This is a genomic window from Streptomyces sp. NPDC003691 (assembly GCF_053981115.1).
The window spans coordinates 115,344-158,084 of the sequence record NZ_JBSFNQ010000007.1 but is presented as its reverse complement, the minus strand read 5'-3'; the positions used below and the strand labels follow the sequence as shown (position 1 = coordinate 158,084).

The window sequence follows — 42,741 nt, the reverse complement described above, 5'->3', positions numbered from 1 at the left end:
GCTGGACGGCCAGTTGCTCCACGGGTCCGGCGCCGAGGCCGTACGGCGGCGGCAGATGGGGGGCGGCGAGCTGCTCCGCGGCCCTCGGCCGGTGCGGGGACGGCCCTGTGCCTCAGGCGGCCGGCGGCGGCGACGCGGGCGGCTGCGGGGGAGTGCCGCCGTCCTTGTGCGCGATCCGGTCCAGTGCCTCCTTGGCCTTGCCGGTCCCCGTCTCGATCTTGTCGCTGTACTTGCCCTTGGTCCGCGAGTCGACCGCCTTGGCGGCCTTCTCCAGACCGTGCTCGATCTTGTCCCCGTGCTGCTGCGCGAGGTCGGAGACCTTCTCCTTGGCCGGGGCGAGCTTGGCCTTCAGCGTGTCCATGAGACCCATGGGCCACCTTCCCTCGTGAGCGACTGGTGACATCCAGTGTGACAAACCCGCGCCGGTTTCGCGTTCGGGACGGATCTTGTGCCGGGGGCGACGGCTACTGGCGCGCGCCCTCTCCGGCCTCGCTGCCCTCGACATCGCCCGCCGACTGCTGGCGCGGGATCTCCACTCCGGCCGGAGCCGGTGCCTCCGCGCCGTCCGCGGACTTCGCGGTCTCCGTTCCGGCCCCCGCTCCGCCGTCCGCGGCCAGGGCGCAGCCGCCCTTCTCCGCGCCGGGTCCGGCGGCGCCCTCGGCGGACTCCGCCGCCCCGGCGGCTACCGCGACGCACTGCCCGGGCTCCGGCTCCTGCCCGGCCTTCTTCTTCCGGCCGAACCATGAGAAAAGGCTCATCAGCACTCCATCAGCTCCTCGTGCGGGCCGCGGTCCGCGGCGCCCGGAGCGCCCTGTCGCGCCGTCCGGGCCCATGGGCCCGCAAACCGGTGCCCGCGACTCCGCAACAGGAACGAAGCCCCGGGCGCCCCGTCACCTCGCTCGTTCGGGGACACGTCCCTGAGTTTGGGAGACTGGGACGGTGAGTAGTGCAGCCCCCGCACCGCGGGTCATCGCCGTCGTCGGCCCCACCGCGGCCGGAAAGTCCGATCTGGGAGTCTTCCTCGCCAGGGAGCTGGGCGGTGAGGTCGTCAACGCCGACTCCATGCAGCTCTACCGGGGGATGGACATCGGCACCGCCAAACTGACGGTCGAGGAGCGCGGCGGGATCCCCCACCACCTCCTGGACATCTGGGACGTCACCGAGGCCGCGAGCGTCGCCGAGTACCAGCGGCGCGCCCGGGCCGAGATCGACCGGCTGCTGGCCGCGGGCCGGACCCCCGTACTGGTCGGCGGCTCCGGCCTGTACATCCGCGGCGCCGTCGACGCCCTGGAGTTCCCGGGCACCGATCCGGAGATCCGGGCCCGGCTGGAGCGGGAACTGGACGAATCCGGCCCCGGCGCGCTGCACGCCAGGCTCGCCGCCGCCGATCCCGAGGCCGCCCGCGCGATCCTGCCCGGCAACGGCCGCCGGATCGTCCGGGCCCTCGAAGTGATCGAGATCACGGGAAAGCCGTTCACCGCCAACCTCCCCCGCCACGAGTCGGTGTACGACACCGTTCAGATCGGCGTCGACGTCGCCCGCCCCGAACTCGACGACCGCATCACCCGGCGGGTCGACGTGATGTGGGCAGCGGGCTTCGTCGACGAGGTACGCACCCTGGAGGGACAGGGGCTGCGCGACGGGCTGACCGCCCCGCGCGCCCTCGGTTACCAGCAGATCCTTGCCGCCCTGGCGGGCGAGTGCACCGAGCAGGAGGCGCGCGACGAGACCGTACGTGCCACCAAACGCTTCGCGCGCCGTCAGGATTCGTGGTTCAGGAAGGACCCGAGGGTGCATTGGCTCAGTGGGGCGCTGGCCGACCGCGGGGAACTTCCGCGACGGGCGCTGGCGTTGATCGAACGAGCGGTTACAGCCTGATCACGTGATGGCATCGGGACGCCCTGCCCGTCATCCGGGCACTCCCGGCCGTGCCATCATCGAGCATCGATCGACGTGGAGTCCGAGTTGGGAGGGCGCGTGGCGATGGAGGCCGGCCCTCACGACACCGAGCAGCAGCCACGTGACACCGTGGACGGCGCGCCCGGACTGAGTTCCGACGGCCCCGACGACGGAGAGCTGCTCGCCGGGGAGGTCGAGGTCGAACTGCGGCCCGCCCGCCGGCTGCGGATCTGGCAGCTCGCGCCCATCGTCGTCCTCGCCGCCGTCGGCTCCCTGATGTTCGCCTTCCCCCTCGCCTTCGGTACGGGGGAGACGGGCGCCGTCGTCGCCATGCTCGGCCTGCTGATCAGCTGCTGCGCGGCCGGCTGGGGTGTGATGGCGGCCCGCCGGGTAGGGCACACCTGGCCCGGTCTGCCGCCCCGGGGCTCGGGGGAGCGCCCGGACTGGCGGGTGCTCGCGCTCTACGTGGGCGTGGCGGCCCTGATGGTCGCGCTGGCCGTCTGGCGCGTCGCCCGGCTCCGCTGACCCCGAAGCCGAAGCCGAAGCCGAAGCCGAAGCCGAAGCCGGAGCGGGAACCGAAGCCGACCGCCGCACCCCGTCCGGTGACCTTGCTCGTACGATGGACGGCGTGAGCACCGCACAGCCCCAGCGGCACCCGCAGCAGACCGGTCGCCCGGCGGCGCCCGTCGCCTTCCTCAAGGGCCACGGCACCGAGAACGACTTCGTCATCGTGCCGGACCCGGAGAACGCCCTCGACCTGTCCCCGCGGACCGTGGCCCGCCTCTGCGACCGCCGGGCCGGGATCGGCGGCGACGGCGTGCTCCACGTCGTCCGCTCCGCCGCCCACCCCGAGGCCCGCCGCTTCGCGGACGAGGCCGAGTGGTTCATGGACTACCGCAACGCCGACGGCTCCGTCGCCGAGATGTGCGGCAACGGTGTCCGGGTCTTCGCCCGCTACCTCCAGCACGCGGGCCACACCGGCCCCGGCGAACTGGCCGTCGCCACGCGCGGCGGCGTCAAGAAGGTCCATATCGCCAAGGGCGCCGCGGACCACCCCGACAGCGGCGACATCACCGTCCACATGGGCCGCGCCGTCCTCCCGGAGGACGGTGTCACCGTCACCGTGGACGGCCGGAGCTGGCCCGCGCGCAATGTCGACATGGGCAATCCGCATGCCGTCGCCTTCGTCGACGACCTGGACCACGCCGGGGACCTGTACACCGCGCCCGGCTACGCCCCCGCCGCGGTCTATCCGCGCGGAGTGAACGTCGAGTTCGTCGTCGACCGTGGTGAACACCATGTCGCCATGCGCGTGCACGAGCGCGGCTCCGGCGAGACGCGCTCCTGCGGCACCGGCGCCTGCGCGGTGGCCGTCGCGGCCGCCCGGCGGGACGGTGCCGACCCGGCGGTGACCGGGCTCCCCGCCACGTACACCGTGGACCTGCCGGGCGGACGGCTGGTGATCACGGAGCGGCCGGACGGGGAGATCGAGATGACGGGCCCCGCCGTCATCGTCGCGGAGGGTTACATCGGAGCTGCCCTGCTCGTACGCTCCGAAACCGCCGACGGATAGAGCTTCGCTCGAACGGGTGATCCGGTTCACGCTGGGCGAGAGCCGGACTGCTCCACGTGGTGGGCTCGGTAGCATCAAGCACCGGCCCCGGGGGCACGACCGCTCCGCCGACCGCCGGGCCCAGCGTTCCGAAGTCCCCGCGCGGAGGTGCCCCATGAGTGCAGAGGCCGCCAATCCCGGTGCCCACAGCCGCAGGCGCGGCCGGCCCCGGCTCGACCTCCGCAGACTGGGCCGTGCCGCACTGCTCGGCCCGGCCGGACGGCACCGGCTGCCGGACGCCATCGGGCATGTGGCGGACGTGCACCGCGCCCACCATCCCGACGCCGACCTCGCCCCGCTGCACAGCGCCTACGTCCTCGCGGAGTCGTCCCACCGCGGCCAGTTCCGCAAGAGCGGCGAGCCGTACATCACCCATCCGCTGGCCGTCACCCTCATCCTCGCCGAACTCGGCGCCGAGACCACGACCCTGACGGCCTCTCTCCTCCACGACACCGTCGAGGACACGGAAGTGACGCTCGACCAGGTCGAGCGGGAGTTCGGTGCCGAGGTGGCGTACATCGTCGACGGCGTCACCAAACTGGAGAAGGTCGACTACGGGGCCGCGGCCGAGCCCGAGACCTTCCGGAAGATGCTCGTCGCCACCGGCAACGACGTCCGGGTGATGTCCATCAAACTCGCCGACCGGCTGCACAACATGCGCACCCTCGGGGTGATGCGCCCGGAGAAACAGGCCCGTATCGCCAAGGTCACCCGGGACGTCCTCATCCCGCTCGCCGAGCGGCTCGGGGTGCAGGCACTCAAGACCGAGCTGGAGGATCTCGCCTTCGCCATCCTCCACCCCGCCGAATACGAGCGCACCCGCGCCCTGATCGCCGCCAACACCGCGGCGGGGGCCGTCCTCGACGACGTCGCCGAACGCTTCCGCGCCGTCCTGAGGGACTCCGGCATCACCGCCGAGGTCCATATCCGGCCGCGCCATTTCCTCTCCGTCCACCGGTTCGCCGCCAAGCGGGGCGAACTCCGCGGCACCGACTTCGGGCGGCTGCTGATCCTGGTTGCCGAGGACGCCGACTGCTACGGCGTACTCGGCGAGCTGCACACCTGCTTCACCCCGGTGGTCTCCGAGTTCAAGGATTTCATCGCCGCCCCCAAGTTCAACCTCTACCAGTCGCTCCACACCGCGGTGGCGGGGCCGGAGGGCGCGGTCGCCGAAGTCCTCATCCGCACCCACCAGATGCACCGGGTCGCCGAGGCCGGGGTGATCGCCCTCGGCAACCCGTACTCCACGGCGGACGGTGCCGCCGAATCCGCCGAGGCGCCCGACGGCGAGCGCGCCGACCCCACCCGGCCCGGCTGGCTCTCCCGGCTGCTCGCCTGGCAGGAGGCCACCCCCGACCCCGACGCCTTCTGGAGCTCCCTGCGCGCCGACCTCGCCCAGGACCGGGAGATCGCGGTGTTCCGGGCCGACGGGGGAATGCTCGGTCTGCCCGCGGGCGCGACCTGTGTGGACGCCGCCTACGCGCAGTACGGGAAGCGGGCCCACGCCTGTATCGGCGCCCGGGTCAACGGCCGCCTGGCCGCGCTCGGGACGGTCCTGAAGGACGGCGACGCCGTCCAGCTGCTCCTCGCCGACCACGATGCTGGCCATGATGCCGACCGCGATGCGGCCGGCCACGGCGCGGCCGACGGGGTCGCCGACGGCGCCCCGGAACTCTCCCGGGAAGCGGTCTCCGGCCCCTCCCCGGACTGGCTGGACCACGCCAGGACGCCCGCCGCCCGGATCGCGATCGCGGCCTGGCTGGAGGCCCACCCCGGGGGCGCCGCCCTCCCCGCCGCCGCCCCCCGCGGGCCCGTCCCCGCCGCCGTGGAACGCCCTGCGGGCACCGGCGCGCCGGCCGGTCTCGTCGCCGAGGGAACGGACGGCGAGGCGGTCGTACGGCTGGCCGGCTGCTGTACGCCCGTACCCCCCGACGCCGTCACCGGCTTCCCGGTACGCGGCGGCGTGGTGACCGTCCACCGCCAGGAGTGTCCCGCCGTAGGCCGGATGCGCTCGCTCGACCGGCAGCCCGTCCCGGTCCGCTGGGGGGATGCCACGGGGTGCCGTGTCACCCTCGTCGCCGAGTCCTTCGGCCGCCCCAGGCTCCTCGCCGACCTCACGGACACCATCGCCACCGAGGGCGCCGCCATCGTCTCCGCCACCGTGGAACCCCCCAGCGAGCAGCGTGTCCGGCACACGTACACCCTGCACCTGCCGGACGCCGCCCGGCTGCCGTCGCTGATGCGGGCGATGCGGGGCGTCCCCGGGGTGTACGACGTCAGCCGGACCCAGCATCCGGCGGCCACCGGCTGACCCGTTCGGGGGATTGGGAGCGTGCCGCCGCCCATGGGCCGCGGCGCGCTGGTAGCCGTAGCACATGCCGTCCATCACGACTGTCCGGCCGTCCGCCCGGTTCCCGGTGCCCGGGTCCCCGCTGTCCGCCCGGTCCGGCAGACCGCCGCGGGCCCGCCGCGGACTGCTGCGGACCGCCGTCCTCGGGGCCGCGTCAGCCGCCCTGATCGCCGCCGCGCTGCCGCCGCCCGCCCCCGTGGCCCTGGGCATCGGGGACCGGCTCTTCCCGTACCTCGGCAATCCCGGATACGACGTCGTCGCCTACGACATCGCCCTGGACTACCGCGGCGTCAACAACGAACCCCTCGACGCCGTCACCGTCGTCGACGCGAAGATCACCCGGAGGCTGGAGGTGCTCAACCTCGACTTCACCCACGGAACCGTCCGCTCCGTTGAGGTGAACGGGCACCCCGCGGACTTCGCGACCGCCGAGGAGGACCTGGTCGTCCGGCCCGGCAGGCCTCTGGAGCGCGATACGCGCGCCCGGATCACCGTCCGGCACACCAGCGACCCGCGCGGCCCCCGGAACGCCGGAGGCTGGGTCCGCACCGGCGACGGGCTCGCCATGGCCAACCAGGCCGACGCCGGCCACCGGGTCTTCCCCTCCAACGACCACCCCTCCGACAAGGCGTACTTCACCTTCCGCATCACCGTCCCCGACGGGCTGGTCGCGGTCGCCAACGGCGTACGGAAGCGGGTCACCCACAACGGCGCCACCACGACCTCCGTCTACCGCACCCGGCACCCCATGGCCACCGAACTTGCCCAGGTGTCCATCGGCCGGTCCGCCGTGCCCACCCGGGAGGGCCCGCGGGGGCTGCCGCTGCGGGACGTGGTGCCCGCGGCCGACCGGGAGACCCTGGAGCCCTGGCTCGCCAAGACCCCGGCCCAGCTGGAGTGGCTGGAGAGCCGGGTCGGCCGGTACCCCTTCGAGACGTACGGGGTGCTGATCGCCGACGCGAACACCGGCTTCGAACTGGAGACACAGACCCTCTCCCTGTTCGAACGGTCGCTGTTCACCGCCGGATACCCCGAGTGGTACGTCGATTCGATCATGGTCCATGAACTCGCCCACCAGTGGTTCGGCGACAGCGTCACCCCGCGCGCCTGGTCGGACCTCTGGCTGAACGAGGGACACGCCACCTGGTACGAAGCCCTCTACGCGGAGGAACTCGGCGGCTACACCCTGGAGCGCCGGATGCGCGAGGCGTATCTGCGCTCCGACCAGTGGCGGGCGGACGGCGGCCCGCCGGCGGCTCCCCTGCCGCCGGAGCCCGGCCGGAAGATCAGCCTGTTCCGTCCGATCGTCTACGACGGCGGGGCGCTCGTCCTGTACGCCCTGCGGCAGACGATCGGGGCCGACGCCTTCGACAAGGTGGAACGGGCCTGGGTGCGCGAGTACCGCGACGGAACGGCGGGCAGCGCCGACTTCGCCCGCATGGCGTCCCGGATCTCCGGACGCGACCTCGGCCCCTTCTTCGACGAGTGGCTGTACGGGGAGCGGACCCCGCCCATGCCGGGGCATCCGGACTGGAAGGTCACACCGCCGCCCGCGGACGCCCGGACGGCCCCGGATCCGGCCGGCCGCACGGGCCCGGGAACCCTGCCGCACCCCGCAGCGCGGGCGGTGGTGAAACCGGGGTGACGGGCCCGAGCACGGCGTGCGACCATCGAGGGGTCGGCGCCGCGGGCGGTCCCCGGTCTCCCGGCGGACCCCATGGATCCGGCACCCGGGAATCTTCCGGGACCGTTACCCGTTGTGACTGACAAGGCCGTACCGGAAGAGGCTGTGACGGGCCCCTTCCGGCACGACCGGGCTCGGCACCACGAGCGCATGCATTTCTCCCACCGACGTAAGGATCCAATGACCTCCTCTTCATCCCCTTCCCAGGACCCGCGGAATTCCGCTGACGCGCGCACCGAGAACCCGCGCACCGAGAGCCTTCGGGCCGATGCCCTGATGGAAGAGGACGTCGCCTGGAGCCACGAGATCGACGGAGAGCGGGACGGCGCGCAGTACGACCGCTCCGACCGTGCGGCGCTGCGGCGGGTGGCGGGCCTCTCCACCGAACTCGAGGACGTCACCGAGGTCGAGTACCGCCAGCTGCGTCTGGAGCGCGTCGTCCTGGTCGGCGTCTGGACCTCCGGGACGGTGCAGGACTCCGAGAACTCCCTCGCGGAGCTGGCCGCCCTCGCGGAGACGGCGGGCGCACAGGTCCTCGACGGTGTCATCCAGCGCCGTGACAAGCCCGACCCGGCCACCTACATCGGCTCGGGCAAGGCCCAGGAACTGCGGGACATCGTCCTGGAATCCGGCGCGGACACGGTCGTCTGCGACGGTGAGCTCTCGCCGGGCCAGCTCATCCACCTCGAAGACGTGGTCAAGGTGAAGGTCGTCGACCGGACGGCCCTGATCCTCGACATCTTCGCCCAGCACGCCAAGTCGCGGGAGGGCAAGGCGCAGGTCGCGCTGGCCCAGATGCAGTACATGCTGCCCCGGCTGCGCGGTTGGGGTCAGTCGCTCTCCCGGCAGATGGGTGGCGGCGGCGGTGGCGGTATGGCCACCCGAGGCCCCGGTGAGACCAAGATCGAAACGGACCGGCGCCGGATCCGCGAGAAGATGGCGAAGATGCGCCGGGAGATCGCGGAGATGAAGACCGGCCGCGAGATCAAGCGGCAGGAACGACGGCGCAACAAGGTGCCGTCGGTCGCCATCGCCGGGTACACCAACGCCGGAAAGTCGTCCCTGCTCAACCGGCTGACCGGTGCCGGTGTCCTGGTGGAGAACGCCCTGTTCGCCACCCTGGACCCGACGGTCCGCCGTGCCGAGACGCCGGGCGGCCGGGTGTACACCCTGGCCGACACGGTCGGATTCGTCCGGCACCTGCCGCATCATCTCGTCGAGGCCTTCCGTTCCACCATGGAGGAGGTCGCCGACGCGGATCTGATCCTCCATGTGGTCGACGGGTCGCACCCCGTGCCGGAGGAGCAGCTGGCCGCCGTGCGCGAGGTGATCCGCGATGTCGGCGCGGTCTCCGTGCCCGAGATCGTGGTGATCAACAAGGCGGACGCGGCGGATCCCGTGGTGCTCCAGCGACTGCTGCGCATCGAGCGGCGGGCGATCGCCGTATCGGCCCGCAGCGGTGAGGGCATCGACGAACTGCTGCGTCTGATCGACCTCGAACTGCCGAGGCCGGAGGTCCAGGTCGAGGCCCTGGTGCCGTACACCCAGGGAGGACTGGTCTCCCGGGTCCATGCCGACGGCGAGATCCTCTCCGAGGAGCACACCTCGGAGGGCACGCTGCTCAAGGCGCGGGTCCATGAGGAGCTGGCCTCGGCCCTGGCACCGTACGCCCTCGTCGGAAGCTGACCCCGTCCCGGCCGTTGCCGGGCCGGAACCGACCGTGCCCGCCCCCTCGAAGCGAGGGGGCGGGCACGGTCGTCTGTCGTCGCGGCCGGTTGCCGGTTGCCGGTTGCCAATTGCGGGCTGCCGGGCTGCCGGGCCGCCGGGCCGAGGTGTCCGGCTCCGGCCCGGGCGCCCGGTGGGCCGTCCGCCGAGCCCGGGCGGCCCGGTGCGGCGGGGCTCAGGGCTGCGGTGCGTACTTCGCGCTCACCGAGGCGTAGATCCGTTCGGCTTCCTCGCCCAGCCGGGGGCCTGCCAGCCATACCGGGTCGGCCGGGCCGATGGACGTATTGGAGACCAGTACGGGTGTGCCCGCGCGGTCGGCGACCCAGCCGCCGCCCGATGAGCCGCCGGTCATGGTGCAGCCCGCGCGCCACATCGCCGGTGCGGCCGGGTCGAAGGCGAACCGGCCGGGCCGTCCGGTGCAGGAGTGCATGAGGGCGCCGTCGTACGGCGCGGCCGCCGGATAGCCCCGCACGACGAGGGACGGCACCCGGTGCGCCTCGGGAGCGGCGAAGTCGACGTCCAGCGCCGATCCGACGGTCTCCTCCAGGGAAGCGGTGCCCGTTTCGGGCTTCACATGCAGCACCGCGTAGTCGTAGGGAGCCCCGGTGCCGTCCGAGGGATCACCGGTGGCGATCCACCGGTCGGACGCCGCCACCCAGTCCGCCCAGAACGTGCCGTACGGAGCGATGTCCTCCGGAGCGGCCGAAGCCAGCTCCCGGGTCGGCAGCCCACGGGAGTTGTAGGCGGGTACGAAGGCGATGTTGCGGTACCAGCCGCCCTTGCTGCCCGCGTGGACGCAGTGGCCCGCGGTCCAGACGAGGTTCGACCTGCCGGGGTTGGCCGGGTCCTTCACGACCGTCGCGGAGCAGACCATGGTGCCCTCGGGGGCATCGAAGAAGACCTTGCCGGAGGTCGCCGCGTGCTGCCGGTACGGGGTTTGCTCAGGTTTCGCCCCGACAGCTGCGGGCTCCGGGTCCGAACCGTCCTCCACGACGGGCGCCGGGTCCGGTTCGACGGTCCGGTCCGGCGGTTCGGCGGTGACCATCCGGTCGGGCTTCCACAGATCGTCGATCACCGGATTGACGAACTCGTCGGCCTCCCGCCGCCAGCTGCCCCGGTCCCAGTTCTTCCACTCACCCGCTCGCCACTTCTGGTGATCGGTCCCGCCGGTACGGGTGTTGCCGGAGCGGGTGGGAGCGGGCTTCCCGGCGGCGGGGGTGGCACGGTCCGCGGGTACGGGCGGTAGCGACGACGCCGAGGGGGAGGCGCTGCCGGGACCGGCGGCCGGGGGCGCGGCCGCCTCCGGTTCACCGGACGGCCGGTCGTCGCTCTGCGAGCAGGCCGCCGTGAGGGCCAGCACGCCGGCCAGGCCGGCGGCGGTCAGCAGCGGGCGTATGGAACGCATGGGGGACGGATCTCCTGGTGGTACGGAACGGTGCACCCGGGGAACGGGGCAGCGGTGCCCCCGGGAAGCGGCCGGGGACGGATACGGGTCCCGCGCCGGGGAGCGGCGCGGGACCCGGTGGAACAGCGGCCGGGCGGGACACCCCGCCGGCCGGCCGGGTCAGCGGCCCGCGAACTTCCTGCTGACCGCGTCGTAGACGCCCTTGGCCTCCTTGCCGAGGCGGGGCCCGGCGAGCCAGCCGGCCGACACCGGACCGATGGACGTGTTGGACACCAGCACCGGCTTGCCGTCGGCGCCCTCGGTGAGCCAGCCACCACCGGACGAACCGGCGGTCATGGTGCAGCCGATACGGTGCATGGTCGGCTGGTCGGCCTTGACGGAGAGCCGGCCGGGGCGGTCGGCGCACTGGAACATCCGCTGACCGTCGAAGGGCGGACCCGCGGGATATCCCCTGGCCTCCATCCGGGCGATCTCCGAGGTCGCGGGGGCGTTGAAGTCGACCTCCACCGCCGAACCGACCGTCTCCTCCAGGGATTTGCCGGTACCGCCCTTCTCGGGCGTGACATGGATGACGGCGAAGTCGTAGGGCGCGCCGCGGCCGCCGGAGGTGGCGCCCTCCTTGATCCACTGGTCGGAGGTCTGGGCCCAGTCGCCCCACCACACACCGTGCGGGGCGACCTCGGTCTTCGGCACGCTCTCCAGCCGGCCCGTGGGCAGGGCCCGGTTGTTGTACGACGGCACGAAGGCGATGTTGCGGTACCAGCCGCCCTTGCTGCCCGCGTGGACGCAGTGGCCCGCGGTCCAGACGAGGTTCGACCTGCCCGGGTTGGCCGGGTCCTTCACGACCGTCGCGGAGCAGACCATCGACCCCTTGGGACCGTCGAAGAAGACCTTGCCGGCCTCCGGCGCGCTGCTGCGGTAAGGGGCGTCCACCGCCCGGGCCTCGACCCGGCGCGGAGTGGGGTCGGTGACCCCCTGGTCGCCGGAGATGTCGTTGTCGGTGGGCTGCTCCGGCTTGTCGGCATCCCGCATGCGGTCCGGGTCCCAGAGCCCTTCGATGATCGGGTTCACGAAGTCCCGGGCCTCACGGAGCCAGGTCTCCCGGTCCCAGTTCTTCCACTCGCCGTTGCGCCAGGCGTCGATATCGATCCCGTGCTCCTTGAGCCGGTTCTTCAGATCGTCGGGTATGGGGATCCCGGCGGCGTCGGTGGGCAGGCTCGTGGGCAGCTTCGGCCCGTCGCCTGCGGAGTTCTCGCTGCCGCCGCCGCAGGCGGTCGCGGTCAGCGCGAGGACGACGACGGCGGAAGCCGCCGCCAGCGTCGGGCGAATGGGTCGCATGTCTGATCCCCCCAGTGAGCTTCGGTGCTTCGGTGGTTGCCGGTCCGGCCTACCCGCCGGACCGGGCCGGTCCGCCCGGCTCCCTGCCGCGACGGCCCGACGGAGCCGCCGGGAACCTTACAAGGTCACCGGGCGCCCGGAACGGCGGGGCCGCACAGAGAACTTCCGGAACCGCGTGATCCCCGGCCGCCGCCGTCGTTGGTACATACGGAGTACGGGGGCCGCAGGGACAGTGTTCAGCCCGGTTGGTTGCCGTGGGGGAGCCGTACCCGATGTGCGACGCATCTGTTACAGCGCAACAGCACCGCTGGAGGACCGACCGCCGTGGCCCTGACCGTACCCGCCCCGTCCGCGGCGGCTCCGGACGACGACCCCCTCGACCATCCGGACCCCCACCGCGCCGCCGACGCGGCCACCGTCGAGAACCTGCTGCGCTGCTGGGTCCGGGAGAACGGCATCGGCCGGCCGGACACCGCCGCTCTGACCGTCCCGCTGCCCGCCAGCGGCATCACCCTCCTCGTCCCCGTGCGCTACTGGTCACCCTGCGGCTGGCACCGCTTCGGGCCGCCCGTCCTCGCCGGAGCCCCCGACGGGGCACCCACCGCCGACTCCGTGACCCTCGCGGCCCTGCTCGGCCGCGAGACCGGACTGCCGCACTGCGGCGATCTCGTCGGACGGGTCGCCGACTCCGTACGCCGCACCGCGGGCTTCCTCGCGGAACGCCGGGCCCACCCGGGCCCCGTCCCCGGAGCCGACCTCTTCCTCACGGCCGAACAGTCCCTGCTCCTCGGCCATCCCCTCCATCCCGCGCCCAAGAGCCGTGAAGGGCTCTCCGACGCCGAGGCGCGACGCTATTCACCGGAGTCCGGCGGCTCCTTCCCCCTGCACTGGACGGCCGTCGACCGGACCGTCCTCGCCGCGGGATCCTCCTGGACCGAACAGGGTCACGCCCTGTCCGCGGAACGGCTGGTCACCCGGCTCGCGGGCGATCTCCGGCACCCGCGCCACACCGTGCCGCTGCCCCTGCACCCCTGGCAGGCGGGCGATCTCCGGCACCGTCCCGCCGTCGCCGCGCTGTTCGACGCCGGACTGCTCCACGACCTCGGCCCCCACGGCGCCCCCTGGTACCCCACCACCTCCGTACGGACGGTGCACCGCCCCGGTGCCCCGGCGATGCTCAAACTCTCCCTGGGCCTGCACATCACCAACTCCCGCCGGGAAAACCTCCGCAAGGAACTGCACCGCGGCGTCGAAGTGGACCGGCTGCTCGACAGCGGGCTCGCCGAGCAGTGGCGGGCCGCGCACCCCGGCTTCGCCATCGTGCGCGACCCGGCCTGGCTCTCGGTCGACACCACCGGCCTGGCACCGGGCCGGGGCGGCCCGGTCCCGGGCTACGACGTCGTCCTCCGGCGAAATCCCTTCGGCCGGCTCGACGACGCGGTCTGCGTCGCCGCGCTCACCGCGCCCCGCCCCTGGCCGGACCGTCCGGGGACCCGCTCCCGGCTGGCCGATCTCGTCGCCCGGCTCGCGGCCCGTACCGGGCGGACCACCGGAGCGGTGGCCACGGAGTGGTTCCTGCGCTATCTCGACCGGGTCGTCCGCCCGGTCCTCTGGCTGGACGGCACCGCGGGTGTCGCGCTCGAAGCCCATCAGCAGAACACCCTGGTCGTGATCGGCGCCGACGGCTGGCCGGCGGGCGGGCGCTACCGCGACAACCAGGGCTACTACTTCCGGGAGTCCCGCCGGGCGGACCTCGACGCCCGGCTGCCCGGTATCGGCTCGCAGAGCGACACCTTCGTCCCCGACGCGGTCGCCGACGAGCGCTTCGCCTACTACCTGGGCGTCAACAACGTCCTCGGAATGATCGGCGCCTTCGGAGCCCAGGGCCTGGCCGACGAACGGGTGCTCATCGCCGCCTTCCGGCGCTTCCTCCAAGCCGCCACCGACCTGGGTTCGCCACTGCCCGCCGTACTGCTGCACGAGCCGTCCCTCCGCTGCAAGGCCAATCTGCTGACCCGGCTGCACGGGCTCGACGAACTCGCCGGCCCCGTCGACACCCAGTCCGTGTACGTCACCATCGCCAACCCACTCCATCCGTCGTCTCCCTTCTGAGACCTCCGTGGCCCCGGCCCGCCGAGCGCCGGAGCCCCTCCGGAGCCGGCCGCTATCTCTCCTACACCGCCCGGCTCCCGCAGGTTCCGTCTGCCGGGTACCGACATCCGGAACCTGCCCATCCGTACCCGTGGGAGTGGATCCGGCCGGATCGGGACGCGCTGTCAGTGGGGGCACGTAGGGTGGTCGGCCTATGACGAAGCCATCCCTTCCCGAACTCCTCCATGCCGCCGTGACCTCCGTCGGCGGGGTGGAACGCCCTGGTCAGGTCGCCATGGCCGAGGCCGTAGCCGAGGCCGTCGAGGGCGGCACCCATCTGCTGGTCCAGGCGGGCACCGGTACCGGAAAGTCCCTCGGCTATCTGGTTCCGTCCCTGGCCCACGGGGAGCGGGTCGTCATCGCCACCGCGACACTTGCGCTCCAGCGGCAGCTCGTCGAACGCGATCTGCCGCGCACGGTCGACGCGCTCCACCCTCTGCTGCGCCGGCGGCCGGAGTTCGCCATGCTGAAGGGCAGGTCGAACTACCTCTGCCTGCACCGGCTGCACGAGGGCGTGCCGCAGGACGAGGAGGACGGGCTGTTCGATCCCTTCGAGGCCGCGGCGCCGACCAGCAAGCTCGGTCAGGACCTGCTGCGGCTGAAGGACTGGGCCGACGAGACCGAGACCGGTGACCGGGACGCGCTGACGCCCGGTGTCTCCGACCGCGCCTGGGCCCAGGTTTCGGTCTCCTCCCGTGAGTGCCTCGGCGCCGCCAAATGTGCGTACGGGGCGGAGTGCTTCGCCGAGATGGCCCGGGAGCGCGCCAAGCTCGCGGAGGTCGTCGTCACCAATCACGCCCTGCTCGCCATCGATGCCATCGAGGGCGCGCCGGTGCTGCCGCCGCACGAGGTGCTCGTCATCGACGAGGCCCATGAGCTGGTCTCCCGGGTGACCGGTGCCGCCACCGGCGAGCTCACTCCCGGTCAGGTCAACCGTGCCGTTCGCCGGGCCGCCAAACTGGTGAACGAGAAGGCCGCCGACGCCCTCCAGACGGCCGCCGAGACCTTCGAACGGGTCATGGAGCTGGCGCTGCCTGGTCGGCTCGAAGAGATCCCGGAGGATCTGGGCTACGCCCTGCTGGCGCTGAGGGACGCGGCCCGCAATGTGATCTCGGCGCTCGGCGCCACCCGTGACAAATCCGTCCAGGACGAGGACGCGGTGCGCAAGCAGGCCCTCGCCTCCGTGGAGAACGTCCACGACGTGGCCGAGCGCATCACCCAGGGCTCCGAGTACGACGTCGTCTGGTACGAGCGGCACGACCGCTTCGGCGCGTCCCTGCGGGTGGCTCCGCTGAGGGTCTCGGGGCTGCTGCGGGAGAAGCTGTTCACGGACCGCTCGGTGGTACTGACCTCCGCGACGCTCCAGCTCGGCGGCGACTTCAACGGGGTCGGGGCGTCGCTGGGGCTGCCTCCCGAAGGCACCGAGGGGGACGACGTCCCCCAGTGGAAGGGCCTCGACGTCGGCTCGCCGTTCGACTACCGCAAGCAGGGGATCCTCTATGTCGCCCGCCATCTGGCGACTCCGGGCCGGGAGGGTTCGCGCGGGGACATGATGGACGAGCTGGCGGAGTTGGTGGAGGCCGCGGGCGGGCGGACCCTGGGGCTCTTCTCGTCGATGAGGGCCGCTCAGGCCGCCGCCGAGGAGCTGCGCTCCCGGCTCGACCATCCGATCCTCCTGCAGGGGGAGGAGACCCTGGGCGAGCTGATCAAAAACTTCGCGGCCGACGCCCGGACCTGCCTTTTCGGCACGCTCTCGCTCTGGCAGGGCGTGGATGTCCCCGGACCGAGCTGCCAATTGGTGATCATGGACCGGATTCCGTTCCCACGGCCCGACGACCCGCTGATGAGCGCCCGGCAGAAGGCGGTCGAGGAGGACGGCGGCAATGGCTTTATGGCCGTGGCGGCCACCCACGCGGCTCTGCTGATGGCCCAGGGAGCGGGACGCCTGGTGCGGGCGACGGGAGACCGGGGAGTCGTCGCGGTGCTCGATCCGCGGCTGGCCAATGCGCGGTACGGCAGCTTTCTGCGGGCCTCGCTGCCGGACTTCTGGTACACCACCGACCGTAATCAGGTGCGGCGGTCGCTGGCGTCGATCGACGCTGCTGCCGGTACCGACGGGGCATAACCACCGGCCGGTTCCGCCCGGTCACCGGGCTGCCGAGGGGCGGGCCCGGTGGGGCGGCAGGGAAGGAGCCGGGAGGAGCAAGGGCCCCGGGACCGGCGCAGTGGGTCCCGGGGCGGTCTGGGTGGGCGGGGGTCACACCCGCCGCAGCACGGCGACGACCTTGCCGAGGATGGTCGCCTCGTCGCCGGGGATGGGCTGGTAGGCCGCATTGTGGGGGAGCAGCCAGACATGGCCGTTCTCCCGCTTGAAACGCTTGACCGTGGCCTCGCCGTCGAGCATGGCGGCGACGATGTCGCCGTTCTCCGCGACCGGCTGACGGCGGACGGTCACCCAGTCGCCGTCGCAGATCGCGGCTTCGATCATGGAGTCGCCGACGACCTTCAGCACGAAGAGCTCGCCGTCGCCGACCAGCTGGCGCGGCAGCGGGAAGACGTCCTCCACCGACTCCTCGGCGAGGATCGGGCCGCCGGCCGCGATCCGGCCCACCAGCGGTACGTACGAGGCGGCGGGCTTGCCGGTGGTGTCCGTGGGCTGGGTGCTGGGCTGGTCCGAGCCGCGGACCTCGTAGGCCCGGGGGCGGTGCGGGTCCCGGCGGAGGAAGCCCTTGCGCTCCAGCGCCATGAGCTGGTGGGCGACGGACGAGGTGCTGGAGAGCCCCACCGCCTGGCCGATCTCCCGCATCGACGGCGGGTAGCCGCGCCGCTGCACGGAGTCGCGGATGACCTCGATGACCCGCCGTTGCCGATCGGTGAGCCCGGTGCTGTCCGCCCTGATTCCTGGAGGCCGACCGGGCAGTGCGCGCGCGGGCCGCGAGGGCTCGGAGCCCTCGGAAGCCGTGGAAGCGTCGCCCAGGGCGTGCACCGGTTCGAATCGGCTCTGGGGGCGGTCATGGGCGGTGAAGATGGCACTGTCTGCGGTGGTGGTCATGTCGGCCCCTCTCGAATGGTCTCCCTGGCTGCACAACGGTAGTTGGTTTCGAAAGGTTGCGCCAAACACACGTTCGAGTGAAAAAACGCTGATTGCCTTACGTGGACATGCGTTTGGGTGTATGCCTCAATTCCGGCTCCAGGCCGGTTTCCGGGCGCTACGAGCCGCGATCCGTCCGGCGGCGTGGGCCCGCGCCGCCCGGCGCTCCGGACGGCCTTCTGCCGGCGGCCGGCCCTCGTGGCCGGGTCCCGGCTCCCTCGTGGTCCAGTCTCGCATCCGCCGACCCGGAATCGGTGGATCCCGGCGTGTCCCGTAGTCTCGTGGTCGGACTCCGCCCGGTGCGGATGCCCGCGCCCGCGGGCCGGTCGCCGTACCTCGGCGTACCCCCGTCCCCGCGTGTCCGCGGCCCCGGAGTCCCTCCTGCCGCGTGGCGGCCCCCGCTCGTACCCGCCGTGCCGTATACCGGTCCCGCACCGATCCGGTCGTGCCGCGACGGGCCGCCCGGCGGGCGGTGCCCCGGTGTCACCGGCCGTGAGCCGTCCGCGACCAAACCCGGCGCGCGACACGCGTAGCGCAGGGTATCCCCGGCAAACCCCATATGTAGTGGTTGGATTGGGGGTGCCGCCCACAAGTTGTGGTCCCCGGTGCTCCAAGCCTCGGGCCATCGCCTATGCTTGGGCTTGCTCCGAACGGCTGCTGCCAGGTTTGCCGGGGCTGTTCAGTCGTGCCGTGAGGGAGGGTTTGGGAACCATGCACTGCCCCTTCTGCAGGCACCCCGACAGCCGGGTCGTCGACAGCCGGACGACCGACGACGGAACGTCGATCCGGCGTCGGCGCCAGTGCCCCGACTGCTCTCGCCGCTTCACGACGGTGGAGACCGCCTCGCTGATGGTGGTCAAGCGCAGCGGAGTCACGGAGCCCTTCAGCCGTACCAAGGTCATCTCCGGCGTGCGCAAGGCATGCCAGGGACGACCGGTCACCGAGGACGCACTCGCCCAGCTCGGCCAGCGGGTCGAGGAAGCGGTGCGCGCCACCGGAAGTGCCGAGCTGACCACCCACGACGTGGGTCTGGCCATACTCGGCCCCCTGCAGGAACTCGACCTCGTCGCGTACCTGCGCTTTGCATCCGTCTACCGGGCGTTCGATTCGCTCGAGGATTTCGAGGCCGCCATCGCGGAGCTCCGGGTGCGGCGGCCACCGGCCGCGGAGGACGGGACCGGCGGGACCCCCGGGGTGCCCGTCCCTGCCCGGACCGCCGACTGACCGGCCGCCCGGCGGCCGGGCCCGGCCGGGCGTAGGCCCGGCCCGGTGACGGCGGCGGTCGGGCGACAAACACCGACCGTGGGCGCTTCGGCGTCGCACGGTATCCGAGACAGACAGTGCCACGGGAAGATCTGGGCACTTCAGGGCGTTTTTGCCCGTAAATGGGAGGCGGCATGACAGAGACGACGAGCGGTCCGGCGCGAGGGTCCCGAGCCAAGGGAGCCAAGGCGAGCAAGGGCCTGCGTATCGAGCGTGTCCACACCACCCCCGGCGTGCATCCGTACGACGAGGTGGTCTGGGAGCGCCGTGACGTCGTCATGACCAACTGGCGCGACGGCTCGGTCAACTTCGAGCAGCGTGGCGTCGAGTTCCCCGACTTCTGGTCGGTGAACGCGGTCAACATCGTCACCAGCAAGTACTTCCGCGGCGCTGTCGGGACCCCCCAGCGGGAGACCGGTCTGAAGCAGCTGATCGACCGGATCGTGAAGACGTACCGGAAGGCCGGCGAGGACTACAGCTACTTCGCCTCGCCCGCCGACGCGGAGATCTTCGAGCACGAGCTGGCGTACGCGCTGCTCCACCAGATCTTCAGCTTCAACTCCCCGGTGTGGTTCAACGTCGGCACCCCCCAGCCGCAGCAGGTCTCCGCCTGCTTCATCCTCTCCGTCGACGACTCCATGGAGTCGATCCTGGAGTGGTACAAGGAAGAGGGAATGATCTTCAAGGGAGGGTCGGGCGCCGGTCTGAACCTCTCCCGGATCCGCTCCTCCAAGGAGCTGCTCTCCTCCGGCGGGAACGCCTCCGGCCCGGTCTCCTTCATGCGCGGTGCCGACGCCTCCGCCGGAACGATCAAGTCCGGCGGAGCCACCCGCCGTGCGGCCAAGATGGTCATCCTGGATGTCGACCACCCCGACATCGAGAGCTTCATCGAGACCAAGGTCAAGGAAGAGGAGAAGATCCGCGCCCTGCGGGACGCGGGCTTCGACATGGACCTGGGCGGGGACGACATCACGTCCGTCCAGTACCAGAACGCCAACAACTCGGTCCGGGTCAACGACGAGTTCATGAAGGCCGTGGAGTCCGGCGGCCGCTTCGGGCTCCGCGCCCGGATGACCGGCGAGGTCATCGAGGAGGTCGACGCCAAGTCCCTCTTCCGCAAGATGGCCGAAGCCGCCTGGGCCTGTGCCGACCCCGGCATCCAGTACGACGACACCATCAACCGCTGGCACACCTGCCCCGAGTCCGGCCGGATCAACGGCTCGAACCCGTGCAGCGAGTACATGCACCTGGACAACACGTCCTGCAACCTCGCCTCGCTGAACCTGATGAAGTTCCTCAAGGACGACGGCGAGGGCCACCAGTCCTTCGACGTCGAGCGCTTCGCCAAGATCGTCGAGCTGGTCATCACGGCGATGGACATCTCCATCTGCTTCGCCGACTTCCCGACGCAGAAGATCGGCGAGAACACCCGCGCGTTCCGTCAGCTCGGCATCGGCTACGCCAACCTCGGCGCCCTGCTGATGGCCACGGGCCATGCCTACGACAGCGACGGCGGCCGGGCCCTGGCCGGCGCCATCACCTCGCTGATGACGGGTACCTCCTACCGCCGCTCCGCCGAGCTGGCCGCCGTGGTCGGCCCCTACGACGGCTACGCCCGCAATGCCGAGCCGCACAAGCGCGTCATGAAGCAGCACGCCGACGCCAACGCCGCGGCCGTCCGGACGGACGACCTGGACACCCCGATCTGGGCCGCCGCGACCGAGGCCTGGCAGGACGTGGTCCGCCTGGGCGAGAAGAACGGTTTCCGTAACGCCCAGGCGTCGGTCATCGCCCCGACCGGCACCATCGGTCTGGCCATGTCCTGCGACACCACCGGCCTGGAGCCCGACCTCGCCCTGGTGAAGTTCAAGAAGCTGGTCGGCGGCGGCTCGATGCAGATCGTCAACGGCACCGTGCCGCAGGCGCTGCGCCGCCTCGGCTACCACGCCGAGCAGGTCGAGGCGATCGTCGCCCACATCGCCGAGAACGGCAACGTGGTGGACGCCCCCGGCCTGAAGACCGAGCACTACGAGGTCTTCGACTGTGCGATGGGCGAGCGCTCCATCTCCGCGATGGGCCATGTCCGGATGATGGCCGCGATCCAGCCCTGGATCTCCGGTGCCCTCTCCAAGACGGTCAACATGCCGGAGTCGGCGACCGTCGAAGAGGTCGAGGAGATCTACTTCGAGGCGTGGAAGATGGGCGTCAAGGCGCTCGCGATCTACCGTGACAACTGCAAGGTGGGCCAGCCCCTCTCCGCCAAGACCAAGGAGAAGGCGAAGGCGGAGATCACCGAGAAGGCCGAGGAGACCATCCGGTCCGCGGTCGAGAAGGTCGTCGAGTACCGCCCGGTGCGCAAGCGGCTGCCGAAGGGCCGTCCCGGGATCACCACCTCCTTCACCGTCGGCGGCGCCGAGGGGTACATGACCGCCAACTCCTACCCGGACGACGGTCTCGGCGAGGTCTTCCTGAAGATGTCCAAGCAGGGGTCCACCCTCGCGGGCATGATGGACGCCTTCTCCATCGCGGTCTCGGTGGGCCTCCAGTACGGCGTGCCGCTGGAGACGTACGTCTCGAAGTTCACCAACATGCGCTTCGAGCCGGCCGGTATGACGGACGACCCGGACGTGCGGATGGCTCAGTCGATCGTCGACTACATCTTCCGCCGCCTCGCGCTCGACTTCCTGCCGTTCGAGACCCGGTCGGCCCTCGGGATCCACTCCGCGGAGGAGCGCCAGCGCCACCTGGAGACGGGCTCCTACGAGCCGTCCATCGAGGACGACGAGGTCGACGTGGAGGGGCTCGCCCAGTCCGCGCCGCGCCGCCAGGACCTCGCCCCGGTGCCGGTCCCGGCCCCGAAGGCCGCGGAGCCCGCGCCGAGGCAGGCCCCGCACACCTCGGCCGAGCTGGTCGAGATGCAGCTGGGCATCAGCGCCGACGCCCCGCTCTGCTTCTCCTGCGGCACCAAGATGCAGCGGGCCGGATCCTGCTACATCTGCGAGGGCTGCGGATCCACGAGCGGCTGCAGCTGACACCGGCCGGGATCACGCCGGGCCGTTCGCCCGGCGTGATCCCGTACGGACAGCCGGTGACCGACCGGCAGAGGAAGGGGACCGGCCGCCGGCCGGTCCCCTTCGCCGTGCCGCCGGAAGCGGTGGCGGGGCCGGCCGCCGGGCTTCCGGCGGGAGGCGGAGCCGACCCGGCCGCTCAGTCGCTGCCCATCAGGCCGACGAAGCCCTGAGGGTCGGTGTCGAAGCCGCGCACTCCGTCCCGGAAGACCCAGCTCCCCGTCTCATCGCGGACGAATTCGGCTATGACCGCCGCCGTCGCCCCCGGAACCGAAGAGAAGTCGTCTCCGGCCAGCTCGGTGTAGCCCTCGGCCACTTTCACCTGCGCGTTCGCCACGTCCCCGAAGGCGACGCGGCCGTGCGCCTGCTGGATCACCACTCCCACGACGACCCGTCCGTAATCGGCGGCGAGCCGCTCCAGCTCCAGCTTCATCACCTCGTCCGCGCCGAATCCCTGGCCGGTGCGGCTGTCCCGGGTCAGGCTGATGGTGCCGTCCGGCGAGCGGCTGTCGAAGTGCACCACGTACGCCGGGGCCGCGGACGGCGCGTCCCTGCGATAGGTCGCGGCGACGATGTCCAGATCGTGGGGCGACCGGCCCAGGGGGCTCGGATCCCAGCGCAGGGCCACCTCGACCGTGCGGACGCCTTTGTTCGGGCTGCTCACCACGTATCCCTCTCCCAGAACTGCCGGTTACTCTCCGTCCCTTGACCGTATCCGCTCGTGGGGCCGCCGGGCGAGGGAATGGCGGGTGTACGCCAGGTCCCTGGCCGTACGATGGCGCGGTGCTGGTCAAGTGGATTCGCTGCGCCGTGGTCGACCGTCGAGGCTTCGAGCGGGGACAGCGGAAATGGGCGGGGCTGCTGGGTGAACCGGGATTCCGGGGCCAGGGCGGGGGCTGGAGCAGGGAGCGGCCGCATATCGCCCATGTCTTCGCCTTCTGGGAGAGCCGGGCCTTCTACGACTCGTTCATGGCCCGTTCCCACGACCGGCTGGCCTCGGGGCAGACGGGAACGTACCGCGATGCCCAGGTCAGGCTGTTCGACCACCGCTTCGACGTGAAGTTGGGCTTCGAGCCGCGCTTCACCGGTGCCGACGTGGTACGGGTCGCTCACTGCCGGGTGCGGGGGGAGCGGGCCGAGCACTACGCGCTGATGCAGGAGAAGGTCTGGAATCCTGCGATGGCCGGATCGCCCGGGATGGTCCGCGGACTGTTCGGCGAGGCCCCGGGGAACGAGTTCCTCGTGATGTCGATGTGGCAGTCGGAGGCCGAGCACGGCAAGTACCGCAAGGAACGGGTGGAGCGGCTGCTGCTGCGGGCCCAGACCGAGGCGGACGTCGCGGCGCTGAGCGGGGACGTCGTACAGCTCGAACCGTCGTGGACGGTCTGACCGGAGCCGCCCGCCCGGCGCGGTGACGGCCGGCGCGCCCCGGGGGGCGTACGCCGGATGGGCCGTCCCGGTCCACCGGGCGCCCCCGGTCCGATCTAGGGTCGTTCCATGGCACGACCGCGACGCATCGTTCTCGTACGGCACGGCGAGTCCGAGGGAAACGCCGACGACACCGTGTACGAACGCGAGCCCGACCATGCGCTGAGGCTCACCGCCACCGGGCAGGCCCAGGCCGAGGCCACCGGCGCCGGGCTGCGTGAGCTGTTCGGCCGGGAGCGGGTCAGCGTCTACGTATCGCCGTACCGGCGCACCCACGAGACCTTCCGCGCCTTCGGTCTGGACCCCGGCCGGGTCAGGGTGCGGGAGGAGCCGCGGCTGAGGGAGCAGGACTGGGGCAACTGGCAGGACCGGGACGACGTACGTCTCCAGAAGGCCTACCGGGACGCCTACGGGCACTTCTTCTACCGGTTCGCCCAGGGGGAATCCGGGGCGGACGTCTACGACCGGGTGGGCGCTTTCCTCGAATCACTGCACCGGAGCTTCGAGGCGCCCGACCACCCGCCGAACGTTCTGCTGGTGACCCACGGGCTGACCATGCGTCTCTTCTGCATGCGCTGGTTCCACTGGACCGTGGCGGACTTCGAGTCGCTCTCCAATCCGGGCAACGGGGAGACCCGGATCCTCCGGCTCGGCGAGAACGGCCGTTATACGCTCGACCGGCCGTTCGAGCGGTGGCGTACCCCTGAGCCGTACGGCGTCACCGGTTAGAGTGGCGGGAAGATGACCGCTGACTCACCTCGCGACGGGCGCCTCGAACGCGCCCTGGACAGCCTGCGCGGACTGTCCGTGGGAGACGCTCTGGGCTCCCAGTTCTTCGTACCGGCAAACTCCCCATTTCTGAAGCGGAGTGCTCTGCCGCCCGGCCCCTGGCAGTGGACCGACGACACCGAGATGGCCTGTTCGGTGGTGGCCGTGCTCGCCGGGCACGGCCGGGTGGACCAGGACGCCCTGGCCCGTTCCTTCGCCGAGCGCCACGACTTCGACCGCGGATACGGCCCCGCCGTCAACCGTATGCTCCGGCTGGTGCGTGAAGGGGGCGACTGGCGAGAACTCGCCACGGCCCTTTTCAACGGCCAGGGTTCATGGGGAAATGGTTCCGCGATGCGGATCGCGCCCCTCGGGGCGTGGTACGCGGACGATCCCGAGCAGGCGACGCACCAGGCCGAAATCTCCTCCTACACCACTCATCAGCACCGCGAGGCAGTCGCCGGGGCGATGGCCGTGGCGGCGGCCGCGGCACTGGCGGCCGCCCCGGCGGGTACCCCACGGCCCGGCGAACTGCTGGACGGCGTCATCGCCCTGGTGCCGCGCAGCGCGGTGGGGCAGGGGCTGCGCCGTGCGCGGGACATGCTCGACTACGACGACGCGGCGACCGTCGCCGCGGTGCTCGGCTGCGGACGGCGGACCAGCGCGCACGACACCGTCCCCTTTGCCCTGTGGTCGGCGGCCCGGTCGCTGGGCGACTTCGAGCAGGTGTTCTGGACGACCGCCCAGGTGGGCGGGGATGTCGACACGACCTGCGCGATCGCCTGCGGCGTGGTCGCGGCCGGTGGGGCGGGGCGTCCGCCCGGGGAGTGGCTGGCGCGGACGGAGGCGCTGCCGGGCTGGGTGCCCACGGCCTGAGCACCCGCCCGTATCGGCGTTCGGGCGGGTGCCGGGGCGTCGGCGGTGCCGTGGCTCCACAGGGTGCCCCCGCGGACCGGCGGAGGGCTCCGCCGCCCGTGCGGCGGGCCGTGCCGTGGGGCTCCGGCCTATCCCATGTGGGCGCCGGGGCCGGACGTCCCGCCGAGAGCCCGGAGGTCGCTCTTGCGGACCCGGATGACGAAGATCGCCGTCAGCAGGGCAAGGGCGACGAGACCGACACCGGCCCAGAAGGCGGTGGCGATGCCCTCGGCCAGGACCTGGTGACCCCAGGGCGGGGGCAGCTCCCCGGTCTTCTCCAGGACCGCCTTCTGGGCCGGGGTGGAGTCCGCGAGGAACGACGGCATCTGCCGTTGTGCCTCGTCCTTGCCCGCGCTGCTGAAGACGGTCATCAGGATCGACAGGCCCAGGGATCCGCCGACCATCTGGGTGGCGTTGAGCAGGCTGGACGCCGCGCCCGACTCGCTCGCCGCCACGCCCGAGACCGCGGTCAGGGTCGCGGTCACGAAGACCAGGCCCATACCGAAGCCGAAGAGCAGCATCGGCCCCAGCACTCCGCCCGGATAGGAGCTGTCCGGGCCGATCGTGGTCAGCCAGGTGATGCCGACTCCGGTGATCAGCGCCCCGGCCACCAGGAAGGGTTTGGGGCCCAGGGTCGGCAGCAGCCGGGACGAGAGACCGGCCGCGACCACGATCATCACGGTGATCGGGAGGAAGGCGAGCCCGGCTCCGATGGGGCTGTAGCCGAGCACGTTCTGGACGAAGAGCACGATGAAGAAGAACATGCCGAACATGCCGGCGGAGAGGCTCATCATGATCACGTACGTCCCCGAGCGGTTGCGGTCGGCGAACATCCGCAGCGGGGTGATGGGCTCCCTGGCCCGCCGTTCCACCAGCACGAACGCACTGAGCAGAACGACGGAGGCGGCGAAGGCGAGCAGGGTGAGGCTGTCGGACCAGCCCTCCTCGGAGGCCCGGATGAAGCCGTAGACCAGGGATGCCATACCGACGGTGGAGGTCAGGGCGCCGGTGAGGTCGAAGCGTCCGGAGCTGCGCTCGGACTCGTTGATGAAGACCGGGGCCAGGACGGCGATGAGCACCCCGATCGGCAGGTTCACATAGAACACCCAGCGCCAGTCGAGCCATTCGACGAGCATGCCGCCTGCCAGCAGGCCGATGGCTCCGCCGCTGGCGGAGACCGCGGCGAAGATCCCGAAAGCGCGGTTGCGCTCCGGGCCCTCGGCGAAGGTGGAGGTGATCAGGGCGAGAGCGGTGGGCGAGGCGATGGCACCGCCGACGCCCTGGAGGGCCCGGGCGGCGAGTATCTGCCAGGGCTCCTGGGCGATGCCGCAGAGCAGGCTGGCGAAGGTGAACAGCAGAACACCGGAGACGAAGACCCGGCGGCGGCCGAGGATGTCGCCGATGCGGCCGCCGAGCAGCAGTAGTCCGCCGAAGGTGAGTGTGTAGGCGTTGACCACCCAGGACAGCTGGGTGGTGGTGAAGTCCAGCGTGCCTTGGATGTGAGGCAACGCGATGTTCACAATGGTCGTATCCAGAACCACCATGAGCTGCAAGGCTGCAATCACGGCGAGTGCGGCGCCCGGCCGTCCCGGTCGGCGGGCCGTGCCCGTCCGTACGGGCACCGGGAGCTGAGAGGTTGTCACGTGGATCCCCCACAGAAGTAATAGTGAACGAACCCGTTCACTGTCATGTTCGACCGTAGAGAGTCCGAGTCAGTGAACGCAAGCGTTCACTGAGGATGCTTGTCCCCAACGGAGGCAGAAAGATGGGCAGTTCGGGATGGAAGGGTGCGGGCGAGGCGCCTTCCGTGGTGCCGAGGCGGCGGGGCAGAGTGCTGGAGTGCGCAATCCTCGACGCGGCCCTCGACCAGTTGGGCAAGGTCGGCTGGAACGGACTCACCATGGAGGGGGTCGCGGCCGGGGCACAGACCGGCAAGGCCGCGGTCTACCGGCGCTGGCCGTCCAAAGCGGACCTGGTCGCGGATGCCCTGCGGGAGAGCATGCCGGCGCTCGACCATGCGCCCGACCGGGGCGGGGTGCGGGAAGACCTCTTCCATCTGTGCCGCGCCATGCGTGATGCCTTCTTCTCCCGGCCCGGGGTCGCACTCCGGTCGGTTCTTCACGAATGCGATCCGGCCACCGCGGAACGGTTCAACGAGGTGATCAAGGGCAAGGTCGTCGAGCCGTCCGTCCGGCTGATCCGGGCGGTGCTGGACCGGGGAGTCGCCCGGGGGGAGGTACGTTCCGACGCGCTGGACGACATGGTGCTGGAGGTGATCCCCGGACTGATGATGTACCGCTCCAAAGTGTGCGGGAGCGAATGGGGGGACGGGGAGATCGCCGAGATGGTCGATCGCGTGATGATCCCCCTCCTCCGGTCGTGCGCATCGGCCCGGGACGGGGCCGGTGAGGGCTGCGCGACAGGTGGTGCGGAACCGTGATCGGAATCCGGTTGTCGCCGGTGGGGGCGGGCGGCGTACCCTTGCTGGCGCCATGCCGTACGAACCACCCACACACAGAGTCGAGCGCTCCATCCGGGCCACCACCGGGGCCAAGATCGTCGCCGGAGTCGACGAGGTCGGGCGCGGGGCGTGGGCCGGTCCCGTCACCGTGTGCGCCGCGGTCACCGGACTGCGCCGCCCGCCCGCCGGGCTCACCGACTCCAAGCTCCTCTCGCCGAAGCGCCGCGAGGAGCTCGCCGTAGAGCTGGAGACCTGGGTGACCGCCCATGCGCTCGGCCATGCCTCGCCCGAGGAGATCGACGAACTGGGGATGACCGCCGCGCTCAGACTGGCCGCGTGCCGTGCGCTGGAGGCATTGCCGGAGCGCCCGGACGCCGTGATCCTCGACGGCAAGCACGACTATCTCGGTGCCCCCTGGCAGGTGCGCACCGTGATCAAGGGGGATCAGTCGTGCATCGCCGTGGCGGCGGCCTCGGTCATCGCCAAGGTGTACCGGGACGCGCGTATGGCGGAACTTCCGGGCGAGTACGCCGACTTCGCGTTCGGCGCCAACGCCGGATACCCCTCACCGGCGCACAAGGCCGCCCTGGCGGAACTGGGCCCCACCCCTTACCACCGGCTCTCCTGGGCCTATCTCGACGCGCTGCCCAGGTGGCGGCATCTGAAGAAGGTCCGGGTCGCGCCGGAGCCGACGACACCGGAGAGCGGGGGCCAGCTCGGCTTCGATTTCTGAACTGAACCCGCTACCGGGGAATCGCACGTACGTGCCCACCCGCTGATGCCGGTCGAACCGGCATTTGATAGACATCCACTTATGCCTCTCCCTCCCGAGGAGCCTCAGATTCACGAGAGTGCCCAGGGTCCCCGCGCAACTCCGGCCGCCGGCCGCACCGCGCCGACCCCTCGTCCCGTACCCGGTCCGCGTTCCACGGCATCGCCCCGCCCGGGCAGCCCCGGTCCGGTGAGGCCGGCGCCTCCGGCCCGTACGAACGCTCCCGCCGCGGAGCCTTCCGCTCGGCAGGAGAATCGTTCCCAGCCGCAGATTCAGCTGATCCCCGCTCCTGCCGACGGTGCGCTTGACGCGGCCGACGAAGCGGTCGATCTGCTGCTCGACTCCGGGCGGGCGCCCGGAGACGTCCTGGTGCTCACCACGGGTGACGCTCACCCCTGGGCGGCCCATGAGCTGACCTTCGGCGAGACCGCCTACTGGGCCCAGCAGAGTGCGGGAGACGACGTCTTCTACGCCGCCACCGATGCCATGGACCGGACCGTGTCCCGTCCGGTGGTCGTGGTCGCGCTCAACGGCGGCACCGACGAGGATGCCGCGCGCGCCCTGCCCGAGGCGATGCAGAAAGCGGCGGCCCTGCTGATCGTGTGCGGCGATCCCCAGCGGATCAACACCGCGCTCGGCGCGTCGGCCTGACCGTCGCACGCTCCGGCCCGCCACCGCAGGTGGCGGGCCTCGGAGATGCCCCGTGCCCGTTCCGGCCGACCGGAACGGGCACCCCCAGGGACCTGCCCGGCGGACGGTCGCCGGAGCTTTCGCTGCCGGCGGCCGTCCGGAAGGCAAGGGTTCGCCGGGGACGGCCCGCTGACGTCCGGTTCGCTGCCGGGGCCGGTTCACGCTTCCGGCGGGCCGGAACCGGGCGGTGTGCCGGTCCTCAGCGGGCCGCGGTGCGCCGCAGGGCCTCCGAGGAGCCGCCGGCCGTACGCAGTTCGTGCGGTTCGGACATCAGCGTGTCGGCGAGATCGCCCGGTACGGACGTGGAGTTCGGCCGACGGCCGCCCCGGCCCTCACCGAACACCTGCCAGCCGCCCCGGGTCAGGGTGATGTAAGCCCCGCACCGCAGGCCGTGCAGGGTGCAGGCGTCACGCAGTCCCCACATCCACGCGCCGTCCTCCTCGGTCCACCGCTCGTCGCCGTCGCGGCAGTAGAGCAGGACCGCGGTACGCACCGGAGCCCGGCGGCGGAGGTCGTGCGGGATCACCCGGCGGAGATGGGCCAGCAGGACGTTGCGGAACTCCCAGCCGTCGACGGGTGCCGAGCGCCGGGCGAACGAGGCGCTCGCGGCCAGACGTTCCTCGGGGTCGAGTACGGCGACGACGGCGGTCGACGGGGTCGGCCGGTGGCGGGTGTGCAGTCCACTGACCACTTCACGGGGGTTGCGCAGCAGCGGGATTCCTGCCGCCGTCCACTCGGAGGGCTGGAGCATCCGGGCGAGACGGCTGGCGGAGCCGCTCGTCGAAGTGGCTGCGGACGAAGCGAATCCGAAGGTCACGATCCTCCCTTCGCATACGCGCCCACAGTGCGGGCAGAGTCGGGTGAGGGCGCACCGCGGCACAGCCCTTCAGACCACCAAGGGGCCGCGCGGGGAGCATTTCAATTCTTCCTGGCTCGTCCGGATGCGGCAACGAGCAATTCGAAGGCGCTGGCAGGAATGGGCGGGTATGCCGTGGATATCCCTGCACTCAGACTTCCCGCTGCCCCCTATCGTGCCCAACCACGTCAGCCTTGAACCGCGAGGACCAGCGGAAACACCCCCTTCGCCCCGGCTTTCCGCAGCAGGCGGGCCGCGACCGCCAGGGTCCAGCCGGTGTCCGAAAGGTCGTCGACCAGCAGCACCGGGCCGTCGGCGGCCACCAGGGCGGAGGCAAGGGAGTCCGGAACGGTGAACGCCTCGTGCAGGGCCCGCACGCGCTGAGCGCTGTTGGACCGGGAGGGCCCGGCCGAGGCACCGTCCGGGGCGTACTCGACGGAGCCCAGAAGCGGCATCCGGCCGATGCCGGCGATTCTGGTGCCGAGCGACCCGATCAGCTCCGGCCTGCCGTGCGAGGCGACGGTGACCACGCCGACCGGGCGGGGCGGGGCGTCGGGCCTCCCCGAGGCCCAGCCGCCGGGGCCCTTCGCCCAGTCGGCGAGGACGGTCACCACCGCGTCCGCGACATCGTCGGGCACGGGGGCGTCCGGTGCCTGCGGCGCCAGCATCGGGCGGAGGCGATTGCCCCAGCCGATGTCGGAGAGGCGGCCGAGCGCTCGGCCGGGGAAGGTCTGTTCGCCTTCGGGGATGCGGCCCTTGAGCGGGACACCGACGGCCGCGAGCCCGGTGGGCCACATCCGGCGGGGCTCCACCTCGACCCCGGGCCGGCCCAGCTCGCCGCGCGCAGCGTCCAGCGCGGAGTCGGAGACCTTGTCGCTGAACCGGCTGCCCGCGCAGTTGTCGCATCGGCCGCAGGGCGTCGCCTCCGGGTCGTCCAGCTGGCGGCGGAGGAACTCCATCCGGCAGTCCGCCGACAGCGCGTACTCCCGCATGGCCTGCTGTTCCGCCTCGCGCTGGCGGGCAACCCGGGCATACCGCTCGGCGTCGTACGCCCAGGGGCGTCCGGTGGCGGTCCAGCCACCTTTGGCCCGGTGCACGGCACCGTCGACGTCGAGCACCTTCAGCATGGTCTCCAGCCGGGTGCGCCGCAGGTCGACCAGGGGCTCCAGCGCGGGCAGGGACAGGGGCCGGTCGGACCGGGCCAGAACGTCGAGCGTGCGGCGCACGAGGTCCTCGGACGGGAAACCGACCGAGGCGAAGTACTGCCAGATCGCCTCGTCCTCACGGCCGGGCAGCAGGAGCACCTCCGCGTGCGCCACGCCTCGGCCGGCCCGGCCCACCTGCTGGTAGTAGGCGATGGGCGAGGACGGCGAGCCGAGGTGGACCACGAAGCCGAGGTCCGGTTTGTCGAAGCCCATGCCGAGGGCCGAGGTCGCGACGAGCGCCTTGACGCGGTTGGCGAGCAGATCCTCCTCGGCCTGCTGCCGGTCGGCGTTCTCCGTGCGGCCGGTGTAGGAGGCGACGGTGTGGCCGCACTGGCGGAGATAAGCGGTGACCTCCTCGGCCGCGGCCACGGTGAGGGTGTAGACGATGCCGGAGCCGGGCAGTTCGCCGAGATGGTCGGCGAGCCAGGCGAGCCTGGTCGCGGCATCGGGGAGCCGCAGCACCCCCAGGCTCAGGCTCTCCCGGTCGAGCGGTCCGCGCAGGACGAGGGCGTCCGTGCCGGCGCCGGTGCCCAGCTGTTCGGCGACATCGGCCGTGACCCGGGCGTTGGCCGTCGCCGTCGTCGCGAGGACGGGGACATCGGCCGGCAGCTCCGCGAGCATGGTGCGCAGCCTGCGGTAGTCGGGGCGGAAGTCATGGCCCCAGTCGGAGATGCAGTGGGCCTCGTCGACCACCAGCAGTCCGGTCGCGGCGGACAGCTCGGGCAGCACCTGGTCGCGGAAGTCGGGATTGTTCAGCCGCTCGGGGCTGACCAAGAGCACGTCCACGCCGCCCGCGGCGATCTCGGCCTTGACCTCGTCCCACTCCTCCTGGTTGGAGGAGTTGATCGTACGGGCGCGGATCCCGGCCCGGGCGGCGGCGTCCACCTGGTTGCGCATGAGTGCGAGCAGGGGGGAGACGATCACGGTCGGACCCGCGCCCCGCTGCCGCAGCAGGGACGTCGCGACGAAGTAGACCGCGGATTTGCCCCACCCGGTGCGCTGGACCACCAGGGCCCGGCGCCGGTGCGCGACCAGCGCCTCGATCGCCAGCCACTGGTCCTCGCGGAGTCTGGCCGCGCCGGTGGGGTCGGAGACGAGACGGGCGAGCACGGCATCGGCCGAGGCCCTGAGGTCCGCGAGGTCTGCATGGGTCATGGCCCCATGGAACCCGATGGCACCGACAGGACGCGAACCCGGCCGCAAGCCTGTGGATAACGTTATCCACAGGGGTCGCGGGAATCGTGGGTCTCCTGCCACGGTCGTGCCATGAACCAGCACGGAGATCCTCACCAGAATTCTCAGAACGGCTCGCGGGGCGCACATGGGGCATCGGGCCCGGGCGGCTCGCGCGGTTCGTCCGGCCCGCACGGTATCGAAGCGGCGAGGGCGGCGGGCGGCGCTGCCCGGTCCCGCGGCGAGCGGCGCGACGGTCCCGGCGGAGCCGACGAGCAGATCACCCTGCGCGGCCCCGCCGAACTCGCCGACTGCCTGCCCTATCTGCTGGGCTACACCCCTTCCGACTCCGTCGTCCTGGTGGCCCTGCACGGTGAGCGCGGCCGGTTCGGCGGCCGGGTGAAGCTGGGCATCCCCGGCTCTCCCGCCGAGTGGGAACCGACCGCACGGCAGCTCGCGGAGTGTCTGATCGAGACCAGCGTGCGCCGGGAAGGACGGCCCGACGGCATCGTGCTCTTCCTCTGCCGGGAACCGGCCGGGGGCCAGACCGGCCGCGAGGTGATGGAGTGGCTGCGCCCGTTCGCGCAGCGGTTGCGCACCGCCTGCGGCGCCCGCGACGTCCCGGTGTTCGAGGCGCTGTGCATTTCCGGCGGGAGGTTCTGGTCGTACTGCTGTCCGGACGAGCGGTGCTGTCCCGCCGAAGGGACGACCCTTGTCGCTCCCGGCACTTCCGTCCTGGCGGCGGCCGCGACCTACGCGGGCATCGGGCTCCGGGGATCCCAGCAACAGCTGGAGGCGCGGCTCCGGCCGCTCCCGGACCGGTCCGCCGAGGGACAGCGGCGCGCCCTCGACGGCGCGGGCGCGGACCTGGTCCACGGCATGCTCCTGGACGGGCGGGAGCGCCGCAGTATCGGTGACGACACGATCGCCCTGGCCCGGATGCTGATGGAGCGGCTGTCCGGGGCGGAGCCGATCGTGAGCCCGCCGCTCGCCGATGCCGCCGACGACGGACTCATCAGCGACGACGAGGCGGCGTTCGTGATCCTCGGCCTCCAGGACCGGGAGACCCGGGACCGGGCGGCCGCCTGGATGGAGGGGGCGGAAGCGGAGCCCGCGCTGCGGCTGTGGCGGGCCCTGGCCAGGCGCTGTGTCCAGCCCTACACCGAGCACGCCGCCGCACCCCTGACACTTGCGGGCTGGGTCGCCTGGTCGACCGGCGACGAACCGGCCGCGCGGATCGCCCTGGCCGCGGCCCTGCACAGTGACGCCGAATACGTCTTCGCGCTTCTGCTGCACCAGGCGTGCAACGAGGGCGTGGAGCCGGAGGTCATCCGCCAGTGGCTGCGGCAGGGCGCAGCGGAACCGGCCGGCCCGGAGAAGGCCGGTGGCGGGGTGCCCGCCGACAGGCCGGACGGCGCCCGGAGCACGGGCGTTCCGGCGCGGCCCCGGGCGAGGTCGGTGCGGCCGGCCGCGGGCCGCCCCGCCGGACCGGGGGCGGCGGTGCGCCCGGGAAAGCAGGGGCGGACGGCCGGTTCGCGGAAGCAGGCCGGGGGAGGGGTGCGCCGGAGCGGCGGCCGCCCGGAGGGCGGGCCGGGTGACGGGTGACCGCGCCGGGAGCCAGGCCGGCCCGTGCCCGGCGCGATGAGCGAGGCCGACGGGTTGCGTGTGACGGACGGGAGCCGAGGGGAAGGGGCGGGCAAAGAAGCGGGCGGAGAAGACGAAAGGAGTGTTTATCGTCAGGCAGACGACTATGATCACGGTCATGCCTCCCTACGACCCGTCGGCCTTTCCCCCCTTTGCCGTCACCGTCGATCTGGTCGTGCTCACGGTGCGCCGCCACGCGCTCTGCGCCTTGGTGGTACGCCGGGGGGAGGCGCCGTTCCAGGGCCGCTGGGCGCTGCCGGGCGGGTTCGTCCGGGAGGACGAGGATCTGACGGGTGCCGCCGCGCGGGAGCTGTCCGAGGAGACCGGGCTCAGCGCCCATGACCCGGCGGCGCCCGGCCCGGGCGGCGGTGCCCATCTGGAGCAGCTTGCCACCTACGGCGACCCCGGTCGGGATCCCCGGATGCGGGTGGTCAGCGTCGCCCATCTGGTGCTGGCGCCCGATCTGCCCGCGCCCCGGGCCGGCGGGGACGCCCATGGCGCCCGCTGGGCGCCCGTGGAGGATCTGCTCGGCCAGGACGCGGCACCCGCCGGGGAGGCCGCCGAGCACGCCGCGCCGCTCGCCTTCGACCATGCGCGGATCCTTGCGGACGGAGTGGAACGGGCGCGCTCCAAGATCGAATACTCGTCGCTGGCCACGGCCTTCTGCCCGGCGGAGTTCACCGTGGGCGAGCTGCGGCGGGTGTACGAGGCGGTGTGGGGGGTGGCGCTCGACCCCAGGAACTTCCACCGGAAGGTGACCGGGACTCCGGGATTCCTGGTGCCGGCGGGCGGTACGACCACGCGGCAGGGCGGCCGGCCGGCCCAGCTGTTCCGGGCGGGCGGGGCGACCCTGCTCAACCCGCCGATGCTGCGCCCCGAGGTCTGACCGGCCGGACCGGAAGACCCCACGATCACCCGTCTGCCGGTCCCCGGCCCGAGGGCGGACGGACGCGGGCGACCGCCGCCCGGGTCCCCGGCCGGTGCGGCGGAGTGCGGCGCCGGACACCCAGGCCGAGGGCAATGCGCAAAAAGTCTGAAATGCCGGGTTATCGTGCTCGGTGCCCGCATGCCGCCGGGCGGCTCCGGCCGCCCCTCCGTGGGAGACGCGATGCTCCAGGCCGTCGGACTGACCAGCGCCCCCCGGCGGGAACTCCCGCCTGCCGTCGACGATCTCACCCTCGAAGCCGCTCCCGGGCTCGTCACCGTCCTGCTGGGGGCCGCCGGGGCGGGCAAGACGACCGCGCTCCGCCTGATGCTGGAGCTCGAACCCGGCCAGGGCATCACGTACTACCGGGGAAACCGGCTCGCCGATGTCGCCCACCCCGCGCGCGAGGTCGGCGCCCTGCTCGGCGACGTACCGGGGCACCCCGCCCGGACCGTCCGGGGGCAGCTGCGCATGCTCTGCGCGGCCGCGGGGGTGCCGATGGCCCGTGCCGGGGAACTCCTGGAGTCCCTTGACCTCGCCGGGGTCGCCGACGAGCATCTCGGCGGTCTCCCGCTTGCCATGGACCGGCGGCTCGGACTCGCTTCCGCGCTCCTCGGCGACCCCGCCACGCTCCTGCTCGACGAGCCCGCGAAGGGCCTCTCGCCCCGTGACCGGGCCTGGCTGTACGGAGCGCTGCGCGGCCACGCCGACCGGGGCGGGGCGGTGCTGTGCACCGTCGCCGACCCCAGGGAGGCCGCCCGGATCGGGGACCGGGTGATCACCCTGGATGCGGGGCGCCTCGTCGCCGATCAGGACGGCGCCGAGTTCGCCCGGACCCGGCTGCGCCCGCGCGTATCCGTCCGCACCCCGCACGCCGCGCGGCTCGCCGATGTCGTCCACCGCGAGGCCCGCGCCGCCCGGCGCTCCGTCGAAGTGGTGACCGAGCGCGGCGGACTCCTCTCCGTCTACGGCAGCACCTGTGCCGAGGTCGGCGAGGCCGCCTTCCGGCACGGAGTGCTCGTCCACCGGCTGGCCGACGAGACCGGCGACGTTGCCCCCGCCGCGCCGCCGCCCGGGGCGGCTCCCGCGGCCGTGCCCCCGCCGCCCGGCCGGGGCGTCGGCCGAGTCCTCGCCCGTGTGCCCCGGTTCCGCCGGGGCACAACCGAGGGGCTCCCCGGCGCCCTGCCCCCGCCGCGGCCCGTGACCGGCCCGGCCCGCCCCCTGCGGTACGAACTCCACCGCCTCCTGGGCGTCCGCACCGCATGGTGGATCGCCGCCGCCGCGGTCCTGGTCTCGGTGGCACTCGGGCTGCTGCTCGCCCGCTCCCGGGACACCCCGGTCCAGGCGGCCGTAGCCGCCTGGCCGGACTTTCTGCCGCTGCCCCCCGCCGCCTTCGCGGCCGGGCTGGTCGGTGCTCTCTCCTTCGGCGACGAGTACCGCTACCCGGCGCTGGCGGCCGCACGCGGCACCGTGCCGCGCCGCGTCGGACTGCTCCTTGCCAAGCTCGGGGTGGCCGCCGCCTACGCGTCGGTGCTCGCCCTGCTGGCCGCCGCCGGCGTACACCAGTCCCTCCGGCTGGTGTACGGGGCCGAAGCGACCGCCCTGCCGGGCAACTGGCCCGCACTCGCCGCGGGCTGGGCCGGGCTCGCGGTGGGCTGTGCCTGGGCGGGGCTCCTCGCCGCCGGGACCTTCCGGTCGACGGCCGCCGGAGCCGCCGCCGTACTGGCCGTCCCGGTCCTGGTCACCCCCCTCGTCCAGAAGGCGCTGGCCGCTCCCTCGGTGCGCTCCGCCGCCGGACTGCCGGACCGGCTCCGCGAGCTGACCTGGGTGCAGCTGCCGCACCAGGCGGATGTCTGGCTGACGGCGGGGGCCCGGCTGCTGGCCCGGCCGGTCGGTGTCGCCCTCATGCTGTCGCTGGCCGCGCTCGTCTGCGCCTACGCCGCAATCGGACTGCGCCGCCGGGTGCGGTGGTGACGGCAGGCGCCGCGGCGGCACGGAGCTTCCACGATGATCCGCTGATCGGATCGACGACACTCGAAGAAATGCCCACTTCTATCCGATAAGTCGTCAATTGTGGGGGAAGCGCCGATCACCCTTTCGTGTGCTTTTCACCAAAGACCTCAAGGCTCGCGAAAGCCGCGCCGACAAAGGATGCGTGAGCACCCTTGCGCAGACCATGATGACCGCCCGCCCCGCCGACTCCGGCCTCGCCGGTCCGGGCGAACTCGACCGATACTCCTACGCGGAGCCGCACGCCGCCGAGCGCGTGACGCCTCCCTCGTGGGACGGCCCGGAGACCGAGCTGGGCCGGGCCGGGCGCCGTGCGGCAGGCAGCCGGGGCCGTGGACTGCACGGCCAACTCGTTCAGCAGCTCGGTCAGATGATCGTCTCCGGCGATCTGGGGGCCGACCGTCCGCTCGTTCCGGAGGAGATCGGGCAGCGCTTCGAGGTCTCGCGGACCGTCGTCCGCGAATCGCTGCGCGTCCTGGAGGCCAAGGGGCTGGTCAGCGCCCGGCCCAATGTCGGCACCCGGGTCCGGCCGGTCAGCGACTGGAATCTGCTCGACCCCGACATCATCGAATGGCGTGCCTTCGGCCCCCAGCGCGACGACCAGCGCCGTGAGCTCTGCGAGCTGCGCTGGACCATCGAGCCCCTCGCCGCGCGCCTCGCCGCGGGACACGGACGCGAGGACGTCCAGCAGCGCCTCGGCGACATGGTGGAGATCATGGGCCATGCCCTCGCTCAGGGTGACGGGATCACCTTCTCCCGGGCCGATGCCGAATTCCACACCCTGCTGATCCAGCTCGCCGGGAACCGCATGCTGGAGCACCTCTCGGGAATCGTCTCCGCGGCGCTTCAGGTGTCCGGTGGCCCCGTCACCGGCTGTGACCGGCCGAACGAGGTCTCCCTCACCCATCACGCGCGGATTGCCGACGCGCTCGCCACCGGTGACCCGGCCGCCGCGGAATCGGCCATGCGGCAACTGCTCACGGTCCACCCGGAGGTGGAACGCGTGGTGCCCGCGCCGCGTGAGCACTGAGCGCCCGGTCGCGGGGCCGGGCGTACGGAGGCGTACGCACACCGTGCCCGGATGCACGCGTGCCGCCGGATTCCACGGGGATCCGGCGGCACGGTTGCGCGTAGAACATCCGATCTATCCGATTCACCCGTCTTGGGGTGTGACTCGGGCCACGTGGATTGGGCGTAACGCTCCTCGAAACCGTGCGATGACCTAAGAGGTGACAGCCGAGGAGGGAATACAGCCGCCGCTGACGGCGCTGTTCTGTTCCGAGGTGTGTTCCGCCCGCGCCACCGGCACATCCGCAGCCCGGTGGTCGTCGGCTCCGGCCCGATCATGGGCTGAGCCGGAAGCCGTTTCCATCGTTCCGAGAGGTTGTTCGTGTCGGCCAGCACATCCCGTACGCTCCCGCCGGAGATCGCCGAGTCCGAGTCTGTGATGGCGCTCATCGAGCGGGGAAAGGCTGATGGGCAGATCGCCGGCGATGACGTGCGTCGGGCCTTCGAGGCTGACCAGATTCCGCCAACCCAGTGGAAGAATGTTCTGCGCAGCCTCAACCAGATCCTCGAGGAAGAGGGTGTGACGCTGATGGTCAGTGCCGCGGAGTCGCCCAAACGCTCCCGCAAGAGCGTCGCTGCGAAGAGCCCGGCGAAGCGCACCGCCACCAGGACCGTCGCCGCCAAGACCGTCACGACGAAGACCGTCGCCGCCAGCGCGGCCCCGGCCGAGACCGTGGACGCGCAGACCGGTGACGAGACCGCGGCGGCGCCCGCCAAGAAGGCGGCGGCCAAGAAGACCGCCGCCAAGAAGACGGCGGTGAAGAAGACCGCCGCCAAGAAGACCGTGGCCAAGAAGACCGCGGCCAAGAAGGACTCCGACGAGCCGGTCGACGGCGAAGAGCTGCTCGAAGACGTCGCGCCCGGTGGCAAGGACGACGAAGAGGCCGAGGGCGAGAGCAAGGGCTTCGTCCTGTCGGACGAGGACGAGGACGACGCGCCCGCGCAGCAGGTCGCGGTCGCCGGAGCCACCGCCGACCCGGTCAAGGACTATCTGAAGCAGATCGGCAAGGTCCCCCTCCTCAACGCCGAGCAGGAGGTGGAGCTGGCCAAGCGCATCGAGGCCGGTCTCTTCGCCGAGGACAAGCTGGCGAACTCCGACAAGCTGGCGCCCAAGCTCAAGCGCGAGCTGGAGATCATTGCCGAGGACGGCCGCCGCGCCAAGAACCATCTGCTGGAGGCCAACCTCCGGCTGGTGGTCTCGCTCGCCAAGCGCTACACCGGCCGCGGCATGCTCTTCCTGGACCTGATCCAGGAGGGCAACCTGGGTCTGATCCGCGCCGTGGAGAAGTTCGACTACACCAAGGGCTACAAGTTCTCCACGTACGCCACCTGGTGGATCCGGCAGGCGATCACCCGCGCCATGGCCGACCAGGCGCGCACCATCCGTATTCCGGTGCACATGGTCGAGGTCATCAACAAGCTGGCCCGTGTGCAGCGCCAGATGCTCCAGGACCTGGGCCGCGAGCCCACCCCGGAGGAGCTGGCCAAGGAACTCGACATGACCCCCGAGAAGGTCATCGAGGTGCAGAAGTACGGCCGTGAGCCGATCTCCCTGCACACCCCGCTGGGCGAGGACGGCGACAGCGAGTTCGGTGATCTGATCGAGGACTCCGAGGCGGTCGTGCCGGCGGACGCGGTCAGCTTCACCCTCCTCCAGGAGCAGCTTCACTCCGTGCTCGACACCCTCTCGGAGCGTGAGGCCGGCGTGGTCTCGATGCGCTTCGGCCTCACCGACGGCCAGCCCAAGACGCTGGACGAGATCGGCAAGGTCTACGGGGTCACCCGGGAGCGGATCCGGCAGATCGAATCCAAGACGATGTCGAAGCTGCGCCACCCCTCACGTTCGCAGGTGCTCCGCGACTACCTCGACTGACGGACCGAACCGACGGCTGCCGATGCCGTCCGCTGTCCGGCGTCATCAGGGCCCGTGTCCCCTTCGGGGGCCGGGCCCTTCGCCGTATGCGGCCGTATGCAGGGCGATATCCGGCCGTCCGTCTGTCAGGGGTCTGGCATATGCCGGTCGAACGGACGTCTGTGCGTCAGTGCGGCGTGGTGCGAGGGTGCGCCGGACGGCCCGCTGGCTGACGCTGAGTGGACGCTACTCACTCAGAGTCAGGAGACCGTATGCGCCCTCTTCTCGTCCGAGCCCTGACCGGAACGCTGGCCCTCGCCGCCACCGGAGGCGTGGTGCCCCTGGTGGAGCCGGTACCGGCGGCGGCCGACAGTGTCGTCGTGGGCGGTTTTCCGGTACGGGCGTCGGATACGCCGTGGGTTGTCGCGCTCGCCAGCCGTGACCGGTTCGGGGGAACGCGGGCGGGCCAGTTCTGCGGCGGTGTGCTGATCGCGCCGGACAAGGTCATGACGGCGGCGCACTGTCTGAGCCGGACGGTGCTCGGCGGTGAGGTGAGCCAGGTGCGTGATCTCCGGGTGATCACCGGGCGGACGGAGCTGACCGCCTCCGACGGCCGGGAGATCGCGGTCAGCGGGAGCTGGGTGTCGCCCGCGTACAACCCTCTGACCAACAGTTCGGACCTGGCCGTGCTGACGCTGGCGGAGACGGTGCCGGAGTCGCAGGTGATCCCGGTCGCGCCCGAGGGTGACGAGGCGTACGTACCTGGGACGGGGGCGACGGTCTACGGCTGGGGCGATACGGAGGGCAACGGCAGCTATGCCACGGCGCTGCGGGCGGCCGATGTGACGGTCCTGGCCGACCGGAACTGCCGGACGGCCTATCCAGGGGGGCTGGGCGGGCGCTACGACGCCTCGACGATGCTCTGTGCCGGAGACCCCCGGGGAGGTCATGACGCCTGCCAGGGGGACAGCGGAGGGCCGTTGGTGGCCCGGGGGAAGCTCATCGGGCTGGTGTCGTGGGGGAGCGGCTGCGGCCGGGCGGACAGTCCGGGGGTCTACACCCGGGTGTCGGCGGTACGCCTGCCGTAGCGGCGGCTCCGGCGGGCCGGGCCGGGGGCGCGGTCCCGTCGCCGGGACGGACGGCGCCGTACCCGCGCGTACGGGCCGATGACGAGAGCGGGCGGTCGCCCCTGCTGATCAGGGACGACCGCCCGTCAGCCGGTCCTGGACCGGCCTTCGCTCGTCGTGGGATGCGAGGTGTCAGTGATCCTCTTGCCCGGCACCGGCCGGCACGGCCGTGAGTCGGTCGGTCTCATCCTGTATTTCCGCGGCGATCTTCTTGAGTTCCGGCTCGAACTTGCGTCCGTGGTGGGCGCAGAAGAGCAGTTCACCGCCGCTGGTCAGTACGACGCGCAGGTATGCCTGGGCGCCGCAGCGGTCGCAGCGGTCAGCGGCCGTCAGCGGGCTCGCGGGTGTCAGAACAGTAGTCACGTCGCCTCTTCTCTAGCTCGACGAGCTGTCGTACCAGGGTCAACATCCAACCAGCCCGAAAACGTTCCCGCTCGGGGCTTTTCCTCGAAAGTTCCCTTCCGAGGGGGCTGTCTGCTACCAGGTGGCGGCGAATGAGCCGTATTGCTGTGCTCTACGGGTTTCGCGTTGCTTGTCTCGGGTCGGCCCTCCCGGCCGGGTTGCCGGTGTTCATGAGGACGTGCCCGGAGCCTAAATGGTTCATGCCTCGAAGGGAACGTGATGTTCACGTCACCCCATCGGGCTATCGAACGCCCGTGCGATAATGGGGCGGGGCGGGAAAACCCGAGGGTGGCGTTACATCGGCTCTATCAGGGCTCGGTACCCTCTGACCGGCGACCGACGCCGGGCCTTTACCCACCTGGGCCACATCTGAAATTCAGCGAGGAGCGAACCGCGTGACCGCCGAAACGTCCGTGCCGTCCACAGCTTTGCTGACAGCGGAGCGTGACGGCTCCAACTACACAGCGCGGCATCTCCTCGTACTCGAGGGTCTCGAAGCGGTTCGCAAGCGCCCCGGCATGTACATCGGGTCGACCGACAGCCGCGGCCTGATGCACTGCCTCTGGGAGATCATCGACAACTCGGTCGACGAGGCCCTCGGCGGCTACTGCGACCACATCGAGGTCATCCTCCACGACGACGGATCGGTCGAGGTCCGGGACAACGGACGCGGCATCCCCGTCGACGTCGAGCCCAAGACCGGACTGTCCGGCGTCGAGGTCGTGATGACCAAGCTGCACGCCGGCGGCAAGTTCGGCGGCGGTTCCTACGCGGCCTCCGGCGGTCTGCACGGCGTCGGCGCGTCCGTGGTCAACGCGCTGTCGGCCCGGCTCGACGTCGAGGTCGACCGCAGCAGCGCCACCCACTCCATCAGCTTCCGCCGCGGAGTGCCCGGAATCTTCACCGAGCAGGGGCCCGAGGCGCCCTTCGACCCGGGGAACGGACTGCGCAAGGGCAAGCGCGTGCCCAGGACCCGGACCGGCACCCGCGTACGGTACTGGGCCGACCGGCAGATCTTCCTGAAGGACGCCAAGCTGTCGCTGGAGACCCTCCACCAGCGCGCCCGCCAGACCGCCTTCCTGGTACCCGGACTGACCATCGTCGTCCGCGACGAGCGGGACCTGGAGGGCGAGGGCAAGAGCCAGGAGATCTTCCGCTTCGACGGCGGGATCAGCGAGTTCTGCGAGTATCTCGCACAGGACAAGGGCGTCTGCGACGTGCTGCGGCTCACCGGGCAGGGCACGTTCAAGGAGACCGTGCCCGTGCTCGACGACCGCGGGCACATGACACCCACCGAGGTCACCCGGGAGCTGGGTGTCGACATCGCTCTGCGCTGGGGCACGGGATACGACACCAACGTCCGGTCTTTCGTGAACATCATCGCCACGCCCAAGGGCGGTACCCATGTCACGGGCTTCGAGCGCTCCGTGACCAAGACGATGAACGAGGTCCTCCGCTCCGCCAAGCTGCTGCGGGTCGCCGAGGACGACATCGTGAAGGACGACGCCCTCGAAGGGCTCACCGCCGTGGTCACGGTCCGCCTGGCCGAGCCCCAGTTCGAGGGGCAGACCAAGGAGGTGCTGGGGACCTCGGCCGCCAACCGGATCGTGGCGAATGTGGTGGCCAAGGAGCTGAAGGCCTTCCTGACCTCCACCAAGCGCGATGCCAAGGCGCAGGCCAGGGCCGTCCTGGAGAAGGCCGTGGCGGCCGCCCGGACCCGGATCGCGGCCCGCCAGCACAAGGAGGCACAGCGCCGGAAGACGGCGCTGGAGACCTCGTCGCTGCCGGCGAAGCTCGCCGACTGCCGCAGTGACGACGTGGAGCGCAGCGAACTCTTCATCGTCGAGGGGGACTCCGCG

33 protein-coding genes (1 of these 33 cut by a window edge) are annotated in these 42,741 nt (G+C 71.8%); 23 read left to right on the top strand and 10 right to left on the bottom strand.

Translation table 11 applies throughout. The annotated features are described in order from the left end of the window. Window positions 1-112 precede the first annotated feature (112 nt). On the bottom strand, window positions 113-370 hold the full coding sequence (locus tag ACWDR0_RS05885; protein WP_456350391.1) for an antitoxin: 258 nt from the start codon (window positions 368-370) through the stop codon (window positions 113-115). Between the two features lie 94 nt (window positions 371-464). Further along, complete coding sequence (locus tag ACWDR0_RS05880) at window positions 465-758, bottom strand: hypothetical protein (RefSeq protein WP_456350390.1); 294 nt, start codon at window positions 756-758, stop codon at window positions 465-467. 181 nt (window positions 759-939) lie between these two features. Here ACWDR0_RS05880 and miaA point away from each other — a divergent pair, with 181 nt between their 5' ends. From miaA to hflX, 6 genes are all read left to right on the top strand, one after another. After that, window positions 940-1,878 (top strand): tRNA (adenosine(37)-N6)-dimethylallyltransferase MiaA, encoded by a 939-nt coding sequence (gene miaA / locus ACWDR0_RS05875; RefSeq protein WP_456350389.1) that lies wholly within the window; start codon window positions 940-942, stop codon window positions 1,876-1,878. A 105-nt stretch (window positions 1,879-1,983) separates the two neighbouring features. After that, complete coding sequence (locus tag ACWDR0_RS05870; RefSeq protein ID WP_456350393.1) at window positions 1,984-2,424, top strand: hypothetical protein; 441 nt, start codon at window positions 1,984-1,986, stop codon at window positions 2,422-2,424. Window positions 2,425-2,518: 94 nt separating this feature from the next. Continuing rightward, window positions 2,519-3,472 (top strand): diaminopimelate epimerase, encoded by a 954-nt coding sequence (gene dapF, locus ACWDR0_RS05865; RefSeq protein ID WP_456350388.1) that lies wholly within the window; start codon window positions 2,519-2,521, stop codon window positions 3,470-3,472. Window positions 3,473-3,626: 154 nt separating this feature from the next. Further along, on the top strand, window positions 3,627-5,822 hold the full coding sequence (locus ACWDR0_RS05860; RefSeq protein ID WP_456350387.1) for a RelA/SpoT family protein: 2,196 nt from the start codon (window positions 3,627-3,629) through the stop codon (window positions 5,820-5,822). 64 nt (window positions 5,823-5,886) lie between these two features. Next, window positions 5,887-7,506: a M1 family metallopeptidase gene (locus tag ACWDR0_RS05855; protein WP_456350386.1), complete on the top strand. Its 1,620-nt coding sequence runs from the start codon at window positions 5,887-5,889 to the stop codon at window positions 7,504-7,506. Between the two features lie 219 nt (window positions 7,507-7,725). Beyond that, window positions 7,726-9,231 (top strand): GTPase HflX, encoded by a 1,506-nt coding sequence (hflX, locus tag ACWDR0_RS05850; protein WP_456350385.1) that lies wholly within the window; start codon window positions 7,726-7,728, stop codon window positions 9,229-9,231. Window positions 9,232-9,445: 214 nt separating this feature from the next. On the opposite strand, the gene ACWDR0_RS05845 is transcribed toward hflX, so the two are convergent. Both ACWDR0_RS05845 and ACWDR0_RS05840 read right to left on the bottom strand, forming a co-directional pair. Beyond that, the gene (locus ACWDR0_RS05845; protein ID WP_456350384.1) at window positions 9,446-10,675 is read right to left on the bottom strand and encodes a trypsin-like serine peptidase; all 1,230 of its coding nucleotides are present in this window, start codon (window positions 10,673-10,675) and stop codon (window positions 9,446-9,448) included. A gap of 159 nt (window positions 10,676-10,834) precedes the next feature. Beyond that, complete coding sequence (locus tag ACWDR0_RS05840; RefSeq protein ID WP_456350383.1) at window positions 10,835-12,013, bottom strand: trypsin-like serine peptidase; 1,179 nt, start codon at window positions 12,011-12,013, stop codon at window positions 10,835-10,837. Between the two features lie 324 nt (window positions 12,014-12,337). Between ACWDR0_RS05840 and ACWDR0_RS05835 the strand changes: the two genes are divergently transcribed. Both ACWDR0_RS05835 and ACWDR0_RS05830 read left to right on the top strand, forming a co-directional pair. Beyond that, window positions 12,338-14,125 (top strand): IucA/IucC family protein, encoded by a 1,788-nt coding sequence (locus ACWDR0_RS05835; RefSeq protein WP_456350382.1) that lies wholly within the window; start codon window positions 12,338-12,340, stop codon window positions 14,123-14,125. A 193-nt stretch (window positions 14,126-14,318) separates the two neighbouring features. Then, window positions 14,319-16,289, top strand: coding sequence for an ATP-dependent DNA helicase (locus ACWDR0_RS05830; protein WP_456350381.1), 1,971 nt, complete (start codon window positions 14,319-14,321; stop codon window positions 16,287-16,289). 132 nt (window positions 16,290-16,421) lie between these two features. Here ACWDR0_RS05830 and lexA read toward each other — a convergent pair whose 3' ends face one another. Then, window positions 16,422-17,216, bottom strand: coding sequence for a transcriptional repressor LexA (gene lexA / locus ACWDR0_RS05825; RefSeq protein WP_456350380.1), 795 nt, complete (start codon window positions 17,214-17,216; stop codon window positions 16,422-16,424). Between the two features lie 750 nt (window positions 17,217-17,966). Here lexA and nrdR point away from each other — a divergent pair. Beyond that, entirely contained in the window at window positions 17,967-18,479 is a 513-nt protein-coding gene (gene nrdR / locus ACWDR0_RS05820) for a transcriptional regulator NrdR (RefSeq protein ID WP_456350379.1), read from the top strand. A 173-nt stretch (window positions 18,480-18,652) separates the two neighbouring features. Continuing rightward, window positions 18,653-21,550, top strand: a complete 2,898-nt coding sequence (locus tag ACWDR0_RS05815; protein ID WP_456350378.1) for a vitamin B12-dependent ribonucleotide reductase — start codon at window positions 18,653-18,655, stop codon at window positions 21,548-21,550. A 175-nt stretch (window positions 21,551-21,725) separates the two neighbouring features. Here ACWDR0_RS05815 and ACWDR0_RS05810 read toward each other — a convergent pair whose 3' ends face one another. Next, window positions 21,726-22,250, bottom strand: coding sequence for a TerD family protein (locus ACWDR0_RS05810; RefSeq protein WP_456350377.1), 525 nt, complete (start codon window positions 22,248-22,250; stop codon window positions 21,726-21,728). Between the two features lie 119 nt (window positions 22,251-22,369). Between ACWDR0_RS05810 and ACWDR0_RS05805 the strand changes: the two genes are divergently transcribed. The 3 genes from ACWDR0_RS05805 (at window position 22,370) to ACWDR0_RS05795 (ending at window position 24,658) form a co-directional block, all read left to right on the top strand. Further along, window positions 22,370-22,975: a YdbC family protein gene (locus ACWDR0_RS05805; protein WP_456350376.1), complete on the top strand. Its 606-nt coding sequence runs from the start codon at window positions 22,370-22,372 to the stop codon at window positions 22,973-22,975. Between the two features lie 108 nt (window positions 22,976-23,083). Then, window positions 23,084-23,743, top strand: coding sequence for a histidine phosphatase family protein (locus tag ACWDR0_RS05800; RefSeq protein ID WP_456350375.1), 660 nt, complete (start codon window positions 23,084-23,086; stop codon window positions 23,741-23,743). Between the two features lie 12 nt (window positions 23,744-23,755). Next, window positions 23,756-24,658 (top strand): ADP-ribosylglycohydrolase family protein, encoded by a 903-nt coding sequence (locus ACWDR0_RS05795; RefSeq protein WP_456350374.1) that lies wholly within the window; start codon window positions 23,756-23,758, stop codon window positions 24,656-24,658. A gap of 128 nt (window positions 24,659-24,786) precedes the next feature. On the opposite strand, the gene ACWDR0_RS05790 is transcribed toward ACWDR0_RS05795, so the two are convergent. Further along, window positions 24,787-26,340, bottom strand: coding sequence for an MFS transporter (locus ACWDR0_RS05790; RefSeq protein ID WP_456350373.1), 1,554 nt, complete (start codon window positions 26,338-26,340; stop codon window positions 24,787-24,789). Window positions 26,341-26,462: 122 nt separating this feature from the next. On the opposite strand from ACWDR0_RS05790, the gene ACWDR0_RS05785 reads away from it, so the two are divergent. From ACWDR0_RS05785 to ACWDR0_RS05775, 3 genes are all read left to right on the top strand, one after another. Then, window positions 26,463-27,137, top strand: a complete 675-nt coding sequence (locus tag ACWDR0_RS05785; protein ID WP_456350372.1) for a TetR/AcrR family transcriptional regulator — start codon at window positions 26,463-26,465, stop codon at window positions 27,135-27,137. A gap of 52 nt (window positions 27,138-27,189) precedes the next feature. Further along, on the top strand, window positions 27,190-27,891 hold the full coding sequence (locus tag ACWDR0_RS05780) for a ribonuclease HII (protein ID WP_456350371.1): 702 nt from the start codon (window positions 27,190-27,192) through the stop codon (window positions 27,889-27,891). 81 nt (window positions 27,892-27,972) lie between these two features. Further along, window positions 27,973-28,581: a hypothetical protein gene (locus ACWDR0_RS05775; RefSeq protein ID WP_456350370.1), complete on the top strand. Its 609-nt coding sequence runs from the start codon at window positions 27,973-27,975 to the stop codon at window positions 28,579-28,581. A gap of 238 nt (window positions 28,582-28,819) precedes the next feature. On the opposite strand, the gene ACWDR0_RS05770 is transcribed toward ACWDR0_RS05775, so the two are convergent. Continuing rightward, window positions 28,820-29,437, bottom strand: coding sequence for a hypothetical protein (locus ACWDR0_RS05770; protein WP_456350369.1), 618 nt, complete (start codon window positions 29,435-29,437; stop codon window positions 28,820-28,822). 227 nt (window positions 29,438-29,664) lie between these two features. Further along, on the bottom strand, window positions 29,665-31,836 hold the full coding sequence (locus tag ACWDR0_RS05765) for a RecQ family ATP-dependent DNA helicase (RefSeq protein WP_456350368.1): 2,172 nt from the start codon (window positions 31,834-31,836) through the stop codon (window positions 29,665-29,667). 111 nt (window positions 31,837-31,947) lie between these two features. Between ACWDR0_RS05765 and ACWDR0_RS05760 the strand changes: the two genes are divergently transcribed. From ACWDR0_RS05760 to ACWDR0_RS05735, 6 genes are all read left to right on the top strand, one after another. Then, on the top strand, window positions 31,948-33,459 hold the full coding sequence (locus ACWDR0_RS05760; RefSeq protein WP_456350367.1) for a DUF4192 domain-containing protein: 1,512 nt from the start codon (window positions 31,948-31,950) through the stop codon (window positions 33,457-33,459). 157 nt (window positions 33,460-33,616) lie between these two features. After that, window positions 33,617-34,384: an NUDIX hydrolase gene (locus tag ACWDR0_RS05755; protein ID WP_456350366.1), complete on the top strand. Its 768-nt coding sequence runs from the start codon at window positions 33,617-33,619 to the stop codon at window positions 34,382-34,384. A 222-nt stretch (window positions 34,385-34,606) separates the two neighbouring features. Continuing rightward, window positions 34,607-36,397: an ATP-binding cassette domain-containing protein gene (locus ACWDR0_RS05750; RefSeq protein ID WP_456350365.1), complete on the top strand. Its 1,791-nt coding sequence runs from the start codon at window positions 34,607-34,609 to the stop codon at window positions 36,395-36,397. A gap of 181 nt (window positions 36,398-36,578) precedes the next feature. Continuing rightward, on the top strand, window positions 36,579-37,463 hold the full coding sequence (locus ACWDR0_RS05745; protein ID WP_456350364.1) for a FadR/GntR family transcriptional regulator: 885 nt from the start codon (window positions 36,579-36,581) through the stop codon (window positions 37,461-37,463). A gap of 360 nt (window positions 37,464-37,823) precedes the next feature. After that, on the top strand, window positions 37,824-39,374 hold the full coding sequence (locus ACWDR0_RS05740; protein WP_456350363.1) for an RNA polymerase sigma factor: 1,551 nt from the start codon (window positions 37,824-37,826) through the stop codon (window positions 39,372-39,374). Window positions 39,375-39,625: 251 nt separating this feature from the next. Next, window positions 39,626-40,441: a S1 family serine peptidase gene (locus tag ACWDR0_RS05735; RefSeq protein WP_456350362.1), complete on the top strand. Its 816-nt coding sequence runs from the start codon at window positions 39,626-39,628 to the stop codon at window positions 40,439-40,441. Window positions 40,442-40,612: 171 nt separating this feature from the next. Here the strand turns inward: ACWDR0_RS05735 and ACWDR0_RS05730 are convergent, their stop codons facing one another. Continuing rightward, window positions 40,613-40,843, bottom strand: a complete 231-nt coding sequence (locus ACWDR0_RS05730; RefSeq protein WP_006346139.1) for a DUF7455 domain-containing protein — start codon at window positions 40,841-40,843, stop codon at window positions 40,613-40,615. 434 nt (window positions 40,844-41,277) lie between these two features. Here ACWDR0_RS05730 and ACWDR0_RS05725 point away from each other — a divergent pair, with 434 nt between their 5' ends. Further along, window positions 41,278-42,741, top strand: partial view of a DNA gyrase/topoisomerase IV subunit B gene (locus tag ACWDR0_RS05725; protein ID WP_456350361.1) — the 5' portion only. It continues 654 nt past the right edge of the window; 1,464 of the gene's 2,118 nt are visible here — the first part of the coding sequence; the start codon lies at window positions 41,278-41,280; the stop codon falls past the right edge of the window.

Excerpts from the sequence above, each read along its gene's own strand:
- ACWDR0_RS05750 (WP_456350365.1), top strand. The coding sequence starts at position 34,607 with ATGCTCCAGGCCGTCGGACTGACCAGCGCCCCCCGGCGGGAACTCCCG.
- ACWDR0_RS05870 (WP_456350393.1), top strand. The coding sequence starts at position 1,984 with ATGGAGGCCGGCCCTCACGACACCGAGCAGCAGCCACGTGACACCGTG.
- ACWDR0_RS05795 (WP_456350374.1), top strand. The coding sequence starts at position 23,756 with ATGACCGCTGACTCACCTCGCGACGGGCGCCTCGAACGCGCCCTGGAC.
- ACWDR0_RS05885 (WP_456350391.1), bottom strand. The coding sequence starts at position 370 with ATGGGTCTCATGGACACGCTGAAGGCCAAGCTCGCCCCGGCCAAGGAG.
- ACWDR0_RS05785 (WP_456350372.1), top strand. The coding sequence starts at position 26,463 with ATGGGCAGTTCGGGATGGAAGGGTGCGGGCGAGGCGCCTTCCGTGGTG.
- ACWDR0_RS05830 (WP_456350381.1), top strand. The coding sequence starts at position 14,319 with ATGACGAAGCCATCCCTTCCCGAACTCCTCCATGCCGCCGTGACCTCC.
- ACWDR0_RS05815 (WP_456350378.1), top strand. The coding sequence starts at position 18,653 with ATGACAGAGACGACGAGCGGTCCGGCGCGAGGGTCCCGAGCCAAGGGA.
- nrdR (WP_456350379.1), top strand. The coding sequence starts at position 17,967 with ATGCACTGCCCCTTCTGCAGGCACCCCGACAGCCGGGTCGTCGACAGC.
- ACWDR0_RS05760 (WP_456350367.1), top strand. The coding sequence starts at position 31,948 with ATGAACCAGCACGGAGATCCTCACCAGAATTCTCAGAACGGCTCGCGG.
- ACWDR0_RS05735 (WP_456350362.1), top strand. The coding sequence starts at position 39,626 with ATGCGCCCTCTTCTCGTCCGAGCCCTGACCGGAACGCTGGCCCTCGCC.
- ACWDR0_RS05765 (WP_456350368.1), bottom strand. The coding sequence starts at position 31,836 with ATGACCCATGCAGACCTCGCGGACCTCAGGGCCTCGGCCGATGCCGTG.
- ACWDR0_RS05860 (WP_456350387.1), top strand. The coding sequence starts at position 3,627 with ATGAGTGCAGAGGCCGCCAATCCCGGTGCCCACAGCCGCAGGCGCGGC.
- ACWDR0_RS05840 (WP_456350383.1), bottom strand. The coding sequence starts at position 12,013 with ATGCGACCCATTCGCCCGACGCTGGCGGCGGCTTCCGCCGTCGTCGTC.
- ACWDR0_RS05880 (WP_456350390.1), bottom strand. The coding sequence starts at position 758 with ATGAGCCTTTTCTCATGGTTCGGCCGGAAGAAGAAGGCCGGGCAGGAG.
- hflX (WP_456350385.1), top strand. The coding sequence starts at position 7,726 with ATGACCTCCTCTTCATCCCCTTCCCAGGACCCGCGGAATTCCGCTGAC.
- ACWDR0_RS05780 (WP_456350371.1), top strand. The coding sequence starts at position 27,190 with ATGCCGTACGAACCACCCACACACAGAGTCGAGCGCTCCATCCGGGCC.
- lexA (WP_456350380.1), bottom strand. The coding sequence starts at position 17,216 with ATGACCACCACCGCAGACAGTGCCATCTTCACCGCCCATGACCGCCCC.
- ACWDR0_RS05800 (WP_456350375.1), top strand. The coding sequence starts at position 23,084 with ATGGCACGACCGCGACGCATCGTTCTCGTACGGCACGGCGAGTCCGAG.
- ACWDR0_RS05855 (WP_456350386.1), top strand. The coding sequence starts at position 5,887 with ATGCCGTCCATCACGACTGTCCGGCCGTCCGCCCGGTTCCCGGTGCCC.
- ACWDR0_RS05775 (WP_456350370.1), top strand. The coding sequence starts at position 27,973 with ATGCCTCTCCCTCCCGAGGAGCCTCAGATTCACGAGAGTGCCCAGGGT.
- dapF (WP_456350388.1), top strand. The coding sequence starts at position 2,519 with ATGGACGGCGTGAGCACCGCACAGCCCCAGCGGCACCCGCAGCAGACC.
- ACWDR0_RS05755 (WP_456350366.1), top strand. The coding sequence starts at position 33,617 with ATGCCTCCCTACGACCCGTCGGCCTTTCCCCCCTTTGCCGTCACCGTC.
- ACWDR0_RS05845 (WP_456350384.1), bottom strand. The coding sequence starts at position 10,675 with ATGCGTTCCATACGCCCGCTGCTGACCGCCGCCGGCCTGGCCGGCGTG.